General features: G+C 33.5%; 51 protein-coding genes (2 of these 51 cut by a window edge). 19 read left to right on the top strand and 32 right to left on the bottom strand.

The annotated features are described in order from the left end of the window. The 11 genes from DFQ02_RS04900 to DFQ02_RS04845 all read right to left on the bottom strand — a co-directional run. Window positions 1–354, bottom strand: partial view of a hypothetical protein gene (locus DFQ02_RS04900; RefSeq protein WP_116039878.1) — the 5' portion only. It extends 180 nt beyond the left edge of the window; the window shows 354 of its 534 coding nt (coding positions 1–354); the start codon lies at window positions 352–354; its stop codon lies off the left edge, out of view. A gap of 76 nt (window positions 355–430) precedes the next feature. Continuing rightward, window positions 431–1,666 carry a DUF6638 family protein gene (locus tag DFQ02_RS04895; RefSeq protein ID WP_116039877.1) on the bottom strand — a complete coding sequence of 412 codons (1,236 nt, stop codon included), beginning with the start codon at window positions 1,664–1,666 and terminating at the stop codon, window positions 431–433. Between the two features lie 84 nt (window positions 1,667–1,750). Continuing rightward, entirely contained in the window at window positions 1,751–2,335 is a 585-nt protein-coding gene (locus DFQ02_RS04890; RefSeq protein ID WP_181896362.1) for an NUDIX domain-containing protein, read from the bottom strand. Continuing rightward, on the bottom strand, window positions 2,328–4,289 hold the full coding sequence (locus tag DFQ02_RS04885) for an AAA family ATPase (protein ID WP_116039875.1): 1,962 nt from the start codon (window positions 4,287–4,289) through the stop codon (window positions 2,328–2,330). The genes DFQ02_RS04890 and DFQ02_RS04885 overlap by 8 nt, the downstream gene beginning before the upstream one ends. Window positions 4,290–4,352: 63 nt before the next feature. Next, window positions 4,353–5,420 (bottom strand): hypothetical protein, encoded by a 1,068-nt coding sequence (locus DFQ02_RS04880; RefSeq protein ID WP_116039874.1) that lies wholly within the window; start codon window positions 5,418–5,420, stop codon window positions 4,353–4,355. 146 nt (window positions 5,421–5,566) lie between these two features. Then, window positions 5,567–6,910 carry a coiled-coil domain-containing protein gene (locus DFQ02_RS04875; RefSeq protein ID WP_116039873.1) on the bottom strand — a complete coding sequence of 448 codons (1,344 nt, stop codon included), beginning with the start codon at window positions 6,908–6,910 and terminating at the stop codon, window positions 5,567–5,569. A 782-nt stretch (window positions 6,911–7,692) separates the two neighbouring features. Continuing rightward, a complete protein-coding gene (gene ettA, locus DFQ02_RS04865; protein WP_116039871.1) occupies window positions 7,693–9,384 on the bottom strand; it encodes an energy-dependent translational throttle protein EttA in 1,692 nt (563 codons plus the stop codon). 43 nt (window positions 9,385–9,427) lie between these two features. Next, a complete protein-coding gene (locus tag DFQ02_RS04860) occupies window positions 9,428–9,610 on the bottom strand; it encodes a CAL67264 family membrane protein (protein WP_116039870.1) in 183 nt (60 codons plus the stop codon). Window positions 9,611–9,711: 101 nt separating this feature from the next. Further along, window positions 9,712–10,437: a pirin family protein gene (locus tag DFQ02_RS04855; RefSeq protein WP_116039869.1), complete on the bottom strand. Its 726-nt coding sequence runs from the start codon at window positions 10,435–10,437 to the stop codon at window positions 9,712–9,714. A 34-nt stretch (window positions 10,438–10,471) separates the two neighbouring features. Continuing rightward, entirely contained in the window at window positions 10,472–10,909 is a 438-nt protein-coding gene (locus tag DFQ02_RS04850; protein ID WP_116039868.1) for a MarR family winged helix-turn-helix transcriptional regulator, read from the bottom strand. 33 nt (window positions 10,910–10,942) lie between these two features. Further along, the gene (locus tag DFQ02_RS04845) at window positions 10,943–11,473 is read right to left on the bottom strand and encodes an NADPH-dependent FMN reductase (RefSeq protein ID WP_116039867.1); all 531 of its coding nucleotides are present in this window, start codon (window positions 11,471–11,473) and stop codon (window positions 10,943–10,945) included. 141 nt (window positions 11,474–11,614) lie between these two features. On the opposite strand from DFQ02_RS04845, the gene DFQ02_RS04840 reads away from it, so the two are divergent. Both DFQ02_RS04840 and DFQ02_RS04835 read left to right on the top strand, forming a co-directional pair. Then, the gene (locus DFQ02_RS04840; RefSeq protein WP_116039866.1) at window positions 11,615–13,258 is read left to right on the top strand and encodes an acyl-CoA carboxylase subunit beta; all 1,644 of its coding nucleotides are present in this window, start codon (window positions 11,615–11,617) and stop codon (window positions 13,256–13,258) included. Between the two features lie 58 nt (window positions 13,259–13,316). Then, on the top strand, window positions 13,317–13,739 hold the full coding sequence (locus DFQ02_RS04835) for a DoxX family protein (protein WP_116039865.1): 423 nt from the start codon (window positions 13,317–13,319) through the stop codon (window positions 13,737–13,739). Between the two features lie 48 nt (window positions 13,740–13,787). Here the strand turns inward: DFQ02_RS04835 and DFQ02_RS04830 are convergent, their stop codons facing one another. The 7 genes from DFQ02_RS04830 to ung form a co-directional block, all read right to left on the bottom strand. Continuing rightward, window positions 13,788–14,855: an AMP-binding protein gene (locus tag DFQ02_RS04830; protein ID WP_116039864.1), complete on the bottom strand. Its 1,068-nt coding sequence runs from the start codon at window positions 14,853–14,855 to the stop codon at window positions 13,788–13,790. 19 nt (window positions 14,856–14,874) lie between these two features. Then, the gene (locus DFQ02_RS04825; protein WP_116039863.1) at window positions 14,875–15,852 is read right to left on the bottom strand and encodes a CPBP family intramembrane glutamic endopeptidase; all 978 of its coding nucleotides are present in this window, start codon (window positions 15,850–15,852) and stop codon (window positions 14,875–14,877) included. A 1-nt stretch (window position 15,853) separates the two neighbouring features. Then, a complete protein-coding gene (locus tag DFQ02_RS04820; protein ID WP_116039862.1) occupies window positions 15,854–16,906 on the bottom strand; it encodes an o-succinylbenzoate synthase in 1,053 nt (350 codons plus the stop codon). A gap of 97 nt (window positions 16,907–17,003) precedes the next feature. Next, on the bottom strand, window positions 17,004–17,681 hold the full coding sequence (locus tag DFQ02_RS04815; RefSeq protein ID WP_116039861.1) for a metal-dependent hydrolase: 678 nt from the start codon (window positions 17,679–17,681) through the stop codon (window positions 17,004–17,006). Window positions 17,682–17,725: 44 nt separating this feature from the next. Continuing rightward, entirely contained in the window at window positions 17,726–18,628 is a 903-nt protein-coding gene (gene menA / locus DFQ02_RS04810; protein ID WP_181896355.1) for a 1,4-dihydroxy-2-naphthoate octaprenyltransferase, read from the bottom strand. Between the two features lies 1 nt (window position 18,629). Next, window positions 18,630–19,469 (bottom strand): 1,4-dihydroxy-2-naphthoyl-CoA synthase, encoded by an 840-nt coding sequence (locus DFQ02_RS04805; RefSeq protein ID WP_116039860.1) that lies wholly within the window; start codon window positions 19,467–19,469, stop codon window positions 18,630–18,632. 452 nt (window positions 19,470–19,921) lie between these two features. Further along, on the bottom strand, window positions 19,922–20,587 hold the full coding sequence (gene ung / locus DFQ02_RS04795; RefSeq protein WP_116039858.1) for a uracil-DNA glycosylase: 666 nt from the start codon (window positions 20,585–20,587) through the stop codon (window positions 19,922–19,924). Between the two features lie 63 nt (window positions 20,588–20,650). On the opposite strand from ung, the gene DFQ02_RS04790 reads away from it, so the two are divergent. Beyond that, entirely contained in the window at window positions 20,651–22,144 is a 1,494-nt protein-coding gene (locus DFQ02_RS04790) for a YfcC family protein (RefSeq protein ID WP_116039857.1), read from the top strand. A gap of 4 nt (window positions 22,145–22,148) precedes the next feature. On the opposite strand, the gene holA is transcribed toward DFQ02_RS04790, so the two are convergent. Next, window positions 22,149–23,153 carry a DNA polymerase III subunit delta gene (holA, locus tag DFQ02_RS04785; RefSeq protein ID WP_116039856.1) on the bottom strand — a complete coding sequence of 335 codons (1,005 nt, stop codon included), beginning with the start codon at window positions 23,151–23,153 and terminating at the stop codon, window positions 22,149–22,151. Between the two features lie 125 nt (window positions 23,154–23,278). Here holA and DFQ02_RS04780 point away from each other — a divergent pair, with 125 nt between their 5' ends. The 3 genes from DFQ02_RS04780 (at window position 23,279) to DFQ02_RS04770 (ending at window position 25,658) form a co-directional block, all read left to right on the top strand. Then, the gene (locus DFQ02_RS04780) at window positions 23,279–23,722 is read left to right on the top strand and encodes a type I restriction enzyme HsdR N-terminal domain-containing protein (protein WP_116039855.1); all 444 of its coding nucleotides are present in this window, start codon (window positions 23,279–23,281) and stop codon (window positions 23,720–23,722) included. Next, complete coding sequence (locus DFQ02_RS04775; protein ID WP_116039854.1) at window positions 23,723–24,712, top strand: glycosyltransferase family 2 protein; 990 nt, start codon at window positions 23,723–23,725, stop codon at window positions 24,710–24,712. 109 nt (window positions 24,713–24,821) lie between these two features. Further along, window positions 24,822–25,658, top strand: coding sequence for an OmpA/MotB family protein (locus DFQ02_RS04770; protein ID WP_116039853.1), 837 nt, complete (start codon window positions 24,822–24,824; stop codon window positions 25,656–25,658). A gap of 98 nt (window positions 25,659–25,756) precedes the next feature. Here the strand turns inward: DFQ02_RS04770 and DFQ02_RS04765 are convergent, their stop codons facing one another. Next, window positions 25,757–26,377 (bottom strand): L-threonylcarbamoyladenylate synthase, encoded by a 621-nt coding sequence (locus tag DFQ02_RS04765; protein WP_116039852.1) that lies wholly within the window; start codon window positions 26,375–26,377, stop codon window positions 25,757–25,759. A 45-nt stretch (window positions 26,378–26,422) separates the two neighbouring features. On the opposite strand from DFQ02_RS04765, the gene DFQ02_RS04760 reads away from it, so the two are divergent. Further along, complete coding sequence (locus tag DFQ02_RS04760) at window positions 26,423–27,289, top strand: alpha/beta hydrolase (RefSeq protein WP_116039851.1); 867 nt, start codon at window positions 26,423–26,425, stop codon at window positions 27,287–27,289. Window positions 27,290–27,370: 81 nt separating this feature from the next. Here the strand turns inward: DFQ02_RS04760 and DFQ02_RS04755 are convergent, their stop codons facing one another. Both DFQ02_RS04755 and DFQ02_RS04750 read right to left on the bottom strand, forming a co-directional pair. Beyond that, a complete protein-coding gene (locus DFQ02_RS04755) occupies window positions 27,371–28,039 on the bottom strand; it encodes a hypothetical protein (RefSeq protein ID WP_147297731.1) in 669 nt (222 codons plus the stop codon). A 17-nt stretch (window positions 28,040–28,056) separates the two neighbouring features. Beyond that, window positions 28,057–30,402, bottom strand: coding sequence for an ATP-dependent helicase (locus DFQ02_RS04750; protein WP_116039849.1), 2,346 nt, complete (start codon window positions 30,400–30,402; stop codon window positions 28,057–28,059). A gap of 198 nt (window positions 30,403–30,600) precedes the next feature. Between DFQ02_RS04750 and DFQ02_RS04745 the strand changes: the two genes are divergently transcribed. Both DFQ02_RS04745 and DFQ02_RS04740 read left to right on the top strand, forming a co-directional pair. Continuing rightward, the gene (locus DFQ02_RS04745) at window positions 30,601–32,172 is read left to right on the top strand and encodes an FMN-binding glutamate synthase family protein (RefSeq protein ID WP_116039848.1); all 1,572 of its coding nucleotides are present in this window, start codon (window positions 30,601–30,603) and stop codon (window positions 32,170–32,172) included. A 4-nt stretch (window positions 32,173–32,176) separates the two neighbouring features. After that, window positions 32,177–32,698, top strand: a complete 522-nt coding sequence (locus tag DFQ02_RS04740; protein WP_116039847.1) for a DUF7935 family protein — start codon at window positions 32,177–32,179, stop codon at window positions 32,696–32,698. A 3-nt stretch (window positions 32,699–32,701) separates the two neighbouring features. Here DFQ02_RS04740 and DFQ02_RS04735 read toward each other — a convergent pair whose 3' ends face one another. After that, window positions 32,702–33,619: a patatin-like phospholipase family protein gene (locus DFQ02_RS04735; protein WP_116039846.1), complete on the bottom strand. Its 918-nt coding sequence runs from the start codon at window positions 33,617–33,619 to the stop codon at window positions 32,702–32,704. Continuing rightward, complete coding sequence (locus DFQ02_RS04730) at window positions 33,616–35,691, bottom strand: M1 family metallopeptidase (protein ID WP_116039845.1); 2,076 nt, start codon at window positions 35,689–35,691, stop codon at window positions 33,616–33,618. Before DFQ02_RS04730 ends, DFQ02_RS04735 begins: the two co-directional genes overlap by 4 nt. Before the next feature lie 70 nt (window positions 35,692–35,761). On the opposite strand from DFQ02_RS04730, the gene recG reads away from it, so the two are divergent. Both recG and DFQ02_RS04720 read left to right on the top strand, forming a co-directional pair. After that, the gene (gene recG, locus DFQ02_RS04725) at window positions 35,762–37,867 is read left to right on the top strand and encodes an ATP-dependent DNA helicase RecG (protein ID WP_116039844.1); all 2,106 of its coding nucleotides are present in this window, start codon (window positions 35,762–35,764) and stop codon (window positions 37,865–37,867) included. 355 nt (window positions 37,868–38,222) lie between these two features. After that, a complete protein-coding gene (locus DFQ02_RS04720; protein WP_116039843.1) occupies window positions 38,223–40,391 on the top strand; it encodes an endonuclease MutS2 in 2,169 nt (722 codons plus the stop codon). A gap of 75 nt (window positions 40,392–40,466) precedes the next feature. Here the strand turns inward: DFQ02_RS04720 and DFQ02_RS04715 are convergent, their stop codons facing one another. Then, window positions 40,467–42,068: a thiol-activated cytolysin family protein gene (locus tag DFQ02_RS04715; protein WP_116039842.1), complete on the bottom strand. Its 1,602-nt coding sequence runs from the start codon at window positions 42,066–42,068 to the stop codon at window positions 40,467–40,469. Between the two features lie 306 nt (window positions 42,069–42,374). Here DFQ02_RS04715 and DFQ02_RS04710 point away from each other — a divergent pair, with 306 nt between their 5' ends. The 3 genes from DFQ02_RS04710 (at window position 42,375) to DFQ02_RS04700 (ending at window position 45,555) form a co-directional block, all read left to right on the top strand. Next, entirely contained in the window at window positions 42,375–44,255 is a 1,881-nt protein-coding gene (locus DFQ02_RS04710; protein ID WP_116039841.1) for a tetratricopeptide repeat protein, read from the top strand. 17 nt (window positions 44,256–44,272) lie between these two features. Next, a complete protein-coding gene (locus DFQ02_RS04705; RefSeq protein ID WP_116039840.1) occupies window positions 44,273–44,692 on the top strand; it encodes a thiol-disulfide oxidoreductase DCC family protein in 420 nt (139 codons plus the stop codon). 152 nt (window positions 44,693–44,844) lie between these two features. After that, on the top strand, window positions 44,845–45,555 hold the full coding sequence (locus DFQ02_RS04700; protein ID WP_116039839.1) for an endonuclease/exonuclease/phosphatase family protein: 711 nt from the start codon (window positions 44,845–44,847) through the stop codon (window positions 45,553–45,555). Between the two features lie 126 nt (window positions 45,556–45,681). Here the strand turns inward: DFQ02_RS04700 and DFQ02_RS04695 are convergent, their stop codons facing one another. From DFQ02_RS04695 to aroC, 3 genes are all read right to left on the bottom strand, one after another. Continuing rightward, a complete protein-coding gene (locus DFQ02_RS04695; protein WP_116039838.1) occupies window positions 45,682–46,491 on the bottom strand; it encodes a sulfurtransferase in 810 nt (269 codons plus the stop codon). Next, entirely contained in the window at window positions 46,484–46,954 is a 471-nt protein-coding gene (locus DFQ02_RS04690) for an acyl-CoA thioesterase (RefSeq protein ID WP_220340211.1), read from the bottom strand. Before DFQ02_RS04690 ends, DFQ02_RS04695 begins: the two co-directional genes overlap by 8 nt. Window positions 46,955–47,162: 208 nt before the next feature. Next, complete coding sequence (aroC, locus tag DFQ02_RS04685; protein WP_116039836.1) at window positions 47,163–48,224, bottom strand: chorismate synthase; 1,062 nt, start codon at window positions 48,222–48,224, stop codon at window positions 47,163–47,165. A 290-nt stretch (window positions 48,225–48,514) separates the two neighbouring features. Here aroC and DFQ02_RS04680 point away from each other — a divergent pair, with 290 nt between their 5' ends. Further along, window positions 48,515–49,363, top strand: coding sequence for a UDP-2,3-diacylglucosamine diphosphatase (locus DFQ02_RS04680; protein ID WP_116039835.1), 849 nt, complete (start codon window positions 48,515–48,517; stop codon window positions 49,361–49,363). A gap of 164 nt (window positions 49,364–49,527) precedes the next feature. After that, complete coding sequence (locus DFQ02_RS04675) at window positions 49,528–50,016, top strand: hypothetical protein (RefSeq protein ID WP_116039834.1); 489 nt, start codon at window positions 49,528–49,530, stop codon at window positions 50,014–50,016. A gap of 115 nt (window positions 50,017–50,131) precedes the next feature. Here the strand turns inward: DFQ02_RS04675 and bcp are convergent, their stop codons facing one another. Next, window positions 50,132–50,584 carry a thioredoxin-dependent thiol peroxidase gene (gene bcp, locus DFQ02_RS04670; protein ID WP_116039833.1) on the bottom strand — a complete coding sequence of 151 codons (453 nt, stop codon included), beginning with the start codon at window positions 50,582–50,584 and terminating at the stop codon, window positions 50,132–50,134. A gap of 35 nt (window positions 50,585–50,619) precedes the next feature. On the opposite strand from bcp, the gene DFQ02_RS04665 reads away from it, so the two are divergent. After that, complete coding sequence (locus DFQ02_RS04665; RefSeq protein WP_116039832.1) at window positions 50,620–51,279, top strand: endonuclease III domain-containing protein; 660 nt, start codon at window positions 50,620–50,622, stop codon at window positions 51,277–51,279. 22 nt (window positions 51,280–51,301) lie between these two features. On the opposite strand, the gene DFQ02_RS15160 is transcribed toward DFQ02_RS04665, so the two are convergent. Together DFQ02_RS15160 and DFQ02_RS04660 are read right to left on the bottom strand one after the other, a co-directional pair. Further along, complete coding sequence (locus tag DFQ02_RS15160) at window positions 51,302–51,445, bottom strand: hypothetical protein (protein WP_181896354.1); 144 nt, start codon at window positions 51,443–51,445, stop codon at window positions 51,302–51,304. 57 nt (window positions 51,446–51,502) lie between these two features. Continuing rightward, on the bottom strand, window positions 51,503–52,087 hold the full coding sequence (locus tag DFQ02_RS04660) for an RNA polymerase sigma factor (protein WP_116039831.1): 585 nt from the start codon (window positions 52,085–52,087) through the stop codon (window positions 51,503–51,505). 239 nt (window positions 52,088–52,326) lie between these two features. On the opposite strand from DFQ02_RS04660, the gene uvrA reads away from it, so the two are divergent. Further along, window positions 52,327–55,116: an excinuclease ABC subunit UvrA gene (uvrA, locus tag DFQ02_RS04655; RefSeq protein ID WP_116039830.1), complete on the top strand. Its 2,790-nt coding sequence runs from the start codon at window positions 52,327–52,329 to the stop codon at window positions 55,114–55,116. Window positions 55,117–55,123: 7 nt separating this feature from the next. Here the strand turns inward: uvrA and DFQ02_RS04650 are convergent, their stop codons facing one another. Continuing rightward, a complete protein-coding gene (locus DFQ02_RS04650; protein ID WP_116039829.1) occupies window positions 55,124–56,203 on the bottom strand; it encodes a DUF3667 domain-containing protein in 1,080 nt (359 codons plus the stop codon). A 264-nt stretch (window positions 56,204–56,467) separates the two neighbouring features. Between DFQ02_RS04650 and DFQ02_RS04645 the strand changes: the two genes are divergently transcribed. Next, window positions 56,468–57,671, top strand: the 5' portion of a protein-coding gene (locus DFQ02_RS04645) for a hypothetical protein (protein ID WP_116039828.1). The gene runs 50 nt beyond the window's last position; the window shows 1,204 of its 1,254 coding nt (coding positions 1–1,204); it begins with the start codon at window positions 56,468–56,470; its stop codon lies off the right edge, out of view.

The following is a 57,671-nucleotide window of genomic DNA, read 5'->3' as shown; positions in this document are numbered from 1 at the left end:
TTCAATAACTTTTCCTGATTTTAAAACAAAATTAGCTAGATAAGTTCCTAGTATAGTACCCACAGAAATTGATGCAAAAGCCGAAATGCCATTATAACTTGTAAATATTTCAAAAGGTGATAAAAATTGAATAACTAACCCTGTAAGCAAAAAGAAACCAATCACATAAACCAACCTTGGCAATAAAGGCTGTTTAAATACAAACCCTTTTTTATCTTCTGGTTGCATTTGCAATTCTTTGCTATTAAATATTTTATTGAAAAACTGATAGAGTTTGTTTGCTTGAGATTCCCTCCAGTAAATAAAAATTCCAAATAGAATTGCTGCTGTAAAAATTACTAATTCTAGTCCCATGTTTTTTAAGTTTAAAGTTATAAGCGAAAAGTTTAAAGTTAAAACTTTAGCCTCTTAACTTATTAGTGTGTATTTGCTAAATATTGTTAATAATAGTCTCTACAACCCATTCCTTTAATGAGTTATCCCAATCTTTATAATTATCATAAAAATCTTCTTTATCATACCAATACCAGTATAAAACATCTTTGGGCGCTATGTTAACCAATAATTTCCATATTAGGTCTTGATGCTTAGGTTCTAAAGATGAATGCGGTTTATGCAAGGCATCAAATAGTTTCGAATCAACAATATCAGCTATTTTAAATTGGTTACTAATTTCTAGTTTTTCTAAATACCTTTCAACACTCATTATCTTTTTACGAGTATTTATGTCAAGCTTATTCAAGTAACTTTTATAAAGAATGGGATTACTTAAAATATCTTTTATAGGGTGTTCTGTGTTTTTAAGATGAAGTGACATTTCATATTTTTTTATGCGTTCATAACGTTCTGTCTTTACAACATTTTCTAGATTATACTCAATAATAATATGCTCTCGTAATTTTGTCATTAGCTCTGGCTGCTGTATATGATAAATAAGCACGTCATAACTTGTATTTTTTATGGCTTCTTTATGCCATTTTTCATCTTCAAAAACCACTATAGGTTTAATAAAATCTCTAAGAACGTAAACACCACCGAAGGCTCTGGTATAAAATGAACTCACTTTAAAATCTATGGCTGGAAGTTCTAAATCTCTATGACGTAAATCTCCATATTCTTTAGCCGATTTTAATAATTCAGCATGTACATCTTCATCAATAAAATTATAATCACGCTTAAATTTTTGTATTAATTCGAGTTGTTCCTGTTGTTGATGATAGAGATTATTCATAAAATGAAAATTGATATGAATGGTATCATACTTCAAAACATCTAATGGTTCATAAAAGGCATCTATTTTCTGATCAAAATCTATGCATATAGCGGAATCTCTGGTAATGTCTTTTATTTTGTCTCCATACACCTTAAAAATATGTTTCATCATATCTCTATCAAAGGTGTGAAACGGTAAATACACTGGTTTACCTTTTTGCAAAGGCGTAATGATAATGCCATGAGGATTTGCCTCTCCGTTATTTAGATAACTTAAATCTTGTTTTTCTTCTGCAATTTCTGGGCTCCAACCAATGCCATCAATATTAAAGCTCTTAAGTTTAGTTGGAGTAAAGCCTAGTTTTATAAGGCATTTATTATAGCGATCTACCAACTTTCCACTTACAGGAATGAGTTCACTTCTATATAAATTGGCTTCTATTAATTTTTGCATCTCTGTTATTCCTGCGAAAGCAGGAATCTATTTTTTTATTTCAAACAATACTCTGTAAATTCCCTCCTACACGAGAATGACAAATTACTCTATTAACTTATGAATTATCGCATACTGTAATAACACAATAGTTCTTGTGTCAACAATTTCTCCTTTATGAAGCATTTCTACGGCTCTATCAAAAGGAATTTCCATAACTTCAATATCTTCGGCTTCACTATCTAATCCGCCGCCCTCATTTACTTTCATAGCCTCTGTATATTCACCAACAAAAAAGTGCATTTTTTCAGTCATAACACCAGGTGATGAATACCCCTCATATACTTTTTTTACTTTTTTGAGCCTATACCCTGTTTCTTCTTCGGTTTCCCTAATAATACATGCTTCTGGATTATCTTTATCTAGCATTCCTGCAGCTATTTCAATTAAAGAGCCATCTTCATTGTCACTCAAGTAAGTAGGCATCCTAAATTGTTTTATAAGTATTACGGTCTTCTTCGCTTTATTATAAAGTAAAATACCAGCACCGTCCCCTCTATCATATACCTCTCGCATTTGATTTACCCAATGACCACTAGGCATCAAATAATCAAATGTTACCCGATTCAGGATATAGTAGTTATCAGAAAGCAATTTTTGTTGAATATTTCTTACCTTTTTGTTAATCATCATCGAATAATTTTCTAGCTTCCATTTCAATATTTAACTGATTTACTCGGGCATCAACTTTACGTTTGAAATCAGTATCGGCAATAGTTGCTACATTATCTAAATAACGCACTACCTCTTGCCTTCTAATTTCAGAAAAATTCAATCCATGCATGTTAGATTTCATTAATTCTTGTAGCATATTGAATTTGGTTTCGTAATCTTTTTTGAAATAAATTTCTGGATTTTCAAACCAATCATCTTCCAAGTCGAAATCGGTTAAGCGCAATGATACCGCGCTTTGTATATTTCTAACATCTCTAGATGAAAAGAATGGAAACTCTTTTTGCATTTCTTTATACAGATTGGCATAAAACAAATGCTCATTGGTATTAAACTTCTTTTCAATGTTTTCATAAATCTCATGCACACGCTCTTCTGAAGGTTTTTCAATAGCGCTTAAAATTTCACCCATATTTTTAGCTAAACCTTGATTTTGTAAATACCTATAACTATTAGGATTTTGCATGTTTACAAAATTGGGCAACGTATCATCAAATTTACACCACCAGAGGTAATCTTGATCTAAAAAATCATGTTCTGTTCGCGCTCCATCAATTTTAAAACGTCCTTGCACCCGAGAAATAACAGCTTTATCTAACATTTCTGGAAGATTTGTAAATAAACCAATGGAGCTGTTGCCATAGTTTACGGCATAAGCACCTTCGGTATACCGTAAAAACACCCCTATGACTTCTTTTACACCTGCTGAAACTCCTTGTGCTGTACGTTCTTGTAGGTTGTTTTCAGCATCATCAATAGGTGCAAATATTAATTTTGAAGGGTCTTGAAGTGGTTTCATCCACTCCACCATTTTTTCAGCAGAGCCCCCTTGAAACGTACTTATTAAGGTATCTGGCATAGGATGAAATAAAAATGGAATATCCAATTCATCACAATGTTCTTTAAGTTTAGTTGCAATAGCCGCAATGAGCATACTTTTACCTGTACCAGGAATTCCATACCCCATAAAAACAGGCATAAAGCCTCCTAGTTCTTGAAACGGGTTCTTTTTTTCGGTAAAATCGTAGCTCAATAAACGCTCGGTTAATCTACGAGCAAAATGCTTCGCATCTCGGTTACCAACAATTTGTTCAAACTTAATTTTATTAAATTCTACACTTTTAGCGGTACCCGCAAACACATTATTCCATCCAGAAATTGCAAACTCTGAGTTTTCTAATTTATAGGTTCTGTCTTCAATCGTCTCGGTATACTCTAAACTACTTTTGCGTAACTGAATCTCATCAATTAAAGCTTCAAAATAAACCACAGTAAAATTAATGACATCTGTATCAGATTTTATAATTTCAGGATGTTCTAGATATTTGTTATAATAAAACAAGGCACAGGAAATTCCTTTCATGGGTGATAATAAAGACATTTCTGGAATACCGGCAAACTTTTGCTTCATCACACTTAAATCATCCGAAGCATGTGGTTTTAAATCGTGTAATATTTTATAAGCCATTGAAAATAGCATAAAAGCTGTTGCTGTATGTATTTTACTCTCAAACTCTCTTTTTCCAATTGAATCTAAGGCAGACTTATTTTGATTTAAACTTGTTAATCCCGAAGCATCATAATAACTGTCTTTTACCCATATACCCATTATTATCCCTTCTTGAACCGCATAGAATGTTTGATTTAGATAAATGGGAATAGCAACAGAATCTGGCAATAATCGTTTTTTTAATGCTAAAATAGTTTTAGAAACCGACGTTATTTCAGTTGAAGTACTACCATTATTAGCACGAGATAAATACAAGAGAATAGAATCTTCTTTGGCATCTTTATCACGGTTTTTGGCACGAGCACCTTGCTCCCATTGAACGCTTTTTAAATAAGACGAGGCCTCATCACGAAGCATATCTAATTCTGATTGTTTTATCGGGAAAGTTGAATTGTGTTCCATCTTCAAGTTAAAAGTTATAAGTTAAAAGGCATAAGTGGGCTTGGGTCATGTTTGTACAAACTACTAACTTTTTATTTTTTCAATTTTTAATTCTGCCATTTCAATTGGTGGTTTAGCTAGTTTATTCATAAGCTCTGGACTCTTATTGTATAGTAATTGAATAATTCTATGAGGTGCAAAGACATATTTTTGTTTAAAGATTTCATCCCATCTTTGTAATATTTGTTTACTAAAGAAACTCCCCTCTTTGAATTCACTTTTAGATGTTACTTGATCTATTTTCATTGATAAAGCATAAGATTCTACTGGAATTTCTTTTTTACTAATTCCCTCCAAGATAAGATGAGTAAACTCATTGGCATCTTTAGCAAACATATTATGTAATGGTCCTAAATCAATTCGCTTTATAAGTTTTGGTGAAACTTTGGCTAGTTTTCTATCAATACCGTAAGCCATTGTATCCAAATTCATTTTCCGGTCTGCCACATGCTTTAACACTTCATAGATGGATTCTTTGTAATCATCTATTTTATTACCATAGTAATTAAAATACATGAAACAAACAAACGGACGATTACTCGCTACATCATAAAAGCTCCAACTTGTTAAAAAATCAGATTGAGAGTCTTTTGGCGCACTTACAATTTTACCCTGAACAAACCTATTAAATATGTATTGTTTATTAACAGATGAGTAGTACACAATAGATGCCGCTTGAAATAGTTTTGTTTTTTTAATAGGTTCCTTTTTGCGCAACAGTGTGTCAAGAAACTCTTCCTGTAATTCACTTATTGGAGTTAACTTACCCAGATAGTCATCTCGCAATTCTAAGTCATTAAATAAATATCTAAATTCTAAATAATTAGGAAAACCAGACTCTGTTAAATCCACCTTCATGTTATCTTCCTCATCATACATATACTTAACACGCATAGCCTCAATAGAATACAATAGCAAATCACAATATTGCTTAAACATGTTAAGCTCTAAATTATTAATTATACTATTTTGTTGAACAGCTACAATAAGCTCTTTGAACACATAATCTACCATTTTATGATAAAATATATAATGTTCTTTAGAATCTAATGTTGCTGAATCTAAAGGTGTAGTAATATGATTGATTGTCATGTTTTAAATAAATTGACAAGTATTTATTTTACGTTAAGAATATAAGTAGTTTAGCTTTGCTTAGCACAAACTTCTCTTACATGAAAAATTATTTAGCGGACAGCCTGCCCGCGCTTTTTTGAAAGTGCGGTATCATATAATTGATTTTAAGATAGTAAATCGTCTTCTTCCGCTTTGGGTTTAGGATTCCCTTCTGGAGCATTAGCATCTCCATCTGGTTTACTAGCTTTGGTTTTGTAATAATCTTCAAAAAGTTCTTTCATATCGATACCGTAGCGCTCTGCAAAATTCTTTTGAATATCGATGTCTTTAGCTCTAATTTCTTGTAAAGCCTCAGCATAACTACTATAAACACCTTGCATTACTTTTTCATGAACTGGGATGTTGTCCATCATATCTTGGCGTGCTTTAGCACTTGCTGTATGCATAGCGGCCAATGTTTCTCCAATGTGTTCATCAGTTTTAACTCCCAAATGTTCTAAAATAGCAGCAAACTCTTGGTCTGTACGGGCTTTTAGAGCCACCACATAACCGTCGTAATACTTTAATCGTTCTTCAGTATCTGATTTTAATTTAGCACGATGCGTTTGTAAATTACTACGTAAAGACGTTAATACTTTGATGGTTAGGTTATGCTTATGAACAAAGCTATCTTTACTGGCAGCTAGTGTAGTATAAGCATTTTTTAGTCCTTCTAATTCCTCAACTTTTTGCTCAAGTTCTGTAACTTTTCCAATGGCCTGTGCATATTCGGCAGATTGCTTATCGGCAATATCCTCTAATTCTTGTCGCGCTTGTTTTAATAAGGCATATTGTTCTTCTAACCTGTCTTCTACTTCTTTCTTTTTTTCTAGAGCTTTTGTATGGTTTTTTGTGGCCTCAACAATAGCATCCTGTAACTTATCTTCTACCTCTTTAATTTCAACTTCACGGTTCTTTAAACGAGTAACTGCCGCTTGACTTTTATAAGACAATTCACTTAAAAGCGTTTGAACATCGGCATTTTCAATTCGCTCTTGAAACATGGCCTTCGCTTTATTATCGGCTGAAGCTCTTATTTTTTCAGCTTCTTTCAATGCCTGTTCTGCTTTAACAATTTTACTCTTACGTCCCCAAAGGTTATTCCACCACGTATCAGGTTTACTTTCCGCATCCTCTAACTCAACTCTAGCACGCTCTAAGGCTTTTTGAGCATCATCTATTACTTTTTGTTCTGTGGCATTTAATGAAGAGAATTTTTCAAATAAAATACCAACCTCGTCTTGATAATCAGTTAAATCTTTAATAGCATCAAGAAGGGTTGTTCTGTCTTTTTCTGCCATATGAACCACATCATCTAACGTGGCGTTTAAAATTTTTTGGCGTACTTCAGGATCGTCTTCCTGAGCTAATTTAGATTTCATAGTGTCAATGGCTTTTCCCCAGTTAACATCTACTTTTTCGGTTTTTTCATTTGAACTGGTTTCTAATAAATCGAAATCATCAGACATAGTCGGTGTTGTATTAAAGTTGAACAAATTTTCAGACAAGCAATTTCGTTAAAAAAGATGACTTTTAAAATATAAATTGCTCAAATGATTGGTAGATAATTTTATGAAATTGTTACAGCAAAAACATGTTTTCGATTAAATGCACGTGTTTCATGTAAGATTTTAAATCTTAATAAAGTAATATAAACCCTTTGGTTTTTAATTAATTGCAATATAATTCAGCTGTAACTATTAACACTTTTTGTTTATATCCTTTTCTTCTTTAATTGTTTAGAGTACATTTTAATAGTATATTTGACTTGCTATTAACCAGATGTACCTAATATATGTTTCTCAATCTAACGCCATATTCACTTCTTGTTGCAGAATATACCATACTTACTGTATTAATCGTGGTAGTAATCTTTTTTGCTTTATTATTAATTTTAGGTATCAGAAAATCCTATAAATTAAAAAAGGAAAATGAACGACTGGATCAAATTAGTGAAGAGCTAGCTAAGAAAAAGGAAGAGGAATATAAAGACTTTACTAGCGGTCACATGTATCAATAAACCCAAATATCATGAAAATCTTACTTATTCTTTTAGCTCAAAATAGTATTGAGCAAACTGCTGAAGATCAGTCTATACGCTCTCTGATTAGTGTTTTATCAGTATTCTAAATTACAGTTCTACTTCTTTTAGTTTTAAATCTTGTAAAGGTTTACAAACAGAAAAAGAGGATTAATTTTTTAGAAGATCAATTGAATTCATAGAAAAAGCCAGCAAAAGCTGGCTTTTTAATTATCTAACAAGTTTCTTGTACTTAATTCGTTTCGGCATGATATCTCCTCCGAGGCGTTTCTTTTTATTTTCCTCATAATCTGAAAAACTACCTTCAAAAAAATACACTTGAGAATCCCCTTCAAAAGCTAAAATATGGGTGCAAATTCTATCTAAAAACCAACGGTCATGACTTATCACTACTGCACAACCTGCAAAATTCTCTAACCCTTCTTCTAAAGCACGTAATGTATTAACATCAAGGTCGTTAGTAGGCTCATCTAAAAGTAATACATTACCCTCTTCTTTCAGTGTCATTGCTAAGTGCAAACGGTTTCTTTCACCTCCAGAAAGTAGTTTTACCTTTTTATTTTGCTCACTTCCAGAGAAATTAAACCTACTTAAATATGCTCTAGAGTTTACTTGTCTGCCACCCATCATAACCAGTTCTTGCTCATCACTAAAGTTCTGCCATATTGTTTTTTCTGGGTCTATATTAGAATGACTTTGATCTACATAAGCAATTTTAGCAGTATCACCTACAATAAACTCTCCTTTGTCTGGTGTTTCCTCACCCATTATCATTCTAAAAATGGTAGTTTTACCGGCACCATTAGGACCTATAACACCAACTATCCCTGCTTGAGGTAAATTGAAGTTTAAATCCTCATATAATAGTTTATCTCCATATCCTTTACTCACACCAACGGCTTCAATGACATTGGTACCAAGTCGTGGACCATTAGGAATATATATTTCAAGCTTTTCATCCAATTGTTTTTGATCTTGGCTTAATAACCTATCATAATTCTTTAATCGGGCTTTCTGCTTTGTTTGGCGTCCTTTAGCTCCCTGCCTTACCCATTCTAATTCACGTTCCAAAGTTTTTTGGCGTTTTGATGCCGCTTTTCCTTCCTGTGCCATACGCTTAGACTTCTGATCTAACCACGATGAGTAATTGCCTTTCCAAGGAATTCCTTCTCCTCTATCTAATTCTAAAATCCAACCTGCTACATTATCTAAAAAGTACCTATCATGAGTAACCGCTATAACTGTTCCCTTATACTGTGCCAAATGATGCTCTAACCAATGAACCGACTCTGCATCTAAATGGTTGGTAGGCTCATCTAACAACAATACGTCTGGTTCTTGAAGCAGTAGTCTACATAACGCTACGCGACGACGTTCCCCACCTGATAACACCCCGATCTTTTTGTCTCCATCTGGTGTTCGTAAAGCATCCATAGCTATTTCTAGCTTGGTATCTAATTCCCACGCATTGGCAGCATCAATTTGATCTTGAAGTTCTGCCTGACGGTTCATAAGTTTCTCCATTTTATCTGGGTCGCTATAAACCTCTTCTAAACCAAACATATCGTTTATTTTGTTGTATTCATCTAGAATAGCAACGGTTTCAGCAGCTCCTTCCTTGACCACTTCCAAAACCGTTTTCTCATCATCTAATTGAGGTTCTTGTTGTAAATATCCAACGGTATAACCCGGTGAAAAAACCACATCACCTTGGTAATTCTTATCTACTCCGGCAATTATTTTCAATAAGGTAGATTTACCCGATCCATTAAGACCTAGAATACCAATTTTTGCTCCGTAGAAAAAGCTTAAATAAATATTTTTTAAAACTGGTGTATTTGCATTTTGAAACGTTTTAGTAACACCAGCCATGGAGAATATTATTTTTTTATCGTCGCTCATTTTTTAGTTTGTTAGATTTTTCAATTGATTTAAAAAGCTTCTTTTACACTCTTCCTTTTAATGCATTAAATACCCATGCAATAGCAAAAAAACCAATACCTACAGTTGCAAACCCCCATCCTGCAACATCATCATATCTATAAGCACCCATTAAAATGAGGATAACCCCCATAATAATCATTAAAACTGTAGCCCAAGCTAACACCGTATTTTTATTCATTGCCATAATCTTTTCTTTTTATTATTGAGAGTAGCAAATATCGTGTTTTTAAATAAAAAAGCATCCAAAATTTTGGATGCTTTAAGGTTTTTTCGTCATTATAATCGTTACAATGAAATCATTGGAACTTCAATAAATAATAGTTCTGTAGCTTCAGTAGTGTTAACGGTAAAACTATCAGTTTCTGAAATACCCACGGCATCTCTAGAACTAAGTGTTGTTTCTCCTAAATTATATTTTCCTGAAATATTCATAACATACACCCCATGATTTTTACTTTTAAGGTTATAATTGAATACTTCTCCTTCATTCAAATCTATTCTAGAAATTTTTACATCTTGATGAATTTTTAAACTATTGCTATCAGTATCTTTTATTGATGTAACCAAAGTTTGGAGTTTCCCATTTCTATTTTCAGCCTTAAATGTTTTCTGATCGTATCTTGGTGCAACACCCTGCTCTTCAGGTATTATCCATATCTGAAATAAACTTAAATACTCTGTTGATGAGCCGTTTATCTCAGAATGTTGAACACCTGTACCTGCGCTCATAACTTGCACCTCACCTGGTAAAACTTCTTCCCAAACATCATGCATGTTATCTCTGTGTTTAAGCACTCCTTTTAGCGGGATAGTTATAATTTCCATATTGTCATGCGGATGTGTACCAAAACCCATTTTGGGCGCTATTATATCATCATTCATAACACGCAAAGCTCCAAAGTGAATGCGTTCTGGGTTATACCAGCCTGCAAAACTGAACGAATGATTTGCTTGTAACCAACCATGATTTGCAAAACCTCTAGTGTCTCTTTTATGTATTATTGTTTTCATTATAAATCCTTTCCGGGTTCCCCCTTTTTTATAGTTATCTAATTTTGTCCAAAAGAAAACTCAATTGTTCTGCCTCTGCAGTAGTTAAGTTTTCTAACAAATCTTCTTTGAAATCCTTATCAATTGAATCGAGCAATTTTAATCCTTTATCTGTAATTTCAATGTGAACTACACGTCTATCATTAGGACAAGGTAGTCTCTCAATAAATTCTTTAGCACATAATTTGTCCATTAAACGGGTGGCATTGGGAGCTCGTTCTATCATGCGCTCTTTAATAGTTTGCACCTTTATGGGTTTACCTGCACCTCTTAAAATGCGCAAAATATTAAACTGCTGTGGTGATATACCAAAAGGTTTAAAAAACTCATTTTGATGGCTATTTATCCAATTAGCAGTATATATAATATTAACTAAAGCCTTTACTTTTTTATTAAGGAATTTAGAATTTATGTCTTTTGAAATATCTCCCATTTAAATCGAATATTAAGGTGTCTGTAGAAAATCCTAAAGCACTCCTTTAAAATTTTTCACATGTTCTTTGAGCTCATCGTCAAGGTCTTTATTACTTATTTTTCCTTCTGAAAAATTAGTTCCAAAAGATGGTAAAGAAAACACACCTGTAATGTTTGCCGCATGTCTAGGAAAACGATCTTGAGCTATGCTCAAAACAGAAGCCCCGCCTCTGCCTCCGGGTGATGTTGCCATGAGTAACATGGGTTTTTCACTCCAAAAACTACCTTCAATTCTAGATACCCAGTCAAAAATATTTTTAAACGCTGTTGTATAGGCACCATTGTGTTCTGCCAATGACAATATCACTCCATCGGCTTCCTTAACGAGGCTTAGGAACTTATATGCCTTATCTGGGATACCATGTTCATTTTCATAATCTATACTATAAATGGGTATGTCAAAATCATTTAAATCCAAAATATTAGTCTTTACATCGTCAATTAAATTTGCGGTGTAAATTGCTAATTGTTTATTGATTGATTTTTTACTATTACTTCCTGCAAGTGCTATAACTTTTTTCATATGTTATTTTTATAATTCAAATATAGTAATTACAAAAATATATTCCAAGGAATATATTTCCATGTTTTATATTTTATGATTTTTTTAACTATTGCCTTAGAAAAAGCAACTTTTTGTACATTAGCATAAACGAATCTGCACATGGATATCAACTTCAACAAAAACGAAGATCATAACAAACTCTTAATTTCAGAATTAAACCGAAAACTTGCTAAGATTAAGTTGGGCGGTGGCACAAAAGGCATCGAAAAGCAACATGCCAAAGGTAAAATGACAGCTAGGGAGCGTATTGACTATTTGTTGGATAGAAATGCTAAAAATATTGAAATTGCATCTTTAGCAGGTGAAGATATGTATCCTGAACATGGTGGCTGCCCCTCTGGTGGTGTGGTTGTAAAGATTGGTTACATTAAAGGAAAGCAATGTATTGTTGTGGCTAATGATGCCACCGTTAAGGCTGGAGCATGGTTTCCTATTACTGGTAAAAAAAACCTTAGAGCACAGGAAATTGCCATAGACAATAAGCTTCCTATCATTTATTTAGTTGATTCAGCTGGTGTTTATCTGCCTATACAAGATGAAATCTTTCCTGATAAAGAACATTTTGGACGCATTTTTAGAAATAATGCTATTATGAGTAGTCTAGGGATTACTCAAATTGCAGCTGTTATGGGAAGTTGTGTTGCTGGTGGCGCCTATTTACCTATTATGAGTGATGAAGCTTTGATTGTTGACAAAACGGGGAGTATATTTTTAGCAGGAAGTTATTTAGTAAAAGCAGCCATTGGTGAAACTATTGATAATGAGACTTTAGGTGGTGCCACCACTCACTGTGAAATTAGTGGTGTTACCGATTATAAAGCAAAGGATGATAAAGATGCTTTGGATACCATAAAAAATTTGATCGACAAAATTGGAGATTATGATAAAGCTGGTTTTAATCGTATAGTATCAGTTAAACCAAAAGATAATCCTGAAGAAATATATGGTATCATACCAAAATCTAGAGCTGACCAATACGATATGTATGAAATTATTAAACGTTTGGTTGACAACTCTGAATACGATGAGTACAAAGCTGGTTACGGACAAACTATCATCACTGCTTATGCCCGTATAGATGGTTGGGCCGTTGGAATAGTTGCTAATCAAAGACAAATAGTAAAAACTAAAGGAGCCAAAACTAAACCTAGCGAAATGCAGTTTGGTGGTGTGATTTATAATGATAGTGCTGATAAAGCCACTAGATTTATAGCAAACTGTAATCAAAAAAAGATTCCACTACTCTTTCTACAAGATGTAACTGGTTTTATGGTAGGAAGTAAGAGTGAGCATAGCGGTATTATAAAGGATGGCGCTAAAATGGTAAATGCCGTTAGTAATTCTGTAGTTCCAAAATTTACAGTCATTATTGGAAACAGTTATGGCGCAGGAAACTATGCTATGTGCGGAAAAGCCTACGACCCAAGATTGATTGTATCATGGCCAAGTGCAGAATTAGCAGTAATGAGTGGAAATTCTGCAGCTAAAGTCTTGCTTCAAATTGAAAAAGCCTCTTTAGAAAAGCAAGGTGAAAAGTTTACTAAAGAAAAGGAAGAAGCTCTTTATAATAAAATTAAGGCCAGATATGATAATCAAGTGTCTCCTTATTATGCTGCTGCAAGAATTTGGACAGATGCTATCATTGACCCCTTAGATACTAGAAAATGGATAAGCATGGGTATTGAAGCTGCAAATCATGCACCCATTTCCAAGCCATTTAACTTAGGAATACTCCAGGTATAGTTTCAATTTATTTAATTTTTTCGTAACTTATGATTTATAAATCAACAACTTATAAGTCATGGGAACAATTAAAGTATTAAACAAATGGGCTAATAGGCATACCTATTTCCCGATTGATATTTTACGCATTGCCCTAGGTGTTTTTCTTTTTTTTAAAGGAATTGACTTTATGGGGAATAGCGAGATGTTAGCACAATTATTAAAACCTGTACAAAATATGGCCGGCACTATGGTTTTAGTACACTATGTTGCTCCCGCACATTTTCTTGGAGGCATTTTAATTGCTTTTGGACTACTTACGCGGTGGGCTATAATTGCTCAGGTACCTATATTAGTAGGTGCGGTTGCCATAAATTTTATAGGAGAAATGCAGACCACAAACCTTGTTTTAGCAATAACTACATTGTTAGTTTGTGGATTCTTTTTAGTTTATGGTTCTGGAAAACACTCTTGTGATTATTATTTTAAAATGCAGAAGTAGAAACAAAAAACGCAACTCAATGAGTTGCGTTTTTTATTCTCAAAGAGCCTAATTCAATAGCTCTAAAGTTTTTTGTCTGTGTATTTTACCAGAAAGTGTTTGCGCAAATTTGGGTATGTAATAAATACGCTTTGGTATTTCAAATTTATTTAGAGATTCAAAAACAGCTTTATCTAATGAGTTTTCTTCTGCTTCAACCAAAAGCACTAACTTCTCGCCTAGTTCATCATCTGGTTGTGAGGTTACAAAAAATTCTCCTTTAATTTTTCCCTGAAGTTTTTGTTCTATTTGCTCAGGGTACAGCTTTATACCTCCTGAATTGATTACATTATCAAATCTACCTAACCAATCAAACTGTGTGTTGGAATACAGCTCAACAATATCATTAGTCACCAACTTTTCATCTGTTAAATGAGGCGCCTCAATAACCAAACATCCTCTTTTATCTTTTGATACAGTTACACCTGGCAAGGTTTGGAAATACTTTTCAGATTCATCACCTGTGAAATTATTCAACTTTCTAACAGCAATATGAGAAATAGTTTCTGTCATACCAAACGTTTCATAAATCTGCGTTTTTTTATCTTGAATCATTTCCTTAATAGCATTTGAAACGCGTCCACCACCAACAATAGCTGTTTTTAAAGACTTTAAGTATTTGGCAAAATTTTTAAGTTGCAACGGTGTAAAGGCACAAAAATCATAATCTTTAACCAAGTCTATTCTTGGATTGGCTGAAGGTTTTACCATATCTAGCTCTAAGCCAAGAATGATAGCTCTTACAATCATCATTTTGCCTGCAATAAAATTTGAGGGTAAGCAGTTTAAAACTTTTTTGCCTGGTGTTAGGTTAAAAAAATCTCCCGTAACAATGGCAGAATTTACCATAGACTGTTTTTTAATTTTAATCTTTTTAGGCTTTCCTGTTGAGCCTGATGTTTGAACCTCAACATAATCTTCTCTATCTAACCAATCTAATAAAAACAGTCCTAACTCTACTTGGTAGGGTTCACCTTCTTTTGTAAAGCTGTAAGCAACCTCCATGAGGTCTTCATAATTATAATGGTAATTGTTTAGTTTAAATCTATTGTGTACATTTTTGTATGTAGGGGTCATGAATTCTCTATTTAGTCAATTAATTTATTCCTATCTCGTCTATAATTTTATAATCTTCTTCGGGTGGCACCTTAACTTTGCCAAACAATCTGTCCTTCCAATTAGTCCATTTATATTTCTTAGAAAGAATAAAAAGCAAAATTGGAAATACGATAAAAACTGGGAAGAATATTTCCATAAAACCAATCTTTCCTGGATCTGACATATCTTTTAAAACAGAATGTGTTTGAAACGCAGTCCAATCAGCTGTTACCAATAGTGCTGTAAACAGGTTGTTAGCAGCGTGAAACCCTAGTGCCAATTCCATGCCTTCATCCATTAATGTTATTATTCCTAAAAACAACCCTGTTCCTATATAATACACCATGATTACATAACCCAATTTCTCTACCTCTGGGTTGGCAATATGTAATAAACCAAAAACGGCCGAGGTAATGATGAGTGGAATCCATTTGTTTTTTACAATAACCCCAATGCCTTGCATTAAATATCCTCTAAACAAATATTCCTCAAAACTGGTTTGTAAAGGCACCATAATGATGGCTATAATACACAATATTGTAAATGGTACTAACTTAAAATTTAACTGATAATCTCCAGATTCGGCCAAAAAGAAGTAATCAACGAGTACCAATGCGCTAGATATCACACCCCAAAGTGTAAAGACAAACCAAAAGCGTTTCCAATCTATTTTTTTTCTGCTAGTTGTTAAATGTGTAAATGATTGTTTGTGCAACAGTCTTGATACTAAAAGCACACCAACCAAACCTGCAACAAAAGACAAAAGCATTAAGAACAAACTTAAATTAGGTTCTAAAATTGATAACATTTTAGATTCGTCTAAATTACTCATATTACCGCCCTCACTAAACACTTTTGCTAATACTGCCACCGTAAAAGGAACTTGCCCTATAACAACAGCAATAACCACAATTACAACACCAACTAAATATCGCCACCAATCATGTAATACATTAAATGCTTGAGCTATATACATTTTAAAAGTTTTTTGTTAAAAATTCTATATTCCAAGTTTTATTTTTTTCGTACCGCAAGGTACCATTTTTTACTTGTAATGGACTATCAAAATTATTTGTAAATAAACTACCTGTTCCTAGTCCTTGAGGCAATTCACTTTGTTTGGTATAGGTGTATTGTGCAATAGCATTTAACCCAATATTACTTTCTAAAGCACTGGTAATCCACCACGCTGTATTATTTTGTTCCACAATTTCTATCCATTCATCGCTACCCCTAAAACCACCAACTAAACTAGGTTTTAGAATAATAAATTGCGGATTTATAGTTTGTATCAGTTTGCGTTTATTTGTTACATTAAAAACACCTATTAACTCTTCATCTAGGGCAATAGGCAAGGGTGTTTCTTGGCATAGTCTTGCCATAACCTCAATTTGGCCTTGTTTTATTGGTTGCTCTATAGAATGTAAATCAAAATCAGACAAAATTTTTAGTTTTTCTAAGGCCTCTGAAGGCTTAAAAGCACCATTAGCATCTACACGTAATTCTATTTCTTCTGAGGTAAAAGAATCTCTAATAGATTTTAAAAGAAGACACTCGGTTTTAAAATCAAGAGCCCCTATTTTCATTTTAATACATTTGAAACCTGCATTGATTTTGTCTTCAATTTGCTGTTTCATAAAGGTTTCGGAACCCATCCAAATTAAGCCGTTTATAGGAATAACATCTTTAGATTCTGTAAATTTAGAAGGAAAGAGTTGAAAGACATCTTTACTCATGATAGATTTAAAGGCCATCTCAAGCCCAAACTGAATGCTCGGGAATTCTAAAAGTTTACTAAGTAAAACTTCTAAACCAAGGCTAATATTTTCGCAAACCCATTGCAGCTTTGCCTCGTAATCTGGTCGGTCATCAGCTGAAAGTCCTTTAAAAAGTCCGCACTCACCAACCCCCTGTTTACCATTTGAATTGATAAAAATAAACCACGTCTCTTTGGTTTTTAAAATACCGCGTGAAGTTCCACTGGCTTCTTTAAAGTTGAGAGTATATTTTTTATAATAAGCTTTTAGCACCAGACTATTAGAATGTTACATAACTTAGATTAAACCTAGTATCTTTAATCTTACTTGTGACATATCGAAACAATCTGACAATCAATATCATAAAAGTCTAGATTTCAATTGATTCACCTATTTCTAATAACATTAAGTCTTTTCCTTTTTCAAAGAACTTTCTTTTTGCTTCATCATGATCTATTTCTATATAACCAAAGGTATCAAAATGATATCCTAGCACCTTGTCACATTCTATAAATTCACTGGCTATAATAGCATCATTAATACCCATTGTAAAGTTGTCACCAACGGGTAGAATAGCTAAATCAAGTTTTGTTTGCATAGGTATCAATTTCATATCAAAAGTTAGGGCTGTATCTCCTGCTATATAAATATTTTTATGTTCACCTTCTATCACAAAACCACCTGGTTGTCCACCGTATGCGCCATCAGGAAAAGATGAGGTGTGAATAGCATTTACATATTTTACTGTGCCGAAATCAAATTTCCACTGCCCACCATGATTCATGGGATGGCCTTCAATACCTAAATTACCATAGTACGTTACAATTTCATAATTAGAAATAATTTTTGCACCTGTGTTTTTAGCAATGGCCTCCACATCTAGAATATGATCTTGATGTGCATGAGTTAACAGAATGTAATCTGCCTTAATTGTTTTGATATCAATATGTGAAGCGTTAGGATTACCAGTTATAAAAGGGTCTACAATAATATTTACACTGCTAACTTGAATTGATAAACTAGCATGACCAAGGAATGTGATTTTCATATGATGTGTAATTAATATTTTAGACAGAAATTTACGAAAATTATCTACAATAAATATCCAATACCTAAAAGAACTGACAATAATACCGTTGTTAAGGCTAATTTTTTTAATTCTGGATCTAATAATCTCGGCTCTTTATTTTTATATACCTTTATTAAATGCTTAACCAAAGGAATATAAGCCACTACAAAGATTAAACTAAAAGGAGACGTATAGTACAAGACCCCAAACACCCCTGAAAGTATTATAGCTAATACTATGAGTGTGAAATGATATTTCTTGATGGCTTTCGGTCCTAGCTTTACTGCCAGTGTATTCTTTTTAGACATTTCATCTGAAACCAAATCACGCATATTATTTAGATTAAGCACTGCAGTGCTTAACAAACCAATGGTACAGGCCGGTAGGATAGTAACATGGTCTATGGTTTTGGCATATAGAACATAGCAACCACAAACACTTACTAAACCAAAGAAAACAAATACAAAAACATCTCCAAAACCTTTGTATCCATAAGCATTTCCTCCAACAGTATACCTAATAGCTGCCACTATGCTAAAAATTCCAAGTACAAAGAAAATTAAAGTTAGTAAAACGTGGTGAACTCCAAAGGCTTTAAAAATTAATGAAAATGCCAACGCAATAGAGATGAGTACATTGATTTTAATAGCATTTAGCATTTCTTCAGGTGATATTTTTCCAGACTGAATGGCCCTATCTGGCCCAATTCTATCTTCATTATCGGTTCCTTTTACCCCATCGCCATAATCATTGGCCAAATTTGAAAGTATTTGAAAACTGAGTGTGGTTAATATAGCCAAAACAAAGATAATCCAACTAAAGTACCCATTATATTCTGCAAAACATGAAGCTACTATTATTCCTGAAATTGATAACGGAAGCGTACGCAAACGCATTGATGAGATCCAAACTGAAATTTTTTTCATATTATGGAATCCATTTCTTTTCAAAGTTAGGCGCTCTTTTTTCAAGAAAAGCATCTCTACCCTCTTTTGCTTCATCTGTCATGTAAGCTAAACGGGTGGCTTCACCTGCAAAAACTTGCTGCCCAACCATCCCGTCATCTGTTAGGTTCATAGCAAATTTAAGCATCTTGATAGAGGTAGGTGATTTAGCTAATATCTCTTGTGCCCATTGATAAGCAGTTTCTTCAAGTTCGTTATGAGGTATAACAGCGTTAACCATACCCATTTCAAAAGCTTCTTGAGCCGAATAGTTTCTACCTAAAAAGAAAATTTCACGCGCTTTTTTCTGTCCAACCATTTTTGCTAAATAAGCTGATCCATATCCACCATCAAAACTGGTTACATCGGCATCCGTTTGTTTAAAAATTGCATGCTCTTTACTGGCAAGGGTTAAATCACAAACCACATGTAAGCTATGACCGCCGCCAACTGCCCAACCAGGAACTACAGCTATAACAGCTTTTGGCATAAACCTAATTAGACGTTGCACTTCTAAAATATTTAAACGGTGATAACCATCTTCTCCAACATACCCTTGATGCCCCCTAGCCTTTTGGTCACCACCACTGCAAAAGGAATACACACCATCTTTGGTAGAGGGACCTTCGGCCGATAATAAGACAACACCTATATTTATATCTTCATTAGCATCATTAAAAGCATTATATAACTCACTGGTGGTTTTAGGTCTGAATGCATTTCTTACATTGGGCCTATTAAACGCTATTCTTGCAACACCATTGCATTTTTTATAGGTAATGTCCTCGTATTGTTTTATTGTAACCCAATTGGCTTTCTCCATATTCTATATTTTCATCAAAAATAAATTTATTTCAAGAAATAGAGGTCTGTTAATTAAATAAATTTTGAGTTAAAAATTTTACATATTGACTAAAACCAATAGCAAAAATTATGCATTCCATAAAAATAAAAACTATGTAGAGATACGTATGACCCTGTAGTCTTTTTTTTATTAAATTTGTATGAGAAACTTAAATAATAATCGATAAATTTGTATTTTATCGTGAATTTATGTATTTTGACGAAATTTAATCCCTAAATGCCTATGTTATTAACAATTACTTTTATCATTTCCGTTCTGGTTCTCATTAACTTTCTTTTATTAAAATTTAGTGTTAACAAAACCAAAAAGCCTTCAAGGGCTAGCAGTAGACCTATTGTAATACATCCAAATACATCCATAGCTTCTAGCAAGAATGTATTAGCACCAACAGGAAGTTAATCAGCCAATAACTACCATTTAATTTCAGGAATATTTAAATTCCTAAGAATGTCATTGGTTTGGCTAAAATGTTTATTTCCAAACCAATACCCTCTATTAGCGCTTAATGGTGAGGGATGTCCTGAGACTAAAATATGGTGTTTCTTCTCGTCAATTAATTTAGCCTTCTGTTTTGCATACCCGCCCCACAGTAAAAACACTATATTAGTTTTATTCATACTAATAATCTTTATTACCGCATCTGTAAATGTTTCCCATCCTCTTTTTTGATGGCTTCCTGCATGGTGTGCACGCACTGTAAGTGTAGCATTTAAAAGCATAACACCTTGCTCTGCCCATCGTAATAAATTACCACTTTCTGGATATGGAACACCTAAGTCATTTTCAATTTCCTTAAAAATATTAATTAAAGATGGTGGATGTGAAATTTCATCATTTACAGAAAAGCACAAACCATTGGCTTGCCTGAGCCCATGATACGGATCTTGACCAATAATAACTACCTTAACGTCATTAAAATGGCAGTGGTTAAAAGCATTAAATATTTTTTTTCCAGGAGGAAAACATACATTGTTTTGATATTCTATCTTTACAAAATCAACTAAATCTTTAAAATAAGGTTTACTGAATTCTTCTTCCAAATAGGGTTTCCAACTAAGGTGAATATCCACATTCATAATGAGAGTTTATAATTCGAACTAAAATAATATTATCTTCGGTGGAATTAAAAATATTTTCTGTTGAAAAAATTAAAATTTCCAACTGCGCAAACTATTCTTTTAATTATTGCAGCCTTAACTGCAATTTTAACTTGGGTAGTACCTTCTGGTAAATATGACACCCTTACCTACAATAAAACGGAAGGTCATTTTTTAAGAACGGATTCTAACAAGCATCAAATCTTAGAAGCGACTCAAGAAACCTTAGACAATCTGAAAATTAAAATTCCAATAGAAAAATTCACTAATGGTGATATATGGAAACCCATTAGCATTCCTCATACGTACAAAAAAGTTGAAGCACGTCCACAAGGGGTCGCAGCACTAATTAAATCACCAATAAAAGGCATTATTGAAGCTGCTGATATTATTTTTCTGGTATTATTTATTGGTGGTCTTATAGGCATCATGAATTACACCGAAGCTTTTGATGCTGGTATTTCATGGCTGGCAACAACCTTAAAAGGCAAGGAGTTTATTTTGATCATTTTAGTGACCTCCCTCATTGCTGTTGGTGGTACTACGTTTGGATTAGCTGAAGAAACTATTGCATTTTACCCTATTCTTATACCTATTTTTTTAGCTGCAAAATATGATGCTATGGTAGCACTAGCTTGTATATATATTGGCTCGTCTATTGGTACTATGTGCTCTACGGTAAATCCGTTTAGCTCCATTGTAGCATCAGATGCCGCCGGAATTAATTGGACTACTGGTTTAACATCTAGAATAATTATGTGGGCAATTGGATTGCTCATTTGTATTATTTACATTCACAGATATGCAAAGCGTGTAAAAAAGGATCCGACAAAATCTGTGATTTATGATCAAAAGGAGGAAATAGAGAACTTATTTAAAAACAATATTAATTCAGATGAAAAACTTAGTCCCAAAACACTTTTCATTTTAATTGTATTCGCACTGTGTTTCATTGTGATGGTAATTGGTGTGGCTATGTTCGAATGGTGGTTTGAAGAAATGATAGCGGTCTTTCTTATAGGCGCTATTGTTATAGGTATTATTGGTAGAATAAAAGAATTTACTTTTGTTGAAACCTTTGTAAAAGGCGCGGGAGATTTATTAGGAGTTGCTATAATTATAGGTATTGCTAGAGGTGTTTCGGTGCTTATGGATGACGGACAAATAAGTGACACTATGCTTTATTATGCCAGTAATGCCACTAACAATATGAATAAGGGCATCTTCATCAATACTATGTTATATATTTATGGAGGTTTATCGTTTTTTATTCCATCGTCTTCTGGAATGGCCGTTTTAACCATGCCTATAATGTCTCCTCTTGCTGATAGTGTAGGAATAGGCAGAGAATATGTTGTGAATGCATATCAATATGGTATGGGATTATTTGCTTTTATAAACCCAACAGGTTTAATTCTCGCTTCATTAGCTATTGTAAAAGTAGGCTATGATAGATGGTTAAAGTTTGTAATGCCTCTAGTAATCATACTCCTTATTTTTACCATGCTTGTACTGACAGTATCTATTTATTTTTAAAGGTTTAGTTTAAAATAATGGAAAGTAATTCTCTTAATAAATCTCCTTGAGGCACCGCGTTGGCACCAACACCTTTACTTTTTACATCAAAGGTTCTTAAAGTAGCCACAACCATACTAACTTTTTTCATGGGATAGTTTCTAGCCGCTGTAATGTATTCATTAACAAAATAAGGGTTTACTTTTAAAGCCGAGGCTACATTTCTTGGCGATTTATCATTCAATCCATGGAAGTGAAGTAATTGTGAAAAGAAGTTGAATAATAACGAAACGGTTACAACCATAGGATTTTCCTTAGGGTTATCTGCAAAATAATTCACTATTCTATAAGCTTTAACCGCATTACGTTCTCCTACAGCTTTGCGCAATTCAAAATTATTGAAATCTTTACTAATACCTATATTTTCCTCAATATGCTCTGGTGTAATTTGGGATTCCTTAGGTAAAATTATTTGCAGTTTATCAAGTTCATTATTGATTTTACTCAAATCTGTTCCTAAAAATTCCACTAACATTTGAGCAGCTTTAGGTGTGATAGAATAGCTCTTAGGTGACAGGACACGTCTAATCCAATCGGCCACTTGATTTTCATAAAGTTTTTTACTTTCGTAAACAACACCTGTTTTTTTAATAGCCTTGAAAAGCGCTTTACGTTTATCTATTTTCTTATACTTGTAATTAACCACTAAAACTGTTGTGGGTTGTGGGTTTTCAGCATAAGAAGCCAGCTTTTCTATGGTACGAGAGAGGTCTTGAGCTTCTTTAATGATGACTACCTGATACTCTGCCATCATAGGGAAACGTTTGGCATTACCCACAATGTCTTCAACCGTTACATCGCGCCCATACAAAACCATTTGATTAAATCCACGTTCTTCCTCAGTCAACACATTCTCTTCAATAAAATCGGAAATCTTATCAATGTAATAAGGTTCTTCTCCCATTAAAAAATAAATGGGTTTAAGATTACGGTTTTTTATATCGGTAACAAGTTGCTTGACTTCGTCCAAGGACCTGGTTTTTTTAGTTTATGTTAATGTTGTGACAATTTAGTTTGAGTCAAGTTTCGAGTACTTACAAATAATATTTCTAACGAAAACAACTCCAAATGACATTATAATTCTAAATTTGTGTAGTGCAAAAATTAAATTTCCCTACATATTCGTTTCGATTCAAAAGTAACGAAAATAAAGTTTCTATTTTTGATAGTATTCGTAAAAAATTTGTGGCTTTACAGCCCGAAGAATGGGTTAGACAACACTGTGTTCAGTATCTCATTAATGAAAAAAAATATCCAAAGTCATTGATTAATGTCGAAAAGGAGCTCATTGTAAATAATTTAAAAAAACGATACGATGTTGTAGTTTTTAATCCCGATGGCACTATTCATTTAATTGTAGAATGTAAGGCTTCAAACATTGAGATTGATCAAAATACCTTCGATCAAATTGCTAGATATAATTTGGTACTCAATGCCAGTTATTTAATGGTAACAAACGGATTAAATCATTATTATTGCCAAATGGACTTTGAAAGCGAACGCTATAATTTTTTAAAAGATATCCCTGATTATAATTAAGTGAAAGTAGCCGTAGTCATATTAAACTGGAACGGGAAGAAATTGTTAGAGCAGTTTTTACCTTCTGTTGTAGCGTATTCAAAGGATGCTACTTTATATCTAGCTGATAATGCCTCAACAGATGGTTCGGTTGACTTTGTAGTAACACATTTTCCATCAATTCAGATCATACAAAATAAAGAAAATGGGGGGTTTGCTCAGGGTTATAATGAAGCCTTAAAAAATCTAGAAGAAGATATTTTCTGCTTGCTTAATAGCGATGTTGAAGTTACAGAAAACTGGTTGAAACCAATAACTGAAGCTTTTTTAAAAAATGATAAAACCGTCATAATTCAGCCTAAAATTTTAGATTTTAACAAAAAGGATCACTTTGAATATGCAGGAGCTGCTGGAGGTTTTATTGATAAATTTGGCTACCCTTATTGCCGTGGTAGAATTTTTAATACCATAGAAAAAGACTCAGGTCAATACAATGATTCTACAGATATTTTTTGGGCTTCTGGCGCTTGTCTTTTTATAAGAAATAAGGCATTTAAAAAATTAAATGGTTTTGATGAAACCTTTTTTGCCCACATGGAAGAAATTGATCTTTGCTGGCGTGCCAAAAATTCAGGTTTCAATATTCAGTATATTGGTACTTCTAAAGTTTATCATGTTGGTGGTGCAACGCTAAAAAACACCAATCCTCAAAAAACGTTTCTTAATTTTAGAAACAGTTTGTTTGCTTTAACCAAAAATGCTAAAGGCACTTTATTTACAATCATTTTTATCAGACTCATTTTAGACGGCATTGCCGGCATTAAGTTTTTACTAGAACTACAGCCAAAGCATACGTTAGCCATTCTCAAAGCACATTTTAGCTATTACCGTAATTTAAAGCAAATGCTAATTAATCGTAAAGCTCAAAAAGTAAAGATTAACTATTACCAAAGAACGTCTATAGTTATAGATTATTTCGTAAATAAAAAGAGGTATTTCAATAGTTTATAAATACTTAGCAAAAGTTTTGTTAACAACTTTAAAATAAGTAGTTTTTTCTATACTTTTGCTGAAAAGTCAACGAAGTACATTAATCCATATAATTTTCTTAAAAACCATTATGAAAAAAATCTTATTATTTAGCGTATCATTAATAGTTTTAAGCTCATGCGTTTCTAAAAAAGAATACACCGCACTAGAGGAAAAACAAAAAGAAACTCAAGATTTATTAAATTCAGCAACTGTAAAATTGAATTCTTGCCTAGAGGAAAGAGCAGCATCAACAGCTAAGGCAAAAACACTAGAAAGTCAAGTAGATAGACTTAACAATCAAATTGATAATTTACAAATCATCTCCTCTAAAAGCGCTAGTAGCATAGAAAAAACACTTGAAAGCCTTCAAGAAAAAGACTTAAAAATTACCCGTTTACAAGATGCCATAAACAAAAAAGACAGTGTTACGTTGGCATTAGTTACTAGTTTAAAACGTGAAGTTGGTATTAACGATCCAGATATTGAAGTTAGTGTAGAAAAAGGGGTTGTTTTTATCTCTATTGCTGATAAGTTACTATTTAAGAGTGGTAGTTACACAGTTACTTCACAAGCAAAAGATGTTCTTGCTAAAGTAGCTAAAGTTATTAACAGCAAGCCTGATTTTGAAGCTATGATTGAAGGCCACACTGATAATGTATCATATAGAAAAGAGCCATTGTTAGACAACTGGGATTTAAGTGTTAAACGTTCTACTTCTATTATTAGAGTACTTTTAGACTTAGGAGTTAAACCAGAACAACTTATTGCTGCAGGTAGAGCAGAATTTGTTCCTTTAGTTGATAATGACACGGCCGAGAACAGAGCAAAGAACAGACGTACGCGTGTTGTAGTATTACCAAAAATCGATCAGTTTTATGATATGATTGAAAAAGAAATGAAAACACTTTCTGCTGGTAGCAACTAATAAAAGCTTCATAAAATATTTACAAAGCCCAACAAAAGTTGGGCTTCATTTTTTATATGGTGTTTACTAGCTTGTTAAAATAGATTGACTAAAATCATCTAAAAGATATCTATACTTCCTTTTCCTTCTCTAACAATCAAAGGTTCATCACCAGATAAATCTATAACGGTTGAAGGTTCATTATCTCCATAACCACCATCAATAACCAAGTCAACGATATGGCTCCATTTCTCGTAAATAAGCTCTGGATCTGTAGTATACTCTATTACCTCGTCTTCATCATAAATAGATGTAGAAATGATAGGATTTCCTAAGTGTTTAACTATAGCTATGGCAATACTGTTATCTGGAACACGAATACCCACGGTCTTTTTCTTTTTAAAAGCATTTGGTAATGTACGAGATCCCGGAAGCACAAAAGTATATGGTCCAGGAAGTGCACGTTTTAAAATTTTAAAAACAGAAGTATCAATTTGTTTTACGTAATCACTTAAATTACTTAAGTCATGGCATACAAAAGAAAAATTGGCTTTTTCTAACTTAACACCTTTAATTTGTGCTATACGCTCTAAAGCTCGTACATTAGTAATATCACAACCTAAGCCATAAACGGTATCGGTTGGGTATATAATTAAGCCACCTCTTTTAAGAACAGATACCACTTTTTCTACCGCTTTTGGGTTTGGGTTTTCTTCATAAATCCTTAAAAACTCAGCCATAATATTTAAATTGCCATAGCGTTTACAAAATAACTATTATTTTTTATGAAATTACTGAGATTTATCATCTTAAATATTCTAAACTTACTAATCTGCTTAAGTTGCTCTATTGAAAGCGTAGATATAGACAATAATCATGATGGTTTAAATACCACTGAAGCTTATCAAAAGTTAGATATTTCATATGGGGCTGATGTTAACCAAACCTTTGATTTATACTTGCCAGCTGGTAGGACCTCTAGTACTAAAACCATTATCTTGGTTCATGGTGGCGGATGGACATCGGGTGATAAAAGTTCTATGAGCTATATAAAAGATTTAATTCAACTAGAAATTCCAAATATTGCTATAGCTAACATAAATTATAGACTTGCAGATAGTAATAATCCTCCTTATCCCATGCAAAATAACGATATTACAACTATAATAAATTACTTAAAAATCAATAAAGTAAGATACTCCATTTCTGATAAAATTGGATTTATTGGTACTAGCGCAGGAGGTCATTTGTCGCTACTCTGGAGCTATGCATTTGACACCAATTCTAATGTAAATATGGTCTGTAGTATAGTAGGCCCCACCAACTTCACAGATCCTGCTTATTTAAATAATACTAATCCTGAACTGCAGCCATTCATTGATGCCCATGGAGCAAACCCAACTATTGCTTTTTTAGAAGAAATAAGTCCGTATCATCAGGTAACATCAAATGCTCCTTCTTCAATTTTATTTTATGGTGGTCAAGATCCATTGGTTCCTCCAAGCCAGGGTACAGATTTAAGAGATAAACTACTAAGCCTAAATGTAAATCACCAATTTATTCTATATCCAAATGAAGGTCATGGATGGACAGGGTTAAACCTTTTAGATACTTGGACTAAACTAAAAGCTTTTATTTTAAACAATTTATAGGTTAAATTTGCTGCATTAGAACAAAAAGAAATTAGAACTTCCTTCTAATTACAATCAATGGAATGGTAGTATATTAACTATCTACCTTTGGCGGTTAGCTCCTCCAAATCCTTGTCTTCCTTGAGAGCCAGCTCCTTGTTGATTTAGTCCTCTTTGAAAATTACCTGGACTGTTTCCACTAGGTCTTTGTTCTCCGTTTCTTTGAGGTCTTGAGCTGGTTTTAAATTCCTTCATATAGTTTTTCCATCGCTTTAGTTGTTTTTCATCTAATAAACCTGTAACCGTCTTATGCAGATTTCTTTCTTCGTTCATGACCATTTGTCTCACCGGTTTTATTTTATCTCTAACAGATGTTCTTACTTCTTGCATTTTATTTGTGTCTCCTCCATTTAGCATCAATAATTTTATAGTGCTATTCATGTAAATATTGAGTGTATCAAAATTAGTCTTGTTTTCCAAACTAATCTCTTTTAATCTATCATTGTAATCTGAAATAACTTTTTCAACACTCTGCTTTAACTCTTTATCATTTTTGATTTTAAGCTTTTTTATAACGCTACCAACATCATGATATACAATACCTGCTGATTTATAAGGATCAAATTTAGTGGGTCTTTGTCCTTGAAACCCATCACCTTGTGCTGGTCCAACACTCTGACTTCCTCTTTGAAAACCCACACCACCATCAGGTTTTTGAGCGTACAAACTTAAAGAGATAAAACAAGAAAATAGTATCAAAAAATATTTCATATTTATGTAACTTTAAATTAACCTACTACCTCTAATTTAGCAAATCTTAGCAACAATTTCTTGACGCCACCTGTATCAAATTTAATTTCGGCTTTCATGTCAGCGCCTTTGCCCTCTATTTTTAAAACTTCCCCCGTTCCAAAACGCAAGTGTTTTACCATATTACCAACCACCAATTTACTATCAAATAAATTGGTATCTCTGTTACTACTAGAATTATTAGGCTTTGCCACTGGTTTGAGGTTTTTTGGTGTCGACACCTGAAATTTAACGGGTTCTTTTTTAGTAGCTCCTTTTTTAAAACTAGGCTGTTTAGCAGGTTTAAATCTAATTTTATTGGGTTCTACATCACCAAAAATATCGGCATCTAACATCGGATTGAATCGACGTTCTTCGGGTGGTGTTAGAATATCTAAATATTGGTCGTCTATCTCTTCTATAAATCTACTCGGTTCAGAATCTATTAACTTTCCCCAACGATAACGTGACAATGCATACGTTAAATAGGCTTGCTTTTCGGCTCGTGTGAGTGCTACATAAAACAACCTTCGCTCCTCCTCCAATTCACTACGTGTATTCATACTCATGGCGCTTGGAAACAAATCTTCTTCAAGTCCAACAATATAAACATATGGAAACTCCAAACCTTTAGCCAAGTGAATGGTCATAAGCGCCACTCTATTCATGTCACCTTTATCATTATCTAAATCGGTTGCCAAGGCTACATCTTCTAAAAACTCCGCTAAAGAACCTGTGGCGTCTGCCAATTCTTTCTGGCCTTCAACAAAGTCTTTCATACCATTAAGAAGCTCCTCAATATTTTCCATTCTGGTAACACCTTCGGGTGTTCCATCCTTATTAAATTCTCTTATTAGTCCGCTACTTCTGGTAACATGCTCAGCCAGCTCAAAAACATCGACAGTTTGATTCATTACCTGATAACTCTCAATAAGCGTTACAAAATTTTGAAGCTTGGTTCTGGTACCGGAATTTATGTTAATATCGGTTTTGTCAATATTTTTCATAACCTCAAAAATGGAGCGATTATATCCATTAGCGGCAACAATTAACTTATCCAATGTGGTTTGACCTATGCCTCTAGGTGGAAAATTAATAACCCGTTTCAGAGCTTCTTCATCTTTCGGATTGATAACCAGTCGTAAATACGATAATACATCCTTAATCTCCTTACGTTGATAGAATGATAAGCCACCATAAATTCTGTAGGGTATGTCCCGTTTACGTAAGGCATCCTCAATGGAACGTGACTGAGCATTAGTACGATACAAAATTGCAAAATCACTATTTTGTAGTTGCTCATTCATTTTATTCTCAAAAATAGTACTAGCCACATAACGTCCTTCATCGGCATCGGTTAAGGAACGATGCACTTTTATTTTACTTCCTTCTTCGTTCGCGGTCCAAACTATTTTATCCAACTTGGTTTGATTTTTATCAATAACCGAATTGGCGGCATTAACAATATTTTTAGTAGAACGATAATTCTGTTCTAATCTAAAGACTTTTACATCATCATAATCTTTTTGAAAATTCAGGATATTATTTATGTTGGCGCCTCTAAAAGCATAAATACTCTGCGCATCATCACCTACCACGCATATATTTTGGAACTTATCAGACAACGCTCTCACAATTAAATACTGAGAATGGTTGGTGTCCTGATACTCATCAACCAAAATATATTTAAATCGATTTTGATATTTGGCCAAAACCTCTGGAAATCGTGTTAAAAGTTCATTGGTTTTCAACAATAAATCGTCAAAATCCATCGCTCCAGCTTTAAAGCACCTGTCTACATATGCCTTATAGATATCACCCATTCTGGGTCTACGTGCCATAGCATCTGCTTCAATTAACTCTGGGTTTTGAAAATAAGCTCTAACTGTAATCAAACTGTTTTTGTAAGACGAAATTCTAGAACGAATCTGTTTATACTTGTAAATATCTTTATCAAGATTCATTTCCTTGATGATAGAGGCTATTAATCTATCAGAATCCTGGGTATCATAAATTGTAAAATTACTGGGGTAACCTAACTTATCGGCTTCCGAACGTAAAATTCTTGCAAACACAGAGTGAAACGTTCCCATCCACAAATTCTTTGCTTCACTATCACCTACAATACTAGCAATACGCTCTTTCATTTCACGTGCTGCCTTATTGGTAAACGTTAGTGCTAAAATGTTAAAGGCATCTACTCCTTTGCTCATCATGTAAGCAATCCTGTAAGTGAGCACACGTGTTTTTCCAGAGCCCGCCCCTGCAATAACTATCATAGGGCCATCAATTTGCGTAGTTGGCTCTAATTGTGCATCATTTAACTGACTTAAATACTTTTCCAAATCCACTTCATTTTTAATTCAAAAAGAATATCCCAGATGTTGCATCTAGGTTTTCTTTGATACGGTCGTTTATTTTAAAACGGGAATCTAAAATAACCATTGTTTACATTTAAACAGGTGCTAGTTATCAATAATTATAAACAATCCATGCGTCTCTAAAATTTTAAATATATTTAAACACAAATCATTAATTAAAGAATGGATACATTTATTAATTTACTATCAAACATATCTTGGTGGGGTTGGGTTTTAATTGTTTTGGCTCTTGTTGCCATACGCGATATTTTTTTTCAAAAAGCCCACACTATAAGTCATAACTATCCAGTGGTTGGGCATTTGCGTTATTGGTTAGAAAGTATTGGTCCTGAAATGCGCCAGTATTTTGTTGCCAACAATAGGGAGGAACTTCCGTTTAACCGGATAGAAAGGGGTTGGATTTATGCTTCGGCAAAAAAAGAGAATAACTATGAAGGTTTCGGAACCGATAGAGATATTTATGAACATCAGCATATTTTTATAAATAATGCTATGATACCGTTTAAAATTGAAAAACAGCATCCTAATACATTAGACAAAACTTTTCTCCCTTGCGCCAAAGTTATGGGACTTTACAATAAACGTAAAAAACCTTACAGACCAGGATCCATAATAAATGTTTCTGCTATGAGCTTTGGTTCCCTATCTGCCAAGGCCGTAGAATCTTTAAACAAAGGTGTTTATCTTGCAAATGCATACCACAACACAGGAGAGGGCGGATTGTCTCCTTATCACAGCAACGGAGGTGATGTGGTGTTTCATTTTGGTACAGGATATTTTGGGGTGAGAGATAAAAATGGTAATTTTTCTATGGAAAATATAGTAAAACTCGTAAAAGACAATCCTTTCATAAGAGCAATAGAAATCAAATTATCACAAGGGGCAAAACCAGGTAAAGGTGGCGTTCTACCCGGAAAAAAAATTACAAAAGAAATAGCAAGCATACGTGGTGTTGAGGTTGGAAAAGATGTATTATCACCTCCAAATCATTCTGCATTTTCTAATGTTCCTGAAATGTTGGATTTTATTGAAGATATTGCTGAAGCCACTGGTTTGCCAGTAGGTGTTAAAGCTGCTATTGGGAAATTAGACCAATGGGAAGAGTTGGCAAATTTAATGATTAAAACAGGGAAAGGCCCTGATTTTATTACAGTTGATGGTGGTGAGGGTGGTACTGGTGCTGCTCCCCCAAGTTTTGCAGACCATGTGTCATTACCTTGGGTTTATGCCTTTAGTGATTTGTATAAGCTTTTTAAGAGTAAGGGATTAACAGAGCGGATTGTGTTTATTGGTAGTGGTAAACTGGGATTTCCGGCTAAAGCAGCTATGGCTTTTGCTATGGGTGTTGATTGTATTAATGTTGCCCGAGAAGCTATGTTGAGTATAGGCTGTATTCAAGCTCAAGTATGCCATACAAACCGCTGCCCCAGTGGTGTTGCCACACAAAGTAAATGGTTACAAAACGGCATTGATCCTACTTTAAAATCTGTTAGGTTAGCTCAATATTTTAAAACTTTCAAAAAAGAACTTATAGAAATCACCCATGCCTCAGGTTATGAACATCCGTGTCAATTTAAAATGAGTGATATAGAAATGAATGTGGATGATCATAACCTTTCAAAGGAACTAAACAAGGCTTACATGTATGAAAAAGATACGGTCCCATTTTCAGGTATACAAGATTTAAAAGATTGCGTATATTTGGGAGGTAAATACAATACCCAAACCCAATAAAACCATGGATGTCTCCAGAATTATTGACCTGTTTTTATACACACTTCCTGCTATAATTACAGGAGTTATCGCTTATTATTTTTTTAGAGAGCATACAAAAAACGAAGATGGTAGAAGACGTTTTTTATTAAGAAAAGATTTGCAAATAAATTCACTTCCATTGCGTTTACAAGCTTATGAGCGCATGGCATTATTTTTAGAGCGCATTACTCCTTCAAAATTACTTATTAGAGTTGTGCCAAATTCTCCAGACAAAGAAATATATGAATCTTTATTAATTCAAAGTATAGAACAAGAATTTGAACATAATCTAACTCAACAAATTTATATTAGTGATAGATGTTGGAATATTATTACAGCTGCAAAAAATGCTACCATTCAACTTATTAGAAAAGCTAGCTTGCTAGAAAAAACGGATACAGCAAATAAATTGCGTGAAGTTATCTTAACTGAAATGATGGAACGGAAAGCCCCTAGTGATGCAGCACTTTCTTTCATAAAAGACGAAGTATCTGATTTATGGTAATTATTACTTGTCTTCCAATCTAAGTTCATTGGAGCTAGCTTCCCCGCATTTTTTCTTGGCATAGTCATATCCTTGTTGCCACCAAGAAGTCATTAACTTTTTGTTAAAAATCAAGGAGTTCTCGGTAAGTTTAGACGGTGTGTAAAATAAATTGAGCTGCACATTGTTAGTCTTGGCTGCTAATTTTCCAATGGTTACATCATTGCGCTCTAATCTATCAAGAACATGCCCAAATAAGCTCACCATTAATGAAAAAGGGTTTTTACCTAACACTTTGTTTTGATCCATAGATTCAGATTTTAATACAATGGCATCCACTACAGTAGCTCCTCTTAAAATAGCCTCTCTAATAGGAACAATACACCCCAAGCCTCCATCACCGTATTCATGGCCATTTTTTTTTACCAAAGACATAAACGGAATGAAATTACAAGAAATCCAAATCCATTCACAAAATTCATCATAATTATAATCATTAATAGACTTATACTCCACTCTATTTTTTGATAAATTAGACACGGTTATCACTACATCATCTTTAGTTTTTTTTATGAGCTCAAATTCTTCTTCTGTAAAACGCTTTCTGATTAACTTTCGCAAATTTTTACTCTCACCAAAGGTTCGTTTCATTTTTATAAATTGCCAAAGTGTATTTATAAAATCTATAGAAACAAACTCACGCTTTCCCTTCTTTCGTATCACAAATGGATTGACGCTAAAAATATCATTTTGATTTACGCTAGTGTATACGTCATGTAACTTATCAATTCTCCCAGCAGCCAAATGGGGTACTAATAAACTTCCGGTTGATGTCCCCAAAAACATATCATAATCCCTTCCATCCTCTTCAATAAGATATTGCGCTACACCTCCCGCATATGCACCTTTACTACCGCCTCCTGAAATTACTAATGCTCTCATCTATCTATGCTTTTTAAGAGTTTTTGTGCAAACTTTGAAAATCGCCAATTATGATGTACTGTGGCTTGCTTTAAATTGTCTTTGCAAATACTATTACATGCTTGAATATAATTTAAATATTGAAAGGCATTCTGGCGAACTTCAAACCCGTATTTTGAATTTGTATAATCCACTAACTCATTAAAATATTGTTCTTTATTTTCAATTTTATAATTTTCGGTGATTAAAGCAAGTGTAAGCCAAAGTATTCTAATGTTTTTATTATTAAACCCGACCATATTTCTAGTTTGGTTGAGGTATTTTTTCCTATCCTCAGTAAAATTTCGCCATAAATTAGATAAGGCAGCCTCTACAGTTATATAGGATTTATCATTTAAAAGCGATTCGTAATCCGCTTTCAATTCCAAAGGAATATCTATTAAGTTTTGAGCTAATGCTTGACGAACTTTGATATCGTTTGAATTTAACCCTTTTTTGTAAATACTTTTATCTTCGACTAATTTTATTAATTCCTTTGAAAAAACAAGACTTTTTATTTCAGCATATGTTGCATTATCATAATAATGATGTAATGAAAAACCTGGCGAATGTGACGAAAAAAGTAATTCGTTTTCCAATTCGTCTAATTGTGAAATCATTGGAGAATCTTTCTTTAGTTTATCAAAACATTTTGAATAATAAAAACTTTTATCTTTCAACCAAATATTTATAAACTCATTTAAATCTTTCCCACTTGCCTTTTCAACTTCACCAATAAAATAATCAGTTTCCACATTCTTAAATTGATGTTTTATTAAATAATTCCTAACAGCCTCCTTAAATGCCTTATCACCTACTTTTTTCCTTAGCATATGTAATACCCATGCGCCTTTTTTATAAAAGGTTATGCTGCTCGATTTAGGATCTAATAACGATGTGCTTTGTCCAGCTTTATCTTGTTCTAATAATTCTTGAGCGTATTCGTAGAGTCGCCAATAGTAATAATCTTCTCCAAACACTTCTTTTTCAGCCAACAACGCATAATAAGTAGCAAAACCTTCCTGAAGCCAATGGTGCGTCCCAGACGTTTCGGTAACCATATCACCAAACCATTGGTGTGCTAGTTCGTGTGCATTTATATTCACAAAATTTCTATCTACAAATGCAATAGAATCTACTACAAATGCATCTGAATATATATTTAGACTTGTATTCTCCATACCAGCATACAAAAAATCTTTTACCGGAACCATTTTATAGTTTTGCCACGGGTAAGGCACACCAATTTCTTCTTCTAAAAAATCAAATATTTGCTTAGTGTAGCGATATGTTGGCTCAACTTTAAGTGAATCCTCTGGATAGTAATACATTTCTAAAGGAATATCACTTTTAGAGTATTCAACTTTCTTTTTGCATTTCCCAATAGCTAACGCCACCAAATAGCTCGACATAGGTTTCTGCATATCATAATACCAAGTAATAGTAGAGTTATTTATTTGTTTATTTGTTAAGTTGCCGTTCGCAATAACATGATAATTTTTATCAAAAGTAATGGATAAATCGAACTCTATTTTATCGTTCATATCATCAATACTTGGCAACCAGTTACTGGTGTATTTACCTTGACCTTGGGTCCAGATCTGCCTCTTCTCGATATAATTCTGATTAAAATTAGAATCACTCGAAGTGACATCATTTACTACATCCCAATCAATAAAATAAAGGGCTTTCTTAGGATTATTTCTAAAAAATAAAAATTTCAAACTATATTTTTGACCTTTTTTAAAACCATGCTTCACTATAAGTTTTTTGTCATCATTTACATTGAATACTTCTCCTCGATGTAATAAATCTGCTTCTTTATTTTCAGGATACATTCTCACCCTTTCAAATCGCATATTAATAGCATCTAAATAAACAGAATCCACATTTTTAATGATTTCAAACGTACATTCAATTTCACCATAAACCTTGTTTTGATAAACATCAAATCCAATATCAGCTTGTATTCTTTTAAAATCAACGTACTCCGTTTGTTGGCAAAACCCCAAAAAAGAAGCAAAGAAAAAGAAAATAAATCTCAGATAATTCATATAACTAATATAGCAAACTTTAATCCTAAATGCCACTTGCAATTCGTTTCAAAAGAATTATTTTAGTTTTATGAATACCGCTTTTTTACAAACTCCCATAGACTACCTTAAAGGTGTTGGCCCCAATAGAGCCGATTTACTAAAGAAGGAGTTAGGTATACATACCTATCAAGATTTGCTAAACCTATTTCCCAACCGCTATATAGATAGAACACGCTATTACAAAATCAATCAAATTCAACAAAGTAATGCCGAAATACAGGTGGTTGGAGTTATTACCGGCTTTAAAGAAATTGCTCAAAAACGAGGAAAACGATTGGTTGCCACGTTCCAAGATGATACGGGAACTATGGAATTGGTTTGGTTTAGAGGCCAGAAGTGGATTAGAGAAAGTTTAAAACTCAATACACCTTATGTTATTTTTGGAAAAACTAATTGGTTCAATAGTAAGTTCAGTATGCCTCATCCAGATATAGAAACTACCGAAGACCATAAAAAAAGTTTAAGTTCTGGTATTCAACCAATATATCCATCTACTGAAAAGTTATCAAATAAAGGCATTAGTAACCGTGTGGTTAGCAAAATTGTACAGCAACTCTTTTTAGAGACTAAAGGAAAGTTTTCTGAAACGCTTTCCCCTTTTTTACTTTCAGAATTACATCTAATTTCAAAAAGTGAAGCATTATTAAATATCCATTTTCCCAAAAGTCAAGAGCTGCTTTCAAAAGCACAATTAAGGTTAAAGTTTGAGGAGCTTTTCTTTATTCAATTACAGCTAATTCTAAAAAACTTAATTCATAAATCTAAAATTAAAGGACACTCTTTTGAAAAAGTTGGCAACTATTTTAATACGTTTTACAATGAGTATTTACCCTTTAAATTGACCAATGCCCAGAAACGTGTTTTAAAAGAAATTCGAGCCGATTTAGGAAGCAATGCACAAATGAACCGACTTTTGCAAGGAGATGTGGGTTCTGGAAAGACTATTGTAGCGTTTATGTCAATGTTAATAGCACTTGACAACGGTTTTCAAGCTTGCTTAATGGCTCCAACTGAAATTTTGTCAGCTCAACACTATAATGGATTACTTGAATGGTGTAAAACATTGAATATCAATATAGAAATACTAACCGGATCAACTAAGACTTCAATTAGAGATAAAATTCACAAATCTCTAGAAAATGGCGATTTACAAATACTCATCGGCACCCATGCCCTACTTGAAGATAAGGTGAAATTTAAGAATTTGGGACTTGCTATTATAGATGAACAACATCGATTTGGAGTAGCCCAACGGAGTAAATTATGGCATAAAAACATTTCACCCCCACACATTTTAGTGATGACTGCCACCCCTATTCCGCGTACCTTGGCCATGTCTGTCTATGGCGACTTAGATATCTCGATCATTGACGAATTACCACCTGGAAGAAAAGAGATTAAAACCGTTCATCGTTACGACAAAAATCGTCTTAATGTATTTCGATTTATAAAAGACGAAATTAAAAAAGGTCGACAGATTTATATCGTATATCCGTTAATCAAGGAAAGTGAAACCATGGATTATAAAGACCTGATGGACGGCTATGAGAGTATTTCTCGAGATTTTCCATTACCATACTACCAAATCTCCATTGTGCATGGTAAGATGAAGCCTACAGATAAAGACTATGAAATGCAACGTTTCATTAATGGCGACACCCAAATCATGGTAGCAACTACTGTTATTGAGGTTGGCGTTAATGTACCCAATGCTTCTGTGATGATTATAGAAAGCGCGGAACGTTTTGGACTTTCTCAGCTTCATCAGTTACGCGGACGTGTAGGGCGAGGTGCAGAACAGAGTTACTGCATTTTAATGACCAGCCACAAACTTACTAACGATAGTAAAACCCGGTTAGACACTATGGTTAGAACTAATGATGGTTTTGAAATTGCTGAAGTAGATTTAAAACTTCGTGGACCAGGAGATATCATGGGCACCCAACAAAGTGGTGTCTTAAACCTTAGAATTGCAGACATCGTAAAAGACAAGGATATTCTTCAAAAAGCTAGATATTACGCCAAAGCTGTTTTAACAAAAGACCCCACACTTACTTCTATAGAAAATCATAAAATATTAAACACTTACAAAGCCATGTCTAAATTCAAAAACATTTGGAATTATATTAGCTAGAATGGTTCAGCTTAAAATGACTTAACCATAAAAATTATACTAACAGTTAGTTTTATTATATTTAGATCTATCTTTTATTACTCTGTAAATCAACCTTCTATTGTTACCTCTAAAACGAAAAAAAAATCTCAGTCACTTATAATTCAGGACTGAGATTTCGTTTGAACTGTTTGTTTTTTGATTAATGTTGGTACTCAAATAATTATTTACAATGTATAGCGTAAAACAGAAACTTAAGTTAGAATTTTGTTAAAGAATAATACCACTATGTTAATTAACATTTTTTAAGAATGATTTATCAGTAGTCACATCTAAACAGAATGCTTAAATTTGCTATCCTTATTGCATTTTAAAAATGATAAATATTCATAAGAAAACATTAGAAGATTTAGAGTTTTCTACCGTTTTAGAGCAGGTAAGCGAACATTGTATAACACCTCTAGGAAACGAGAGTGCATTACAAATTACCCCCTTTAAAAACAAAAGAGATGTTTTAGAATCACTTGCTTTAACTAATGAATATTTAGCGTCATTTGAAAATGATAATCGTATCCCTGGGCATCGTTTTGAAACCATAAACAAAGAGTTAAAGTTACTAAACATAGAGAACACCTATTTAGAAGTTTATAGTTTAAAAAAAATAGTTTCAATATCGTCTACAACCAACGAAATTGTCCTTTTTCTAGAGAAGTTTAAGAAATACTATCCACAACTAAATAGCTTCTCCTCAAATATTGAAGTAACTCTAGAGATTATCCAAAAGATTGACAACGTCATTGATAGATTTGGCGATATAAAAAACAATGCTTCAGATTTACTATATCAACTGCGGCAATCCATTAATCTGGTAAAAGGAAAAATAAATCAAAGTTTTACCACGGCTTTGAATATGTATCATAACCAAGATTTTTTAGATGATATCAGAGAGTCTGTTATAGAAAATAGACGTGTACTGGCTGTAAAAGCTATGTATAGAAAAAAAGTTCGAGGTTCTATCATGGGTAGTAGCAAAACAGGCAGTATTGTCTATATTGAACCTGAAGCCACCCTGCAACACAGTAGAGAACTCAGCAATCTAGAATATGAAGAGAAAGAAGAAATTATCAGAATTTTAAAGGAGGTAACCAACTATATTCGACCGTTTAATCCCTATTTAAAAGACTCTCAGAACTTTTTAATTGCCTTAGATGTTATTTCAGCCAAAGCTAAATATGCGCGTTCTATGAATGCTATTCTACCTGAAATAACAGAAGAACGTACCATGTTTTTGCGTGATGCTTATCATCCTTTACTTTATTTAACCAACTTGCAAAAGCATGAAAAAACATTTCCTCAAACCATAGAGTTAAAACAAAATAGTAGGATTATTGTTATTTCTGGCCCCAATGCTGGTGGTAAAAGTATCACACTTAAAACCATCGGGTTATTGCAAGTAATGCTACAAAGTGGCCTGTTAATTCCGGTTCACGAACGTAGTAAAGCGTGTTTGTTTGATAGAATTTTAAGCGATATTGGTGATAATCAATCTATTGAAAATCATTTGAGCACCTATAGCTATCGCCTTAAACAAATGAATTATTTCTTAAAAAAATGCAATAAGAACACCCTGTTTTTAATTGACGAATTTGGTACTGGTAGTGACCCCGAACTTGGAGGCGCACTAGCCGAAACTTTTTTAGAAGAGTTTTACCATCGAGAAGCCTTTGGTATCATTACCACACACTACTCCAATTTAAAGATTCTAGCTACAGAATTACCAGATATGACCAATGCTAACATGTTGTTTAACGAACGAACGTTGGAGCCCATGTTTAAATTGGTGGTAGGGCAAGCTGGCAGTAGTTTTACTTTTGAAGTCGCACAAAAAAATGGGATTCCTTTCAGTTTAATAAACCGCGCAAAAAAGAAGATTGAACGCAGTAAGGTACGTTTTGACGCCACCATTGCGAAACTTCAAAAAGAACGTTCTAAATTGGAGAAAACAGGACTATCGCTAAAGCTTAATGAAAAGAAAAAAGGTGAGGAAGCCGAAAGACTGGAAGAAATCAATGCAAAAATTCAGAGAAAACTAGAGAGTTACCAAGAATTATATGATAGTAATCAACGTTTAATTTACTTGGGACAAAAAGTAAATGATTTAGCCGAAAAATACTTCAACAATAAACAAAAGCGTGAGTTAATGTCTGAACTTTTTAAGCTAATTCAAATAGAAAACTCTAAACGCAAGCGTACTTCGGCAAAACAGAAAAAAGCTGAAAAAGCGAAAGAAACTCAGGTTAAAAAAGAAGTTGAAAAAAAGGTTGAAGTTATTAGAAAAAAGAAAAAAGAAGAAAAAGCACGCAAAGCGCAACAACCACCAAAACCAAAACCTGTTTTAAAAATAGGTGATCGGGTGAGAATTGAAGACGGACGGTCTATAGGCACCATAGATAAAATAGAAAAAAATAAAGCCATTGTAAACTATGGCATTTTTACTACCAACGTTAGTATAGAGCAATTGGAATTGGTAGAGACTAAAAAGTAACAGCCAGCACCAAGTTGTTGAATCTACAACTTAAGATGCCAGCTGCTTTGATTAATAGCTAAACCTGATTGTTATTTAATAAACTCGCCAAACATAGAAATAGGTACGCATATCAACATCAGGGTCTTCGGTTAAAAGCAATCTTACATAATCATCATCGCCATCACCATCTTTATCTTTTCCATTTTGAACATCTTTTAGAAAGATAGTACGTTCAGTTTTTCCTAAATAGTCATTAGACCCTATCACGTCATCTTCCCAAAATTCTGCAGATAGAAATACGTAATCGTTTTGTAAATCGAGCATATATAATTCTACCTCTCTAATTTCATCACCTGATGGAATGGCCCAAAACTGTCCCTCATTGGGTTTGATATAATCATTTGAGGTGCGCGTGTAAGATACTGATGCCTTTTTCACACCATCTTGATAAATAGCTGCTTTCATAGTACCACGTAAACTGAGGTTGTCGTTAAATTCTTTATTATCATATAGGTTCAAACCATAAAGCTGAATACCAAACTTTTGATACGCTTGATAACAGGTTCTAATATTGTACTCGCTTGATAAAACAACATTGGCAATAGGGAATCCTTTTCTAATATAACGTAGTGTATAACCCAAAGGTGCACCAGGTGAATTTGCAGAATACTCACCCCCTTGGGTTATATAATTATAAACACCTTCTGGCCCACTAACAACTTGAGCTGCGTCACTCGAGTTACCACCAATAACCAAAGCTTTTACCGTAGAACTATTCCAAAAACTTTGGTGCTCACCTTGCCCATCTACCTCTCCACCACTAAAAGCAGCATTAAAAGCAGCTTGGGTATCTGTAAATCCAGCATTTGTTTCTACGGTATATAAAAGCATTCTTCCATATTTAACCGATGATACTATTACTGGACTTGTGCCATCTAAATTTGGTTCTTGAGTAAAGAGTTTCCCTGGATTCTCGCTGTCCTCGATAGCTAAATCAATGGTATAATTTACCTGCAGATATTTAACGACATATTTATATTTTTTTTCTGAGCTATTAAAGTTAAAAGATCCTGAAACACTGTTTTTTCCTTTGGTATAACTGGCTCCCAAAGCAATATTTAAATGCTCTTCTGAGTATACTTCCTCGGTAGTGAAATTAACTTTAGCTGATGCCGAACCCGTTACTCCCTGTTGCAACATATCTTTAACCCCTTCTCTAACGGTATTAATATTAGGATTATTAATTACCGTTGAGGGTTTGCCGTTTAAGTTTTCTAGTGATACTGATAAGGTTATGGGCGCTCTACCACCAGTAATGCCAATGTATTCTCCGGTTGGTATAGATTCTCCTCTTAACATGGCTCCAGGATAAATAACATCGCTAGTAGGATCTAAAAGTATCATTTCACTAAAACCGGGTGCCATTTTATATTTTTTAACAACACATTCGTCCGTTTGTCCTTCACGCTCTGGTTCACTTTCCTCCAAAAGTTGTTCGCCAGACACTTCTGGTTGGCTAAAATCAGATAGACTAGCCAGAAAATTATTAATTTCCAGTAATTTGTCTCCAGATACTGGAGCTTCTCCTCCTCTATCATCTGTACTTTCTGTACTACAACTTAAAAAAGTAAATAGCATTAAACATAAGATGACACCTAACTTACTAGGCTTGATTGTTAATAGCTGTGTTTTCATAATTTCTAATTTTTGTGATTCAACACTTCAAAACTAGACACCAACAACTCTAAAATCTAATTTTTAGCATGGACAAAGTATGGACAGCCTTTCATAAAAACACACAAACACCCTATGGACAAGAACAAATCACAAAAACACAATGAAGTATTTAATATATTGATATACAGTATTTTAAATAGTATTTTGTTCTGTAATAATTTTGAAATCAATAGACTTTTTATGGACAAGATATTTTTCATCTGCAAACCAGCCCCTCCTAGGAATTGATATAATACCTATCTTAGAGTTTTAAAATATCAAGCTATGCAACATAGATTTTTATGCCTTTTGTTTTCAATTTTTGTTTTAAATGCAGCCTTAGCACAAGACCAAAAATATATTGATAGCCTAAAAAATGATTATAACACCATGCCTGATACCTATAAAAAGGTACAAACATCGGCAAGGTTATTTTACGCCGAAGTTTATACCAATCCAAAATCAGGTAAAATCCATGCTGAAAATTGTATTGCACTATCAAAAAAAATCAACTATGAGTCTGGTGAAACCGTGGGGCATTTTCATTTAGGGGTGTATTATGATTTAATTAATAAAATAGACTCCTCTGAATATCACTATAACAAAACCTTGGCTTTAGCAATAAAGTATAACGATACCGTAATGCAACCTAAATCTTTATCTGTTTTAGCCGGAATAGCTCTAAAAAAGGGTGACTTTGAAAAAGCTATTACCTTAAGAAATGAGGCCTCAGAAAGATTTATTAAAAATAAAGACTACTTAAGTTATGGTGTTAATATTGGCAATAAAGCATTAATTTATACAGACAAAGGAGACTACAAAACGGCGTTATCAGAAAGTATAAAAGCTTTAAAAATTCTAGATACTATAAACAGAGAAACCTACAGGCGTGCAGATTTAAACGCTCAAATAGGGAATATAGAAATTCAAAGAAACCAAAATGAAAGCGCTATTACATACTTTTTAAAAGCTCTTGCAACCTACACAGAACTAAATGATAATATATATATGTGTAACACCTATCTTAATTTAGGAGCTGCTTACATTAATTTGAAAGCCTATGATAAGGCCAAAGAACACTTAGAAGCCTCTTTAAAAATTGCCAAAACACATAATATCATAGATGGTGAGTCTAAAGCCCTTAACAATCTTGCAGAAATCTATACCATTGAAGAAAAATATGATGTTGCCACAAATTACTTGAATAGAAGTTTAGAACTAATAAAAAATCAAGAAAATTCGGTTGATTATATTTCAATTCTCATCCAATTAGCTAAAACCCTTGCAGAACAAAACAATGATAACAAAGCAATGCAAACTATAAACTTGGCAATTAAAAAGGCAGACTCTATAGGTGCTTACTTTATGTTAAAAAAGGGTTACTACATAAGATCTTATATCCATGAAAAAAATAATGCCTTTAAAAAAGCGCTTATAGATACAAAGGAATATCACAAAATTTCTGATAGTATAGATAATATAGAAGTTTCTAAGAAAATTGAAGAGTTAAAAACAATATACGAAACCGAAAAAAAAGAAGCACAAATAGCTTTACAAAACGAAGAAATAAAAACCTTAAACGTACAAGCTAAAAACGATAAACTCACTAAAACCCTTTATGGTACGGGCATGATATCCTTCATTGTTATTGCCGGATTATTATTTTTTGGTTTTAAACAGCGTATTAAGAAAAACCAAATAGAACGCGAAAAGCAGGAAGCTATTTATAAACAAGAAATTGCATTTAAAAAGAAGGAACTGGCAAGTCAGACACTACACTTGGTGCAAAAGAATACGTTTATTCAAGAATTGAAAGAAAATCTGGAAAAAATTAAACAGTCACCAGAGTTGTTTAAAGTTGAATTTAGGAGATTAGTAATGCTCCTTAAAAAAGAAAGTGCGGAAGACAAAGATTGGGAGATTTTCAAATCTTATTTTTCTGAAGTACACAATAACTTTGATAACAAGCTTAAAACCGTGTATGCTGATATTACCGAAAAAGAAATACGATTGGCCTCCTTTTTACGTATGAACCTCTCCACAAAAGAAATTGCCTCTATGCTCAATGTATTGCCAGAGAGTGTTTTAAAGAGTAAATACCGACTTAAAAAGAAATTAAACCTTGATAAAGAAACCGATTTAAACGTCTTTTTAAATAGTCTTTAAAGCTATATCTTTACTTTATGAAACCAGACATTCCCAAAAGCAAAAAACTTATCCTATTTGATGGTGTTTGTAACCTTTGCAACAGCGCTGTGCAATATGTTATTAAGCATGATAAGAAAGACCTTTTTTTGTTTGCACCGCTGCAAAGCGACATTGGACAAAACATCATCAAGCATTACAATATTGACTCCAACACTATAGACTCCATTCTGCTTTACACCCCAGAACAAGGGATCACTTACAAATCTACAGCAGCGTTAAAAGTTGCCAAACAGTTAGGTTTCCCTAGAAATTTAGCTGCCATCTTTTTCATTATCCCAACCGTTTTACGCAATTGGGTGTATGATTATATTGCCAGAAACCGTTACAAATGGTATGGCAAAAAAGAGGCCTGCATGATTCCAACCCCGGAATTGAAGCGTAAGTTTTTGGGGTAATTAACTTTTTAGTGTTGAAAACTTTTCTTTCAAGCAAAGTCTTAAATATTTACTTTTAAGTCCTTAAAGCCTAACTTTTTTACCAGACTATAAACGCCATTAGAACTGAATTTATATTCTACTTGATGTGTATTATAAAAAACCGTTGAAAATTGAGAATAGTAACTTGGAATTGTAATGGAGCATTTAGAAAAAAGTTCAACCGAATTGCGGAACTTAATGCTGATATTTATGTAGTCCAAGAATGTGAAAATCCAACCGAATCAAAACATAAGGAATATCAAAATTGGGCTAAGAATTATATTTGGAAGGGAGACACTAAAAACAAAGGACTTGCAATATTTGCAAAACCTGAAATTAAACTTGAAGAATTATATTGGTCAAATCAATTCAAAGGCCATAGTGTAAAACACTTTTTTCCGTGTCGAATAAACGAGGAATTTAACTTATTAGCTGTTTGGACTCACAGAAATAACTCACCAAACTTTGGTTATATCGGACAGTTTTGGAAGTACCTTCAAGTAAATCGAGACAAAATGAAAAACATTCTTTTGATTGGAGATTTCAACAGTAACAAAATATGGGACGAATGGGATAGATGGTGGAATCATTCAGATGTTGTGAACGAACTTAAAGAAATCGGAATTGAAAGCTTCTATCATAAGTTAAAACAAGAAGAACAGGGCAAAGAAAGTCTGCCGACTTTATATTTTCAGCGAAAACTCGAAAGACCTTATCATATTGACTATGTATTTGGCTTAACTGAATTTAAAAATAGATTAAACAAATTAGAAGTCGGAATTGCTGAAAATTGGTTAGATGTTAGTGACCACATGCCAATAATAGCTAATATAAAAAAATAACGACACGCAAAAAATAACTAAAACTAATTCCTAGTATAAGCTAACTGACAAAAATCCTCTCGGATTTTCAGTTTGGGTGTTTATTTACTATGTTAATCATAATTACAACTCGATATCAATTCCATATTACTCTTTAACCAAGCTCCCCCACTCCGTCCAAGACCCATCGTATACAGAAATATTTTGATATCCAGACATTTCAGCTCCTAAAGCTAAAACACAGGCCGTAATGCCAGAGCCACAGGAAAAAATAGTGGGTGTGTCTTTGGTTTCGATGACTTTGGCAAACAAGGTTTTCACATCGTCTTCCGATTTAAACACGCCATGCATCAATAAATCGGTAAAAGGTAAATTCATCGAATTTGGAATAGTTCCACTACGCAACCCCGCGCGGGGCTCAGGAACTTCGCCATTAAACCGTCCGCTTGAGCGTGCATCCACAATAGTATGAGATTTGCCTGCCGAGGCTTTTTGTACATCCTCAAAAAACACCATGTATCCTTGCTGAAGCTTTGCTTCAAAATCGCCTGTTTCTCCTTTAAACCCGCTCATGATTTCTGTTGGATAGCCTGATTTTATCCACTCTGGAAAACCACCATCTAAAACGGCCACATTAAAGTGACCAAAAGCTCTAAATAGCCACCAAACCCGAGCACTGGAATAAATGCCTTTATCATCATACACCACAATAGTGCTGTTTTTATTGATACCTAATTTTCTGGCTTCCTCCTGAAATTGTTCTTGACTGGGGAATGTGCTCGGAAATTCTCCCGAGATATCACTAAATTTAAGTTTTATGTCAAAAAAGCGGGCTTTAGGAATCTGCTGTAGATTGGCATCAAATGTCTTATTGATTGTACCATCTAACACAACAAGATTTGGATTATCTAGATGTTCGTTAAGCCATTGTACGGAAACTAAAGGGTTATCAATCATTATTTTCACCTTTTAAAATATTATAATCGTTACTAAAAAAGTCCAAAACCTCTTTTGAAACAGGCATTTCTGCTTTAGTTATACCACTTTCTAAAATAATAGGTCTTATATCTTGAATCTTTTGTTTATACCAAAAACCAACTTTGGTAAACCCAATAGCGCAAATTTCGTTATTTCTTGTAAAAACCTGCCGGTGATACACCCAATGGTCATCCCAACCTTCTAGCATTAGGGTAATACTAAACTTTGTCCAACGTTTTAGAGGCTTTTTGTAAATTATTTTTTGACCACCAAGTACAGGGAATTTACCTTTATTAACGGTATGCTTATATAAATTGGTTCGAAACATAATTTCAAATCGAATCAAATCCATGTAATAAAAATACTTGGAGTTTGCCATAAACCGAAAGGCCTCGCAATCTAGAATACTTACGCGACGGCTTCTGGTAAGATTGGTAGCCAAATCAACTGGTTTCCAAAAAAACTTGGAACCAATAAATATATACGCAAGGTGCAACCAGTAATACAGCATGATTATTGAATTACCTAAATATAAACATTAAATAGATAAGCTCCATGTTAGCCTTTACCCCTAGCCCCGATTGAAGTATTTGTTGGAGCTCTCCCGATACTATTATCGGGAAGCGACTACTGAAAGCGGGAAATAGCTCCTAAGAATACATCTTATTAATTAAATAAAAGTCTGCTAAAACCAATGCTGCCATGGCTTCTACAATGGGTACAGCTCTTGGTACGACACAGGGATCGTGACGCCCCTTACCTTGCATTTCAACCGTATTCCCTTCTTTATCTATGGTTTCGTATTTCTGAATAAGGGTAGCAACAGGCTTAAATGCCACATTAAAGTAAATATCCATACCGTTTGTAATACCTCCTTGAATACCACCTGAATAATTAGTTTTTGTAGAACCATCGTTATTAAAAGCATCGTTATGGTCACTGCCATACATGGTGCTACCGTGAAAACCGCTCCCGTATTCAAAGCCTTTTACAGCATTAATAGAAAGCATAGCTTTACCTAATTCGGCATGTAATTTATCAAACACCGGTTCTCCTAGTCCAACGGGTACATTTTTGATAACACAACTAACAATACCACCAACCGTATCTCCTTTGCTTCTCACCTCCTTAATATAGTTTTCCATTTGTGATGCCATATCCATATCTGGACAACGTACGATGTTTTCTTCGGCCTTCGATAAATCTAGCTCAGTATAAGGTTTCTCTAACTTCATAGTCCCTACGCTAGACACATAAGCCGTAATTTCAACATTTTTGAGCACTTGTTTTGCGATGGCACCAGCCACTACCCTACAAGAAGTTTCGCGTGCAGAACTGCGTCCGCCACCACGATAATCTCTAATACCATATTTTTTGTCGTATACATAATCGGCATGACTTGGTCTGTAACTGTCTTTTATGTGTGAGTAGTCATGCGATTTCTGGTTGGTATTTTCAATAACAAACCCAATGGGTGTTCCTGTTGTTTTGCCTTCAAAAATACCAGAATGAAATTTTACAGTGTCTGGTTCTTTACGTTGGGTTACAATGGCAGATTGCCCTGGTTTACGCCTATCTAACTCATGTTGAATAGCATCTAAATCTAATGCAATACCAGGAGGACAACCGTCTATAACGCCCCCTAAAGCCACACCATGAGACTCTCCGTAAGTGGTTAAATTGAAAAGTTTTCCAAAGGAATTTCCTGCCATAGTAAAAGTTTTGCGCTAAAATAATTCTATTATCAGATATACGAAAATGAAACGAACAACATTTTCATCATTTTGGATAGCTTCATTTCAATTTTCAAAAATAAATATGATTTAACAAGCGCTTTAGTTTTCTATTAGAAATTAAGTATTGATATTGATTTAAACGGAAATTTTAAGAACTAATAATGCATAACATTTACTTAACAATCTCCTCATATATAGGTAATTATAAGATAATATCTAGGTAATAGTAATTACAGTTATTTGTGGTCAAATAATCTTCCCTAAAATTGAAAATTAAGAGGAAAATAGAAATAGCTGTAATCTCTGATGTGCACCTAGGCACCTACGGTTGTCATGCTAAACACTTACTCACGTATTTAAATAGCATTGAACCTAAAAAACTGATTTTAAATGGTGATATTATTGACATTTGGCAATTTAGTAAACGGTATTTCCCAAAATCTCATTTAAAAGTCATTAAAAAAATAATGGATATGGCTGCCGATGGGGTTGAGATATTTTATATTACAGGAAATCATGATGAAATGCTTCGAAAATTTAGTGGCACCAATATTGGCAACATTTCTATAGTTGATAAATTAGTGCTGGAAATGGATGGTAAAAAAGGTTGGTTCTTTCACGGCGATGTTTTTGATGTTTCCATTCAACAGGCTAAATGGCTGGCTAAACTTGGTGGCTATGGTTATGATTTGCTTATTCTTTTAAATAGGTTGGTTAATTGGTATTTGGCTAAGAGAGGGAAAGAGCGTTACTCGTTATCAAAAAAGATTAAGAATAGTGTAAAAAAAGCGGTTAAGTTTATTAATGATTATGAAACGGTAATTTCTGACCTTGCCATTGAAAACGATTATGATTATGTAGTTTGTGGTCATATTCATCAGCCAAAAATCGAATTTAAAGAGAATAAACATGGTAGTACCATATATTTAAATTCGGGAGATTGGGTAGAAAACTTTACAGCCTTAGAGTATCAGTTTAAACGCTGGAAAATATACAATTACAATAAAGATAAATTAGCTCCTTTTTATATGGATGAATCTATAGAAGATTTGGAGGTAAAAGACCTTATTGCAGCTATTACTATAGTTGAAACGCATGAAAAAAATCAGGCTTAACTATAAAGGTTCTTTCAAGTATATTTATAATATTGTTTATAACTCTTTTGTAATGCCAAATATTAATTCAATTTTGGCGTTATTTTTGTAAAACAAATCTGAATAGAAAAAAAACAACGTATTTATATCAATACGAAAATTTATGAACAATTAAAATTATAATTATGAAGAAATTTTTTTTAGTATCGTTAGCATTAATTGGGTTTGCATTAACCACAGAGGCACAAGTTATTTCTGATAATGCCATTGGATTGAGAATGGGTGATAGTGATGGATTTGGAGCTGAAATATCATATCAACGAGCGCTTGGAGAGAACAATCGTTTAGAGGTTGATTTAGGGTGGCGTGATGGTAATAATTATGATGGTTTTAAATTGGCCGGTTTATACCAATGGGTTTTTCCATTAGATGGAGGATTTAACTGGTATGTAGGTGCTGGTGGCGGAATTGGTTCGTTTAGTGTTAACACTCCCGGTGAGGACATAACGGATACTTTTATTTTTGCTGCTGGAGACATTGGAATTGAATATGATTTTGAAATACCTTTACTAATATCTTTAGACTTTAGACCTGAAATTGGTTTTGGAGAAGATAATTACAACAATAATGATCTTGATTTTGATATTGCTCTCAGTATTCGTTATCAATTCTAAAATCAAATTCACATAAAATAGAAAAGCGCCAACATGGCGCTTTTTTTTTACTGAAACTAGGTAAAAACTTCCACTTATATATTACTGAAGTCTCCTTTATTATTTCAACGTTGACTTATTTCAAAATCTGATTGGTATGGTCTTTAGTTTTAACTTGAGTAATGACATCTTCAATAACACCATTTTCATCAATAACAAAAGTGGTTCTGTGAATACCATCATATTCACGTCCCATGAATTTTTTCGGACCCCAAACACCATAGGCATTAATGACTTCTTTGTCAACATCTGCTAATAAAGGATATGGAAACTTAAACTTATCTCTAAAACTACTTTGTTTTTTTTCAGTATCGGCACTTACACCTAAAACATCATAGCCCTGTGATACAAATCGCTCATAGTTATCACTTAAATTACAAGCTTCAAGAGTACAACCTGGCGTGTTTGCCTTTGGATAAAAAAACAGCACGAGCTTCTTTCCTTTATAGTCATTTAATGAAATTGGGTTTCCATCTTGATTGTTTACCGAAAAATTTGGAGCCTTATCTCCTATCTTTAATGTGGTCATAATTTTTAACTTTGTTTTTACAAAAATACAATCCTATGACCAAACAAGAAAGGGTAAACTTTGTTATTAATACACTTTATAAACTTTACCCCGAAATACCTATTCCTTTAGATCACAAAGACCCTTATACACTTTTAATTGCAGTACTCATGTCTGCACAAAGTACCGATGTTAGGGTAAACCAAATCACACCACTTTTATTTGAAAGGGCAGATAATCCGTACGATATGGTAAAACTTACTGAGGAAGAAATTAGGGAAATCATAAAACCCGTTGGCTTGTCGCCCATGAAAAGTAAAGGTATTTATGGCTTATCTAAAATTCTTATAGAAAAGCATGATGGTCAAGTTCCTCAAAGTTTTGAGGCTCTAGAAGCCTTACCAGCTGTGGGACATAAAACAGCAAGTGTAGTGATGTCTCAAGCTTTTGGTGTACCTGCTTTTCCAGTAGATACCCACATTCATAGGCTCATGTATAGATGGAATTTTAGTAACGGTAAAAATGTAGTTCAAACCGAAAAGGATGCGAAACGTTTATTTCCTAAAGAACTATGGAATGATTTACATCTTCAAATAATTTGGTACGGCAGAGAGTATTCACCTGCTAGAGGGTGGGATTTAGAAAAAGATATTATCACCAAAACAATTGGAAGAAAATCTGTTATTCACGAATATTATAAATCGAAAAAGTCCTGATAAAATCAGGACTTTTTCTGGTTTAATTTAGAAGCGTTTCAAACTTCAATCTATTACAATTTACAACACTTAAAGCTTTTGAGTAATCTAGAAGAAATTTAACCGTTTCTTCTCTCGGTTCTAGTTCATTTTTAATAAAATGTTTCTCAGTGTAAAGTTTTGCCATTATCTTAATTTAAGGGTTAATCTTAAAAGATAACGCAACAAAATTTAGTTTATTGTACTAATTAGTGAGCACTATATTGTGCTTTTCAATAATTTTACGCAGATTAATAAGAGCGTAGCGCATTCTACCTAAGGCAGTATTAATGCTAACACCTGTTCTTTCAGATATTTCTTTAAAACTCATGTCATTGTACATACGCATTAATAGCACCTCTTTTTGATCATCTGGAAGTTCATCTACTAAACGTCTTACATCACTTTCAACCTGTTCTTTAATAATGGATTTTTCTGCGTTTAAACTTGAATCACTCAATACAGAGAAAATACTAAATTCACCAGCATTGTCAAATTTGGGCATGCGGCTATTCTTTCTAAAGAAATCTATTACCAAATTATGAGCAATACGCATAACCCATGGTAAAAACTTACCTTCTTCGTTGTAAGAACCTGCTTTTAGGGTTCTTATCACTTTTATAAAAGTGTCTTGAAAAATATCTTCGGCAACATCTCTGTCATATACTTTAGAATAGATAAAACTGTAAACCTTTTGTTTGTGTTTGTAAACAAGGGTTTCTAGCGCATATTCATCGCCATTTATATAATTTTTAACAAGCGTAGCGTCTGTTTTAGGGGTATTTTGCATAATGATTACTTTTAATGCAAGAAGTTAGGCTTCTTTGCTTGGGGTTATTTTTGTAAAAGTAATGTTATGCTATAGGCGAAAAGTTGATTAATACTTATGATTGATGTATCAAATATAACAACAATCATTCCTAATAAGCAAGATTTTAAAGATTTTTTTCACACAATATTGTAGTTGGTCGACACTTTAAAAGTTCAAATACTTATAGTATCTTTGCAAGATTATTCCTTTAAAAGCCCATGAATACTAATATTTTGAACGTTAACCCTAAGGAAAACATCATTATTAAAGGTGCTAAATTGCACAATTTAAAAAATATTGATGTGGTGATACCAAGAAACCAATTGGTGGTTATAACAGGCTTATCGGGTTCTGGTAAATCAAGTTTAGCGTTTGATACACTGTATGCTGAAGGTCAAAGACGTTATGTTGAAAGTTTATCAAGTTATGCACGCCAATTTTTAGGAAGGCTTAATAAACCGAAAGTTGATTATATAAAAGGCATAGCTCCTGCTATTGCGATTGAACAAAAGGTAAATTCTACCAATCCCAGATCTACGGTAGGCACCACTACCGAAATATATGATTACCTTAAGTTATTATTTGCTAGAATTGGTAAAACCTATTCACCCATTTCGGGTCATGAAGTTAAAAAGGAAACTGTTACTGATGTATTAAACTACGTAAAAACTTTTGATGAGGGTGAAAAACTGTTACTTCTTGCTCCTATTCATCTAGAATCTGGAAGAGCTTTAAAAGACAAATTAAAAGTCTTGAATCAACAAGGTTATGCAAGAATTAAAGTAGATACAAAGGTGGTAAGAATTGATGAAATAGACCTTTCAGATAAGAATGCAAAGGATATTTATTTAGTAGTTGATAGAGTTATTACAAAAAATGAAGCGGATTTTTTTAACCGATTAGCCGATGCCGTACAAACTGCTTTTTTTGAAGGCAATGGCGAATGCATCATTGAAACACTTAAAAGTAACAATCAACGTGTTTTTAGTAACCGATTTGAATTAGATGGCATTACTTTTTTAGAGCCTAATGTACATCTATTCAGCTTTAATAATCCTTATGGTGCTTGCCCTAAATGCGAAGGCTATGGTGATATCATAGGAATAGATGAAGATTTGGTGATACCCAACACAGGGCTTTCTGTTTATGAAAATGCTATTTTTCCATGGCGCGGAGACAGTATGAGTTGGTATAAAGATCAATTGGTCAATAATTCACACAAATTTAATTTTCCAATTCACAAGCCATATTTCGAATTAACTCAAGAACAAAAACAACTTGTTTGGGATGGGAATCAATATTTTGAAGGTCTCAACTCATTTTTTACAGAATTAGAGTCAAAAGCCTATAAAATTCAAAATCGGGTGATGTTATCTCGTTATCGCGGGAAGACCAAATGCAAAGCCTGTAAAGGGAAACGTTTACGTGTAGAAGCTAATTATGTAAAAGTTGGGGGTGTTACCATAACAGACCTAGTAGAAATGCCATTAAAGACCTTGTCTAATTTCTTTAAACAACTAGAGCTTAATGATTATGAGACTCAAATTGCTTCAAGATTGCTAAAGGAAATAAATAACCGCCTTTTATTTTTATCTAATGTAGGATTAGATTATTTAACTCTTAATAGACGTTCAAACACCTTGTCTGGAGGAGAAAGTCAAAGAATTAATTTAGCAACCTCACTGGGAAGTAGCTTGGTAGGTTCTATGTATATATTAGACGAACCAAGTATTGGGCTTCATCCAAAAGACACTGAAAAATTAATTTCTGTTTTAAAGTCGTTGAGAGATTTAGGCAATACGGTTATTGTTGTTGAGCATGACGAAGACATCATGAAAGCCTCTGATAGCATCATTGATATTGGCCCCGAAGCAGGCACCTTTGGTGGTAGCGTGGTTGCAAATGGCAACTATGAAGATATTTTAGCTTCAGACTCGTTAACTGCACAATACCTTAATGAATCACTAAGAATTGAAATTCCCAAAACCAGACGGTCTTCAAAGTACCATGTTGATGTTATTGGAGCTAGAGAGAACAATCTTAAAAACATCAATGTAACGTTTCCTTTAGGTATGTTAACGGTTGTTACGGGTGTATCTGGTAGTGGTAAAAGCACACTGGTGAAAAAGATTTTATTTCCAGCATTACAAAAACAATTAACAGACTTTGGTGATAGACCTGGGCAGTTCACGGCACTAAATGGTAATTTTGGCAATTTAAAAAATATTGAATTTGTAGACCAAAACCCTATTGGGCGCTCTTCAAGATCTAATCCTGTTACTTACATTAAAGCTTATGATGATATTAGAGCACTATTTGCTAATCAAAAACTTAGTAGAATAAGAAACTACAAAGCAAAACATTTTTCATTTAATGTAGATGGCGGGAGGTGCGAAACTTGTAAAGGCGAAGGCGAAGTTACTATTGAAATGCAATTTATGGCCGATGTGCATTTAGAATGCGAAACCTGTAAAGGAAAACGTTTTAAGAAAGAAGTTTTAGAGGTAACGTTTGCAGGTAAAAATATTGATGACATTTTAAACTTGACCATAGATGACGCCATTGCTTTTTTTGAAACCAATAATCAAACTAAAATTAAGCATAAACTTCAACCATTACAAGATGTTGGTTTGGGCTATGTAACTTTAGGTCAAAGTTCTTCTACGCTTTCGGGCGGTGAAGCCCAACGTATTAAATTAGCATCGTTTTTGGGAAAGGGAAACAATAAAGACAAAGCTTTATTTATTTTCGATGAACCTACAACGGGCTTACATTTTCATGATATTCAGAAGTTGTTAAAATCGTTTAATGCCTTAATAGACAATGGACACTCCATTATAGTAGTAGAGCACAATATAGAACTCATTAAATGTGCAGACCACATCATAGATTTAGGTCCTGAAGGCGGTGAACACGGCGGAAACCTAGTAGCTTTTGGAACTCCTGAAGAAATCATTAAAAACACAAATTCGGTCACTGGGAAATACCTTAAAAGCAAGCTACATTGAGTTTTTTCTAGTAAAACAAAAAGCCAACAAATATTAAGACCAAAAAGGCTATTGGAAGCACAAAACTTAAATATAAAAATGAAATAAGCCACGTTTTAATAAAACTAGATAGCCATCCGTTTTCATAAAATTGTTTTACTGCAACTAATAAATAAAAGAAAGTTGATAATATTACAAGTGATTCTATCCAACCGGGAATGTCAATCATGGTATTTACTACTAGTATGACACTAAAAACAGTAAATAAAAATGCAAAATAATAAAAGCTAAATACTAAATGATAGGCATAAGTACCTTTCCTGTAAAAGAGCATTTTAAGAATTAATGCAAAAATTGGTAATAAAATAAACAATGCCACTGGTATGGCGTCATAAGCAGCTTGAACTATTTGACCGCCATTTCGTTGCTTTAGAAACTTTAAAGTCTGCGCATAAAACTTTCGCTTTAAGTAGCCAGCGTTATCTTCCATCCCCATGACTTTATAAATCTCTTTATCTGAGGCACCAGAAGCAACAAGCGAATCCACGTTTCTAAAATTATATCCAAAATCTGATTGCAAAACAGAACCTCCTTCGACTTCAGTTTTAATTAAAGAATCTAAAACTTTTACATTATCATTGTTAATCTCCTTAAAACTAATGTTATTTAACGGCGTTAGGACACTATCAATTTTTACCGAATCTAAAACCTTGGTGGTCTCTGTTTTTAAACTATCTAACACGTAAGGCTCAACTGCAGCATTTTTAAGAGCTTTATCAATGTTTTGAACGTTTTCCCTAACTATTAGTGTTGACATTAAAAAGAAAAAAATTACCGATATAAATAAATATAATTGTGCAGGATGTAGATAGAGCAAACGTTTACCTCCAACAAATTTTTTCGCTAAATACCCTGGTTTCAGCATTAAGGGTAGAAAACTTTTAAAAAATCGGGCATCAAAAGAAAAATAGTTGCTTATGGTATTATAAAACAATACACCCACCGTAAGATTATCTTTTGCTTGTTGCCCACAATGCGGACAAAATTTGAAGCACTTTTCAAAGGTGTTTTCACAATTTTTGCAAATGATTGTAGAATTCCTCGTCAAATTAAACCAGTTTTCATAAAAATATGAAAGTTTTTAGAATAAGACTAGCACAGTTATATTAAGTTTATAAATATTTTCAAAGAATAGTATTGCCCTTTTTAAATGAAATATTCTAAAAAAATAAATTGATAGTAGTAATTCAAATAACTTCTCAAATAAAAAATAACGATTAACCCTTTAATAATAAGGCTTACAAGCGCCTTACTTTTTTTTGGCACGCTGTTTGGTAACATTTAAATGTATTCACATTAAAATTTTACGATTATGAAAAATTTACTATTCTTTATAGCAGGTTTTATCCTTACAGGATTAACTGTTAACGCGTCAACCACCAATTCAAATAATTTAATAACATCTACTTATATTGGAGGTTATGGTAATTCTTTCATATTTGTAGAAAATGGTATTGAATTTTCTGTGTTTCCGGATGGACAATTTGATTTCAATATTTTAAGGGGTAATTCTCGTTTTAATGCCTCATTTAATTCACCTCATGTTAGCATTAGCTTCAATTCAGGCTATGATTATAATGCTTTTGTTCAGTATGATGAATTTGGCGCCGTAATTCAAATTGAAAATACACCTATTTTTTATGATTACTACGGGCGTATTGTTCAGGCAGGAAATGTGAACATTCATTACAACAATTTTGGCTACGTTAACAGGGTTGGAGGTTTGTATGTACACTATAATAGATATAATGTATTCTCACATTGTACAGGATTTATAAACATATACAATAGACACTATGTTTTTAGACCTTGGCACAGGTTTTATGCCATTCCTTCTGTAAATTATTGCGTAGTATATAACAGACCCTATAGAAGATTTTATAACCCAGTTAGATATGTATATTCTAGACCTTTCTATAACAATTATAGACCTATAACATCTGTTGCTAGTAGAAGAGGTACCAGTATTATAAGAAATAGAAATTATGCCACGGTTAATAGAAGTTCCAGAAACGTTACTAGCATTAATAGAAATGTAAGTAGAAGAGGATTTGCTAAAGTAAACGATTCCAGATATGCAACAACTTCAGGAAGAAATGCTGTTACTAACAGAAGCACAAGAAGTCATGATTCAAAAATTGTTAGAGGAAATAGTTCTGGAAGAAACAATACCATAGTAACAAAGCCTGAAAATAGAAGAAATTCTCAAATTGCAAATACTAAAGGAATGAGAGAAAACGTTAGTAGAACAACAAGACCCGCAACAACTAATAGGTCATCACATTCTATAACGCGAGATAGAAATAATTCAAAAATTGAAAAACCAAAAAGTACAAAGTCTCGTAATTATAATAGTACTAGTTCTAGGAGAACACCTCAAGTTGTTAATAGATCTTCAAGATCACAAGAAAACATAGCTTCTAGACTAAGTACACCGAGAAAATCTAGTTCGCCGCAAAAATCATCGGTATCTAGATCATCAAAAGACAATAACTCTAGAGCAACTCAAAGTAGAG

The sequence above is a fragment of the Seonamhaeicola aphaedonensis genome, from assembly GCF_003386195.1.
GTDB classification, from domain to species: domain Bacteria; phylum Bacteroidota; class Bacteroidia; order Flavobacteriales; family Flavobacteriaceae; genus Seonamhaeicola; species Seonamhaeicola aphaedonensis.
Note: the sequence above shows the minus strand (reverse complement) of the source record. Positions and strands in the feature narration are given on the sequence as shown.

What these genes read in the sequence shown, in the direction of transcription:
- DFQ02_RS04895 (WP_116039877.1), bottom strand. Translation starts at nt 1,666, where the DNA reads ATGCAAAAATTAATAGAAGCCAATTTATATAGAAGTGAACTCATTCCT.
- DFQ02_RS04890 (WP_181896362.1), bottom strand. Translation starts at nt 2,335, where the DNA reads ATGATTAACAAAAAGGTAAGAAATATTCAACAAAAATTGCTTTCTGAT.
- DFQ02_RS04885 (WP_116039875.1), bottom strand. Translation starts at nt 4,289, where the DNA reads ATGGAACACAATTCAACTTTCCCGATAAAACAATCAGAATTAGATATG.
- DFQ02_RS04880 (WP_116039874.1), bottom strand. Translation starts at nt 5,420, where the DNA reads ATGACAATCAATCATATTACTACACCTTTAGATTCAGCAACATTAGAT.
- DFQ02_RS04875 (WP_116039873.1), bottom strand. Translation starts at nt 6,910, where the DNA reads ATGTCTGATGATTTCGATTTATTAGAAACCAGTTCAAATGAAAAAACC.
- ettA (WP_116039871.1), bottom strand. Translation starts at nt 9,384, where the DNA reads ATGAGCGACGATAAAAAAATAATATTCTCCATGGCTGGTGTTACTAAA.
- DFQ02_RS04860 (WP_116039870.1), bottom strand. Translation starts at nt 9,610, where the DNA reads ATGGCAATGAATAAAAATACGGTGTTAGCTTGGGCTACAGTTTTAATG.
- DFQ02_RS04855 (WP_116039869.1), bottom strand. Translation starts at nt 10,437, where the DNA reads ATGAAAACAATAATACATAAAAGAGACACTAGAGGTTTTGCAAATCAT.
- DFQ02_RS04850 (WP_116039868.1), bottom strand. Translation starts at nt 10,909, where the DNA reads ATGGGAGATATTTCAAAAGACATAAATTCTAAATTCCTTAATAAAAAA.
- DFQ02_RS04845 (WP_116039867.1), bottom strand. Translation starts at nt 11,473, where the DNA reads ATGAAAAAAGTTATAGCACTTGCAGGAAGTAATAGTAAAAAATCAATC.
- DFQ02_RS04840 (WP_116039866.1), top strand. Translation starts at nt 11,615, where the DNA reads ATGGATATCAACTTCAACAAAAACGAAGATCATAACAAACTCTTAATT.
- DFQ02_RS04835 (WP_116039865.1), top strand. Translation starts at nt 13,317, where the DNA reads ATGGGAACAATTAAAGTATTAAACAAATGGGCTAATAGGCATACCTAT.
- DFQ02_RS04830 (WP_116039864.1), bottom strand. Translation starts at nt 14,855, where the DNA reads ATGACCCCTACATACAAAAATGTACACAATAGATTTAAACTAAACAAT.
- DFQ02_RS04825 (WP_116039863.1), bottom strand. Translation starts at nt 15,852, where the DNA reads ATGTATATAGCTCAAGCATTTAATGTATTACATGATTGGTGGCGATAT.
- DFQ02_RS04815 (WP_116039861.1), bottom strand. Translation starts at nt 17,681, where the DNA reads ATGAAAATCACATTCCTTGGTCATGCTAGTTTATCAATTCAAGTTAGC.
- menA (WP_181896355.1), bottom strand. Translation starts at nt 18,628, where the DNA reads ATGAAAAAAATTTCAGTTTGGATCTCATCAATGCGTTTGCGTACGCTT.
- DFQ02_RS04805 (WP_116039860.1), bottom strand. Translation starts at nt 19,469, where the DNA reads ATGGAGAAAGCCAATTGGGTTACAATAAAACAATACGAGGACATTACC.
- ung (WP_116039858.1), bottom strand. Translation starts at nt 20,587, where the DNA reads ATGAATGTGGATATTCACCTTAGTTGGAAACCCTATTTGGAAGAAGAA.
- DFQ02_RS04770 (WP_116039853.1), top strand. Translation starts at nt 24,822, where the DNA reads ATGAAAAAAATCTTATTATTTAGCGTATCATTAATAGTTTTAAGCTCA.
- DFQ02_RS04765 (WP_116039852.1), bottom strand. Translation starts at nt 26,377, where the DNA reads ATGGCTGAGTTTTTAAGGATTTATGAAGAAAACCCAAACCCAAAAGCG.
- DFQ02_RS04760 (WP_116039851.1), top strand. Translation starts at nt 26,423, where the DNA reads ATGAAATTACTGAGATTTATCATCTTAAATATTCTAAACTTACTAATC.
- DFQ02_RS04755 (WP_147297731.1), bottom strand. Translation starts at nt 28,039, where the DNA reads ATGAAATATTTTTTGATACTATTTTCTTGTTTTATCTCTTTAAGTTTG.
- DFQ02_RS04745 (WP_116039848.1), top strand. Translation starts at nt 30,601, where the DNA reads ATGGATACATTTATTAATTTACTATCAAACATATCTTGGTGGGGTTGG.
- DFQ02_RS04740 (WP_116039847.1), top strand. Translation starts at nt 32,177, where the DNA reads ATGGATGTCTCCAGAATTATTGACCTGTTTTTATACACACTTCCTGCT.
- DFQ02_RS04735 (WP_116039846.1), bottom strand. Translation starts at nt 33,619, where the DNA reads ATGAGAGCATTAGTAATTTCAGGAGGCGGTAGTAAAGGTGCATATGCG.
- DFQ02_RS04730 (WP_116039845.1), bottom strand. Translation starts at nt 35,691, where the DNA reads ATGAATTATCTGAGATTTATTTTCTTTTTCTTTGCTTCTTTTTTGGGG.
- recG (WP_116039844.1), top strand. Translation starts at nt 35,762, where the DNA reads ATGAATACCGCTTTTTTACAAACTCCCATAGACTACCTTAAAGGTGTT.
- DFQ02_RS04720 (WP_116039843.1), top strand. Translation starts at nt 38,223, where the DNA reads ATGATAAATATTCATAAGAAAACATTAGAAGATTTAGAGTTTTCTACC.
- DFQ02_RS04715 (WP_116039842.1), bottom strand. Translation starts at nt 42,068, where the DNA reads ATGAAAACACAGCTATTAACAATCAAGCCTAGTAAGTTAGGTGTCATC.
- DFQ02_RS04710 (WP_116039841.1), top strand. Translation starts at nt 42,375, where the DNA reads ATGCAACATAGATTTTTATGCCTTTTGTTTTCAATTTTTGTTTTAAAT.
- DFQ02_RS04705 (WP_116039840.1), top strand. Translation starts at nt 44,273, where the DNA reads ATGAAACCAGACATTCCCAAAAGCAAAAAACTTATCCTATTTGATGGT.
- DFQ02_RS04695 (WP_116039838.1), bottom strand. Translation starts at nt 46,491, where the DNA reads ATGATTGATAACCCTTTAGTTTCCGTACAATGGCTTAACGAACATCTA.
- aroC (WP_116039836.1), bottom strand. Translation starts at nt 48,224, where the DNA reads ATGGCAGGAAATTCCTTTGGAAAACTTTTCAATTTAACCACTTACGGA.
- DFQ02_RS04675 (WP_116039834.1), top strand. Translation starts at nt 49,528, where the DNA reads ATGAAGAAATTTTTTTTAGTATCGTTAGCATTAATTGGGTTTGCATTA.
- bcp (WP_116039833.1), bottom strand. Translation starts at nt 50,584, where the DNA reads ATGACCACATTAAAGATAGGAGATAAGGCTCCAAATTTTTCGGTAAAC.
- DFQ02_RS04665 (WP_116039832.1), top strand. Translation starts at nt 50,620, where the DNA reads ATGACCAAACAAGAAAGGGTAAACTTTGTTATTAATACACTTTATAAA.
- DFQ02_RS15160 (WP_181896354.1), bottom strand. Translation starts at nt 51,445, where the DNA reads ATGGCAAAACTTTACACTGAGAAACATTTTATTAAAAATGAACTAGAA.
- DFQ02_RS04660 (WP_116039831.1), bottom strand. Translation starts at nt 52,087, where the DNA reads ATGCAAAATACCCCTAAAACAGACGCTACGCTTGTTAAAAATTATATA.
- uvrA (WP_116039830.1), top strand. Translation starts at nt 52,327, where the DNA reads ATGAATACTAATATTTTGAACGTTAACCCTAAGGAAAACATCATTATT.